The organism is Fuscovulum ytuae (assembly GCF_029953595.1).
Lineage (GTDB): Bacteria > Pseudomonadota > Alphaproteobacteria > Rhodobacterales > Rhodobacteraceae > Paragemmobacter > Paragemmobacter ytuae.
In genome coordinates this window covers 1,125,424-1,180,871 of the sequence record NZ_CP124535.1, presented here as the reverse complement: position 1 = coordinate 1,180,871, position 55,448 = coordinate 1,125,424, and the positions used below count along the sequence as shown (strand labels likewise).

Genomic DNA, 55,448 nt, shown 5'->3' with positions numbered 1-55,448 from the left:
CCGTTTCATGAAGATGTGGTGGTCGGTGATCGCGCGGCCCAAGGCATCGCCAAGGGCGGTGTCGGCCTCGAGATCATCCATCGCCTCGGACAGAGAGCCTGCGGTGCCGTGGCCTGCATCGATACGGTCGAAGCAATCGCCCGCTTCGGCATCGGGCAAGGGATAGGCCTGGTCGACCCCCAGACGCGCGGCTTGGAGGAGGGCGGCCAGCGCGGTGTAGGGGTTGCAGGAGGCATCGGCCATGCGGTGTTCGAGCCGGGTCTTGGCCCCGCCTTCTTCCGACACGCGGACGGTGACGCCGCGATGGTCGCCGCCCCAGTTGCACCAATAGCCCGACATGGAGGCGGGTTGCAGGCGCAGGTAGGAGCCGACTGTGGGAGCAAGGAGGCCCGCCAGCCCTTTGTGATGCCGCATCCAGCCCGCGACGCAGCCGCGCGCGAGATCGTTCATATGGGCGGGGCCGCCTTTGGGGCCGGTCATCAGGGCGTTCGCGCCTGCGGCATCGGCAAAGGAGAGGTTGAAATGCAGGCCCGATCCGCCCTTGTCGAGGATGGGTTTCGGCAGGAAGGTCAGGAGGATGCCGTGTTCAAGGGCGACTTCGCGCGCCATTTGGCGGAAGAGGACCATTTCATCCACGGCCTTCACGGCCTCGTCATAGGCGAGCGTGAATTCATATTGCGGCGTGTCATATTCGGCGGTGATGAGTTCAAGGCGGAAGCCTGCCTCTTCGGCGCGGTTCCAGATTGCATCGGTGAAACCGGCAGGATCGGCGAAGGGGCCGGTGCCGTAGACATAGCCGCCAGGGGCATGGAGGGGGGAGAGGCTGCCATCCTCGGCAATCTCAAAAGCGAAGGCTTCGAGTTCGATCCCCACTTTGGGGGTCAACCCGTGGCGCTGCCAATCGGCCACCGCGCGTTTCAGCGCGCCGCGTGGGCAGAGGGGGATGGGGGAGCCGTCGCTGTCGTAAAGATCGCCGGTGACGACCTTGGTATTCGGTTCCCAGCCGTCGCGGATTTCGGCCCCGTCCCAGCGGAATTCCATATCGGGGATACCTTCGCGGCATTTGGTATGGGGCGCGTCAAGGATCAGGTCCTTGTCCCAATGCACGGAAAATGTGGGGCGGGCGAGGCGTGTGCCATCGGATTTCATCTTGGAGGCGGGCAGGTATTTGCCGCGCATCAGGCTGAGATGGTCGCAGAACATGGCCCTGAGACGGTCTGCCATGGTGTCACTCCCTTTTCTTTGTTCTTTTGATTATTGCAGTGTCACATGAACGGGCAGCGATTTCAGCCCGGCCACGAAGTTGGAGCGGAGGAATTTCTGTTCCCCTGCCGGTTCGATGGATTTGATGCGTTTGGCGAGTTCCTGAAACAGCACCCGCACCTCAAGCCGCGCGAGCCACATGCCGAGGCAGAGATGGGGGCCACCTTGGCCGAAGGCGAGGTGGCGGTTCGGGTTGCGGGCAAGGTCGACGCGGAAGGGGGTGTCGAAGGCCTCTTCGTCGCGGTTGGCAGAGGCAAACCAGTAAAGCACCTTGTCGCCTGCCTTGATCTGTTTGCCGTGCAATTCGAAGTCGCGTGTCGCGGTGCGTCGGAAATAGGAGGTGGGTGAGGCCCAGCGGATGATCTCATCCGCCATGGTATCATCGACCGCGCCGGATTGGATCAGCGGCAGAAGTTCGGGTTGATGGGCAAGGGCCTGAATGCCTGCGGCGATGGAATAGCGGGTGGTGTCATTGCCCGCGGCAACGATCAGGCAGAAGAAATTCCGAAACTCGTTTTCTGGCAGGACTGATCCGTCCGGCCCCGGTTGCAGGATCAGATGCAGGACGCCGGAGGTATCGCCCGCCGCAGCCTTATTGGCCATCAGGTCCTTGGCGTAGACGAAAAGCTCGGCCCCGGCGGGCGAGTTGAAGGGCATCATGCGGAATTCGTCTGTCGTGAGTTTGTCCAGCACGTGATCGGTGAAATCGGGGTCGGTGTTGGCGATGAGGGCATCGCCCTTTTCGACAAGCCATGGCAGGTCTGCATCCGGCAGGCCCACGATGCGGCCCAGCATGCGCATGGGCAATTCGCGGGCGATATCCTTTGTGGCGTCGAAGGTGCCTTTGGCCAGCGCCTGATCGAGGATGTCGGTGCAAAGGTCGCGGATCGCGTCTTCGAAGCCTGCCACCACGGGTTTGGAAAAGGCCTTGGCCACTTTGACCCGCGTCATCATGTGTTCGGGCGGGTCGGTTTCCTGAAAGGTGCGGCGGGCGAGGTATTCCTCGTAGCTCTGATCCTCCATCCTGATTCCGCGGGCAGAGGACAGGAGGTCGGGCTTGCCGTTCAGCGCGTGAATATCGGCGTGGCGGGTGATGGACCAGAAAGGTTCGCCCTGATCCCATTCCGTCCAATGGGCAGGATCGTCGCGGCGCAGGCGGGCGAAGGTGTTATGGGGTGGGCCGCTCAGGAAGGTGTCATGGCTGGTCAGATCGGCATGGCCGTCATCGTTGGGCGTCCAGACCGTCATTTATGCCTCCTTGCCGAATAGGGTTTTTTGCATAATGATGGGGCTTATAAATATGTAAAGGAAAATCTTGATGCATATCGCCCTGCTGGTGACGAATACCGACGAGTCCGATTTCGCGGCACGTCACCCGCGGGATGCCGAGAAGTTCCGCCGATTGATCGCCGGCGTCCGGCCCGCGTGGCAGGTGACGGCCTTTGATCTGCCGAAGGGCGAATTTCCTGAGGATTTGGAAGGGTTTGACGGGGTTTTGATCGGGGGAAGCCCAGCCTCGGTTCGGGATGATCTGCCTTGGGTGCATCGGTTGATGGGGGTGATCCGTGCGGCCTATGGGCAGGGCGTGCCGATGGTGGGGGCCTGTTTCGGGCATCAGGCCATCGCGCAGGCCTTGGGCGGGACGGTGGGACATAATCCCGGCCCCTTTGTTCTGGGCGCGGCAGAGACGGAGATTTTCGCCCCCGCGCCGTGGATGGAGGGGGCGGGGCGCATCCGTCTGGCCGCCGCGCATGGCGAGCAGGTGGTGGACTTGCCAGAAGGGGCCGAGGTGATCGGGCGATCGGAGGGCTGCGCGGTGGCCGCCTATCGGATGGGCGACAGGGTTTTCGCCACGCAGCACCACCCCGAGATGACGCCGGATTTCGCGGCGGCCTTGGTGGAGGAATTCGCGCCGCATTTCCCGGCGGATGTGGGGGTGGCGGGGCGCGTGGCCTTGCAGCGGGGGATTGAAGGCCCGCGCTTTGCGGAATGGATCGCGCGGTTCTTTGAGCAGGCTACTGCGGGGCGGACGACCTAGGAAAGAGCGGCGATCAGGTCCATTGCGGTGACCTGATCGAATTGCACATGGGTCTGCATCGCGGCTTCGGCCCCGGCGGAATCGCGGTCGGTGATGCGTTCGGCGATGGCGCGGTGTTCCTTGGCCGATTGCGTGATCGATCCGGCAAAGCGATAGCGCGCGCGGTAATAGGCCAGCAGTTTGCGCGCATTTGTCTTGAGGCTTTCCAGAAGGACGCCATTGCCCGAGGCAATGGCCACGCATTCGTGGAAGCGCAGGTTGTGCTGGTAATAGCCGTCGGGGTCGCTGTCGGGGCTGGTCTTGGCATGAGCTTCGCAGGCGCGCACCGCTGCCTCAAGATCGGCGGCGCCTTGGCGCGACAGGCGGCGGGCGGCGAGGCCTGCGGCCTGACCTTCCAGCTTGGCATGCACTTCGAGGATGGCGAGGAATTCTTCCAGCGTTGGGCGAAAGATGGTGGAGCCTTTGCGCGGCAGGCGGCGGACCAGACCGAGCGCTTCGAGATAAAGGATCGCTTCGCGGACGGGGGTGCGCGAGACGCCATAGGTTTCGGCAAGCTCTGCCTCGTCCAGAAGATCGCCGGGGTTCAATTGGCCAAGATCGATACGCGCCAGAACGTGCTGGACAAGGGTCGGGATCTGCGGGCCGGGGAAAGGGGTGTTGGTCATGGTCCTGTCGCGTGGCGGGGTGCGGTGACCCTGCCACGGGCGGGCGGACTTGTCATCCCTGTGGCGGCAAGTCGATGCGCAGCCCGTCGCGCCCGACATGGAGCGGCCCCTGCCAATGGGGTGCGCAGGCGCGGTGCCAGTCATCCGGGCCGAAAGCAGGATCGTCGGAGGGGATAAGGTGATGGAGCGCGAGTGCCGCGACGCCTGCCTCGGCCGCGATGCGGGCGGCATCGCTGGCCAGCGTATGGGCGCGTAGCCAGTGCGTCATAAGGCGGTCGTCGCCATTGCCGATGCGCGCCTGAAGGGCCTGAAGCCCCTCGGCGAGCATGACTTCGTGGATCAGGAGGTCGGCCCCTTTGGCGAAAGGGACGAGGGCGGGGTTATGGGCGGTGTCGCCCGAGAAGACCACATGACGGCCCGCGCCCTTGAAGGAGAGCGACCAGCTTTCGGTCAGGGGTGGGTGGATGGAGGCTTGGGCCGTGACTGTGATCGCGCCTTCGGTGATGGGCTGCCCTGCACGGATGATGTGGCAGGAGATCAGGTCGCGCAGATCGGGGCGGCCTTCGTCTTCGATCCGCGTGTCGATGTCTTCCTGCATCGACAGGAAGAAGCCCTTGAAATAGGTGGCAAGGCCCGATGGCCCCCAGATGCGGACGGGGGTTTTCAGGCCAGCGGTCCATGCGGTGTGAAGGAGCGGGCCGAGTTCGAGGTAATGGTCGGAATGCAGATGGGTGATGAAGATCGTGGCGATGTCCTTCAGCGCCATTCCCTGATCACAGAGCCCCCGGGTGACGCCAAGGCCCGCATCGACCACGATGCGTTGCCCGCCCAGCGAAAGAAGTGAGGAAGTCGGCATCGGTGACCCGGTCCGGATTGCGGGGCCGCCTTTGGTGCCGAGAAGGGCCACGAAATCGGTCATGCTGTTCTCTTTCAAAGTCCGAAGCCTTGGGCCATTTCGGCAAGCCGCCGCGATTCCAGCGCGTCGAATTCGGGTGGGGGTTGTTGGGCGGTCAGGAAGTCAAGGAGGGGGTCGACCACGTCGGTGCTGCGACCGGACAGGGTTTCCATGATGGCATGGCCGCAGAACGGGACCATCACCTCGGAATAGCCGCCTTCATGGACAAGGACGAGGCGGCCTTTGCACAGCATATCTGCGGCCTGCATCAGGCGCGCGGTCATCGCGCGATAGGTGCCGGAATGGGCGAGCATGCGCGCGAGTGGATCAAGCCCGTTGGCATCAAGGCCAGAGGCCACCACGATAAGATCGGGGCGGAACCGTTCCAGCGCGGGCAGGACGATGCGGTCAAGCGCGGCGAGATAACTGTTGTGGCCGCCGCCGGGCAGGAGGGGGATGTTGATATTCGCCCCTTCCCCCGCGCCTGCGCCGCGTTCTGCGGTGCTGCCCAGATGCACGGGATAGCAGGCATTCTGATGGATCGAGATTGTTAGGACATCGGGGCGGTCCCAGAAGATGGCCTGCGTGCCATTGCCGTGATGGACGTCCCAATCCACCACCGCGACTTTTCCAAGATGGTGGCGGGCCTTCATCTCTTCGATCGCGATGGGGATATTGGCCAGAAGGCAGAAGCCCATGGAATGATCGGGCATGCAGTGATGGCCCGGCGGGCGCGACAGGGAGTAGGCGTTCTGCCATGTGCCGGTCAGCACGCGGTCCATCGCATGGATGGCAAGGCCTGCGGAGAGTTTGGCAATTTCAAAGCCGCCATGGCCAAAGGGGGATTCCTCGCCCAAGATGCCGCCATCTGCATCGGAAAGGCGTTTGAATTCGGCCAGGTAGTTTTCGGGGTGGATGCGGCGCAGGGCTTCATCGCTGGCGAGGGCGGCGGTTTCGACGGCAAGGTGGCGGGCAAGGCCCGACACATCGAGCAGGTTCTTGAAACGGCGCTTGGTTTCGGGGTTTTCCGCTGCACCGCCACCTGCAGGGGGCTGAATCCAGCCGCCGGGGCGCAGGAACAGCGCGGCCTCGCCCGTGGAATGCCAGAGCGTGCGTTCGCCGAAGCAGAATCCCGTGACCATGTCAGAGCGCCAGGAAGCCGGCGTCGAGGGCCGACAGGATCACGTCGACATCCGCCGCCGTCAGGATCAGGGGGGGCGAGAGGATGATGTTGGGCCCCGAGATGCGGATCATCGCGCCGGAACGATAGGCCACCTCTTGCACGCGGGCGGGGATGGCCTTGTCGGGGGCGGATTTGGTGGCGCGATCTGCCACCAATTCGATGGCCGTCATCAGGCCATGCCCACCACGCACATCGCCGATGATGTCATGCTTGGCCATCAGGGCCTTGGCCCCTTCGTAGAGCTGCGTGCCACGGGCGGCGGCGTTTTCCACCACGTTCAGGCGTTTCGTTTCGGCAAGGCAGGCAAGTGCTGCTGCTGCGCCGACGGGATGGCCGGAATAGGTATAGCCGTGGCCGATGGCGGCCTTGCCTGTCGCATCGGATTCGAAGACCTGCGCCACGCTTTCGGCGATCATCACCGCGCCGAAGGGGAAATAGCCATTGGTGATGGCCTTGGCGGTGCAGGCGAAATCGGGTTTCACGCCCCAGAGGCGGCTGCCTGTCCAGGCCCCGGTGCGGCCAAAGGCGGTGATGACCTCGTCAGCAATCAGAAGGATGCCGTGCTTGCGGCAGATCGACTCTACCCCCGGCATGAAGGAGGGATGCGGCGGGATCACCCCGCCCGCGCCGAGGATCGGTTCCATGATGAAGGCAGCGATGGTGGCGGCACCTTGGAAGGCGATCTCATCTTCCAGCGCGGCAAGGCAGAGTTGCGCCAGGCGCGCGGGATCGGTTTCGTTGAAGGGGTTGCGATAGGTGTAGGGGGCGGGGATGTGGTGGCAGCCGGGAAGCAGCGGTTCATAAGCGGTGCGGAAATTCGCATTGCCATTGACCGAGGCCCCGCCGAAATGCGTGCCGTGATAGCCCTTTTTCAGGGAGAGGTATTTCACCCGCCCCGCCTCGCCCCGGATCTTGTGATATTGGCGGGCAAGGCGAAGGGCGGTTTCCACGGAATCCGACCCGCCCGAGGTGAAGAAGGCACGGGTCAGGCCATCGGGTTCGAAGAAGGTGCGCAATTCCTCGGCCAGTTCGATGACGCAGTCGTTCGAGGTGCCACGGAAGATGGAATAATAGGGCAGGCGGTCGAGTTGGCCCGTGATCGCCTCTTTCACTGGCTGGCAGGAATAGCCCAGATTGACGTTCCAAAGGCCGCCGACGGCATCCACCACCTCATGCCCGTCAAGATCGGTGATCCGCACGCCTTGCGCGCCAGTCACGATGGTGGGGGCGTTCTTCAGGCTGTCGGAAGGGGCCGTCATCGGATGCCACAGGCTGCGGGCATTGTTCGCCTTGAGGAAGTTCTCGTCCTTCATGGCTGTCTCCTTCGGGGGATCATGTGAGGCGCTGCCAGAGCGCGGTGACGGCGGGGGGGACATGCCCGCCCCAGAGATCGATGATTTCCGTGGCGGCAAGCGCAAGGTGGCGGCGGATCAGGGTCTGCCGTTCGGGCGTCATGCGGCTGACGGGGACGGCGACGCCAAGCGCGCCCACCGCCGCCTCGCCATGCAGGAACAGCGGGACGGCCACGCTTTGCGCATCGGATTCGAAGGTGCCCGCCGTTTCGGCGCAGCCCTTGGCGCGCACGTCATCCAGACGGGCGCGCAGGCGGGCGGGATCGGTTTCCGTGACATCCGTCAGGCGACGAAGCGGATGCGACAGGAGGGCCACCTGTTCGGCTTCGGGCAGAAAGGCCAGAACCGCCTGCCCGGATGAGGTGGCATGCCATGGCAGGATGTCGGCATCCTCCATCATCACCTTGGTGGCATGGGTGGGGGCATAGGCGAAGGCGAGGGTGACGAGCTTGTCGCCTTCGCGCAGCGACAGATGCGCGGTTTCCCCCGTTGCGCGGGCGAGGGTTTGCAGGACGGGCATCGCTGCATCGCGGGTGGGAACGGCGGTTTCGCGAAGGGCGGCAAGGCGCAGGACGGCGGGGCCAAGGCGGTATTCGCGGGCGGCGCCGACCTGTTCCACCAGCCCGCGCGATTCCATTTCCGTGAGCAGGCGGTGGCAAGTGGCCTTGTTCAACCCCGACAGCCGGGCCATTTCAGAAAGCCCCACCTGCGCCCTTTGGCGGGTGAAAAGATCAAGCAGATCAAGAGCTTTTCCTACGGTTCCCATTGGCTTTCCGGCGTCCTGCGGCGGTGGCGGGAAAGGCTGCATCCCCGCCATTGCATTTTTGTTGACAGATCGGCGCTTGGCCTGTCAATCTATTTTTCAAACCAACGGTTCAAATAATGAACCACCAACAGCGGAGAGAGAAATGAAGAAAGTCGCCCTTCTGGGCAGCGCGGCTGCGCTTGCCCTTGCTGCGTTCAGTGGTGCCGCGTTGGCGGAGTATCCCGAAAAGCCCGTGACCTTCATCGTGCCGTGGCCCCCCGGCGATCTGGAGGATGTGCTGACGCGGATGATCGCCGAGGAATTGCAAAGCCAGACGGGGGTGCCTGCGGCGGTGGTGAACAAGCCGGGCGGCGGTGGCGTCGTGGGCGGGCTTGAGGTCGCAACGGCGGCCCCGGATGGCTATACGGTTGGGTCGCTGACCGTGGGTATCCCGACGGTCAAGACGATGGGGCCGGATGCGCAATTCGCGGCGGATGCGTTGGAGCCTGTGGGCATCTTCCTGACCTATCCCTTCCTGATCGCGGCCAAGGGGGATGCACCCTATTCCAACATGGCGGAACTGGCGGAATATTCGAAAGCGAACCCCGTGCGTCTGGGCCATTTCGGCTATGGGATCGAGCCTACAATGATGACGGTCTATGGCCTTCAGGAACTGGGCGGGGCCTTCAGCGCCGAGGCGGCCTTTGACGCGGTAGATTGTTCCACGCTGGCCAATGGCGATGCGGATGTGATCAACACGACGGCGCAGCTGGTGCTCTCTTGCCTTGGCGAGATCAAGGTTCTTGCCACGATCACCGGCGACCGGACAGCGATCACGCCGGATGTGGCGACGCTGGGCGAACAGGTGCCTGCGCTGGAAGGATCTTCGCTGTGGAACGGGCTGTTCGTCCCGAAGGGCACGCCGCAAGAGGTGAAGGACAAGATCGCCGCCGTGGCGCAGACCGTTGTAGCAAGCGAGGCCGCGCAAGAGATCGCCAAGACGACCGGGGCGCTGGTCTATTGGCAGGATCAGGCGGCATCGACCGCGCAGGTGGCCAAGGACATGGTCGAACTGGGGGCGCTGCGCGAAAAGCTGGGCGTGGCGGAATAAGGTCTGGCGGGGCGCGGCCAGAGGGTCGCGCCCCTTTCCACAAGGCGGGGACTTGGCATGACGGACCCGGACGAACCACAGGCAAACCGATTGGAGAGCATGGCGCTGGCCCTGATCTTTGCGGCGGTGTCGGTTTTGCTTTTGGCGCTGATCGGGGTGGCCACGCGCACGGGGCAGGCCTCGGGCGGGTGGTGGACGCGACCGGCCTTTGCGCCGGGTGTGGCGCTGGTGGTGCTGACCGGGGCGAACCTGATCACCCTTTGGCGCGACATTGCCGATCTGCGGGCCAATCCAGCCACGGCTGCAGAATGGGAAGAGGCGCGGGCCAAGATGCTGGCTTGGCTGCGGCCTTTGGAGTTTCTGGCCCATTACGCAGCCTATATCTGGGCGATCCAGCATCTGGGCTATTTCCCGTCGACGCTGATTTTCGTGCTGGGCCTTTTGTGGCGGGTCGGTTTGACCGCGCCGCGCTGGATGCTGGCGGGGTTTGGCCTTTCGGTTTTCATGATCGGGGTGTTCCGGGCGGGGCTGGGCGTGTGGATGCCTGCGCCGGATGTCTATGACCTGTTTCCCGATGCGATCCGCCTTGCGCTGTTGCGCTGGTTCTGAAAGGCGCGGCGATGGACTTTATCCTTCTTGGCTTGCAGCAATTGGCCGATCCTGCGGTCTTCGTGACCATGTGCATCGGGGCGATCCTTGGCGTCATCGTGGGGGCCATTCCGGGCGCGGGGGCGGCGGTGACGATCTCGATCCTGCTGCCCAGCACTTTCGCGATGGAGCCCCTGACGGGGATGACGCTGCTGTTGGGGGTTTATTGCGGGTCGGCCTACGGATCGGCGATTCCTGCTGTGATGATCAATACGCCCGGCAGTCCGGTAGCCGTGCTGACGGCGCTGGAGGCCAAGCCATTCGTTGACCGAGGCGAGGCGCGGCGGGCGCTGAGCCTTGCCTATTCATCGTCCTTCGTGGGGGGCGTGCTGGCGGTGCTGGCTTTGATGATGCTGACGAAACCCTTGGCGGAGGTTGCCAAGAATTTCGGATCGGCGGAGTTTGCCATGCTGGCCTTCGCGGCGCTGGTTCTGGTTGTCATCGGGCATGGCGGGCGGCGGGTAGAGGCGACGGCGGCGCTGGCCTTTGGTCTTTTCCTAGCAACGGTGGGGATCGAGACGGCCTATTCCACGCAACGCTACAGTTTCGGGCAAAGTTGGTTGATCCAAGGTATCCCGCTGGTGCCGATGGTGATCGGGCTGTTCGCCATGTCTGAGGCGCTGATCCAGCTGACGGGCCGGGACACAGCACGGCAGACAGTGCAACTGAAGGGGCATTTCTTCCAAGGTTTCATGGAAGTGTTCCGCTACAAGGTCACCCTCTTTGGTTCATCGGTCTTTGGCATCATCTGCGGGATCATGCCGGGGGTGGGGGAGTTTTTGGCGCAACAGGTGAATTACGTCTGGGCGCGAAAGCTTTCGAAAGAGGGGCATCTGTTCGGCAAGGGCGCGCCGGAAGGGATTATCGTGTCCGAGGCCACGAACAATGCCGTGCCGCCTGCGGCGCTGATCCCCATGTTGGCGCTTGGTATTCCGGGTGAAGAGCTGACCGCGATGATGCTGGCGGTTTTCCTTGTGCATAACGTCATTCCGGGGCCGGATCTGTTTCTGAACCGACCGGAATTTGTGGCGGGGCTTTACTGGACGCTTCTGGCAATGAATGTGGTCATCATTCTGTTTTTGCTGCTGGCGACCAATACGATTGCGCGGGCGGCGCTGATCAACAAACGGTTCCTGGGGGTGGCGATCCTGACCTTGTCGCTGATCGGGACCTATGCGTCGAACTACAATTTCTCGGATGTGGGGCTGGCCATGGGATTTGCCATTTTGGGCTTTATCCTGCGCAGTCATCGCTGGCCGCTGACGCCCATCCTTTTGGGCGTGGTGATGGGGCCGATCCTTGAAAACCGCTTCCGGCAAGCAGTGGGTGGCGCGGGGGGCGACATGTCAATCTTCGTGACCCGGCCCATTTCGGCCATCATGTTGGTGGGGCTGTGCATCCTTATTTTCTTTACCATCCGGGGGGCGTTGAAGGCGCGTCGCCCGCGCGAGGACTGGCAGATCAATGACACTTGACCAAGCAACCATCGACCGTCTGGCAGCGAAACCGGTGCCGCCCCAGCGCCTGCTCATTGGCGGGAACTGGGTCGAGGGGGAGGGGGAGCCGGTTCCCGTGATCTCTCCCATCAACGGGGCGCGGTTGACGGAACTGGCGGGGGCGAGTGCGGCGGATGTCGCGCGGGCCTGTGCCGTGGCACGGGCGGCCTTTGACGACGGGCGCTGGGCGGGGCTGGCCCCTGCCGATCGCAAGCGTGTGCTGCACCGTCTGGCGGACCTGATCGAGGCGCATGCGGTGGAACTGGCTGTTCTGGGAGTGCGCGACAATGGGACCGAGATTTCGATGGCGTTGAAGGCCGAGCCGGGCAGTGCGGCGGCGACCTTCCGCTATTACGCGGAAGCCATCGACAAGGTCTATGGCGAGGTGGCACCGACGGCGGGCAATGTGCTGGCGCTTATCCATCGCGAACCCGTGGGGGTGGTGGGGGCCATCGTGCCGTGGAACTTCCCCCTGATGATCGGGGCGTGGAAGGTGGCGCCCGCGCTGGCCATGGGGAATTCGGTTGTGCTGAAGCCAGCCGAGACGGCATCCTTGACGCTGCTGCGCTTGGCGGAATTGGCGCTGGAGGCGGGGGTGCCGCCGGGGGTGTTCAATGTCGTCACTGGACAGGGGCGGGTGACGGGCGAGGCGCTGGCGCTTTCGCCGGATGTAGATGTGCTGGTCTTTACCGGATCGGGGGCAACAGGGCGGCGGCTTTTGGAATATTCCGCGCGGTCGAACCTGAAACGCTGCTATCTGGAACTGGGGGGCAAGTCGCCCAACATCGTCTTTGCCGATGCGCCTGATCTGGCGGCGGCGGCGAAGGCAGCGGCGATGGCGATCTTTCGTAATGCGGGTCAGGTCTGCGTGGCGGGGTCGCGGCTTTTGGTCGAGGCGTCTGTTCAGGAGGACTTTCTGGAGGCTTTGGCCAAGGCGACGGCCGCGCTGCGGGTGGGCAACCCGCTGGACCTTGGCACGCAGGTCGGGGCGGTCAATTCGCTGGCGCAGTTGGAGGGAAACCTGCGGTTTGTCGCCGAGTCGCGCGCGGAAGGGGCCGAGGTGGTGCGTGGCGGTGCGCGCATCCTGACCGAAACGGGGGGGTATTACATGGACCCGGCCATCGTGGCCCGGGTGGCCCCTTCGCAGCGGCTGTTCCGCGAAGAGGTGTTCGGGCCTGTTCTTGCCGTGACAGCGTTTGAGACAGAGGCCGAGGCGCTGCATCTGGCCAATGCGACCGATTACGGGTTGGCGGCAGGGGTCTGGACGGCGAACCTTGGCCGGGCGCATCGGATGGTACGGGGCATCCGCGCGGGTGTGGTGCATGTGAACACCTATGGCGGGGCCGATGTCACCGTGCCCTTGGCGGGGGCCAAGCAATCGGGCAATGGGGCCGATAAGTCGTTGCATGCGCTGGAGAAATATACCGATCTGAAGACGGCATGGATTCAACTGTGATGACTGAGACGCGCACCATTCTTGTCGCCGGGACTTGGGACACCAAGGACGATGAACTGGGCTATATGGCCGATGTGATCCGCGCGCAGGGCGGGCGGGTGCTGACGATGGATGTATCGGTGCTGGGCGACCCGTCGGTGCCTTGCGACATCAGCAAACATCAGGTGGCAGAGGCGGCGGGGGCAAGCATCGCCGAGGCCATCGCCGCCGAGGATGAGAATGTCGCCATGCAGATCATGGCGCGGGGGTCGGCGCAGGTTGCGGCGCGGTTGCAGGCCGAGGGGGCGATCCATGGTGTTGTCGTTTTGGGCGGCACGATGGGGACGGATCTTGCGCTCGATCTGTGTTCGGCACTGCCCTTGGGGGTGCCGAAATATGTGGTTTCGACCGTCAGCTTTTCGCCCATGATCCCGCCGGAACGGTTGCCCGCGGATATCCAGATGATCCTTTGGGCGGGTGGGCTGTATGGGCTGAACTCTATCTGCAAGGCATCGCTTTCGCAGGCGGCGGGGGCGGTTCTGGGTGCCGCGCGGGCGGTGGAACTGCCCCGGCGTGACCGTCCGCTGATCGGGATGACCAGCTTTGGCAAGACCGTGCTGCGCTATATGGTGGACCTGAAGCCTGCGCTTGAGGCGCGGGGGTTCGAGGTGGCGGTGTTTCATGCCACGGGGATGGGTGGGCGCGCCTTCGAAAGCCTTGCCGCTGAGGGGGCCTTTGCCGCCGTACTGGATTTTGCACCGCAAGAGGTGGGCAATCATCTGTTCGGATCGGCGATCAGCGCGGGGCCGGACCGCATGACGGCGGCCGGCCAGCGGGGCGTGCCGCAGGCGGTTTCCATCGGATGCTATGATCTGGTCGATTTCGTGGGCTGGAACCCGATCCCGGAGCGGTTTGCCGCCAATCCGACGCATGCGCATAATCGCCTTTTGTCCTCTGTGGTGCTGGATGGGCCACAGCGGCGCATGATGGCGCGGGCGGTGATGGAAAAGCTGGCCAGTGCCAAGGGCGAGACGGTGTTCCTTTTGCCGCTGGAAGGGGGCAACGAATGGGACCGCGCGGGCGCGCCCTTGCATGATGCCGAAGGGTTGGCGGCCTATGTCGATGAGGTGCGCAAGGCCTGCCCGCCCAATGTGCGGCTTGTGGAAATCGGGGCACATATCAACGATCCGGCCTTTACCGAGGCGGCGCTTGCGGTGGTGGATGGCTGGATCGGCGCGGGCCTTCTGTCGAAAGGGTAAGGGGATGCCACATATCCAGATCGACTATTCCGCAAATCTGGAAGAGCGTCTGGATATCGCCGCGCTCTGCGCCGTGTTGCGGGATGCGGCGGTGGCGACGGGTATTCTGCCGCTTGCTGGTATCCGCGTGCGGGCCACGGCTTGCAGTCATGTGGTGATCGCGGATGGCAATCCCGACCATGCATTCCTCGACATCTCCTTGCGTCTGCGCGGCGGGCGCGAGGCCGAGGCCAAGCGGCGCGCGACGGAAAGCATTTTTGCCGCCGCCGAGGCGTTCTGTGCCGAGGTTCTGGCCACCTCGTCTTTCATGCTGAGTTTCGAGATGCGCGAGATTGATCCCGCGCTTTCGCCCAAGACATCCTCCATCCGCCGCTATCTGCCGGGAGAGACGACATGACCGATCTTGCCACCCATCTGGCCCGGCTGGAGGGTCATCTGGCGCGGTTCCGGGCGGGGGGTATCCTCAACCTGATCGGCGGGCAGGATGTGGCGGGGGAGACGTGGTTCGAGACGCGATCCCCGGTCGATGACAGCCTGATTGCAACGGTGGCGCTGGGCGATGCGGCGACGGTGGACCAAGCGGCGCAGGCGGCCAAGGCGGCCTTTCCGGCCTGGGCCGCGATGCCGGGGGCGGAACGCAAGGCGCTGCTCCATCGCGTCGCGGATATGATCGAGGCGCGGGCGGAAGAGATCGCCCTTTGCGAATGCTGGGATACCGGGCAGGCGTGGCGCTTCATGTCCAAGGCCGCGCTGCGCGGGGCCGAGAATTTCCGCTTTTTCGCCGATCTTGCCCCCGGTGCACGAGATGGGCAAAGCCTGCCTTCGCCCGATCATTTGAACATCACAAGCCGACATCCCATCGGCCCGGTGGGCGTGATCACGCCGTGGAATACGCCTTTCATGCTGTCGACATGGAAGATCGCGCCCGCCTTGGCGGCGGGATGCACGGTGGTGCATAAGCCTGCGGAGTTCAGCCCCCTGACCGCGCGGCTTCTGGCCGAGATCTGCCATGAGGCGGGGTTGCCGCCCGGTGTCTTGAACCTTGTCAACGGCATGGGCGAGGGGGCGGGCAAGGCCCTGACCGAACATCCCGATATCAAGGCGATAGCCTTTGTGGGGGAATCGCGCACCGGAAGCGCGATCATGAAACAGGGGGCGGACACGTTGAAACGTGTCCATTTCGAATTGGGGGGGAAGAACCCCGTCGTGGTGTTCGAGGATGCCGATCTGGAGCGGGCGCTCGATGCGGTGATCTTCATGATCTATTCGCTGAATGGGGAACGCTGCACCTCATCCTCGCGCCTCTTGGTGCAAGAGAGCATCGCGGATGCCTTTCATGCGCGGCTGGTGGAGCGGGCGAACCGCATTCGCGTGGGCCATCCGCTGGACCCGGCGACGGAGGTGGGGCCACTGATCCACCGCACGCATTTCGACAAGGTGGCGGGCTATGTGGCCATCGGGCAGGCCGGGGGCGCGACGCTGGCGGCGGGGGGCGAAAGGCTGGGGGATAAGGGCTGGTTTATGCGGCCCACGCTGTTCACCGATGCACGCCCGGATATGCGGATCGCGCAGGAAGAGGTGTTTGGGCCTTTTCTTACCTCTCTCCGCTTTCGCGATGAGGCCGAGGCTTTGTCCATCGCCAATGGCGTTGCCTACGGTCTGACGGGATATGTCTGGACCAATGACCTGACCCGCGCGCTGCGCTTTAGCGATGGGTTGGAGGCTGGGATGATCTGGGTGAATTCCGAAAATGTCCGCCACTTGCCCACCCCCTTTGGCGGGGTGAAGGCGTCGGGTATCGGGCGTGATGGCGGGGATTGGTCCTTCGATTTCTACATGGAAACGAAGAATACGGCCTTCGCGCTTGGCCGCCACAAAATGCAGAGGTTGGGCCTTTAAGGGGCCTGACCGACCGCAGAGAGAAGAAAGGAGCCGCGATGCCCGTCCCGCCGCCGAACCTGAACCCGCCGTTCAACATCGTCCGGCTGAGCCATGTCGAATTGCGCGTGACCGATCTGGCATGGAGCAGGGCCTATTACGTCGACCTGTTGGGTTTGCAGGTGACGCATGAGGAAGCTGGCACGATCTATCTGCGCGCGATGGAGGAGCGGGGGCATCACTGCCTGATCCTGCGGCAGGCGGCAGAGGCATCGGTGGGCGGACTTGGCTTCAAGCTGTGGTCCGAGGATGATCTGGATCGCGCGGCGGCATGGTTCGCGGGGCAGGGCCTGCCTGTTTCATGGGTGGACCGGCCCTTTATGGGCCGGGTGCTGGCCACGCGCGACCCTTGGGGCGTGCCTTTGGAGTTTTATGCCCGGATGGACCGCCTGCCGCCGATCCATCAGAAATATGCCCTTTATCGCGGGGTGAAGCCGCTGCGCATCGACCATTTCAACCTGTTCTCGCCCGATGTGGACAAGGCGGTTGTCTTTTACGGCGCGATGGGGTTTCGGCTGACGGAATATACGGCGGATGAGGAAACGGGGCGGACTTGGGCCGCGTGGATGCACCGCAAGGGGGGCGTGCATGATATCGCTTTCACCAATGGCACGGGGCCGCGCTTGCATCATGTGGCCTTCTGGGTGCCGACGCCGTTGAACATCATCGATCTTCTCGACCTTATGTCGACCTCTGGTTACCTTTCCAATATCGAGAGGGGGCCGGGGCGGCACGGGATATCCAACGCCTTTTTCCTGTATATCCGCGACCGGGACGGGCATCGGACGGAAATCTACTGTTCCGACTATCAGACCACCGATCCCGATCTTGAGCCGATCAAATGGGATCTGAAAGATCCGCAGCGCCAGACGCTTTGGGGGGCGCCCGCGCCGCGGACATGGTTTGAGCTGGGGTCGACCTTCGAGGGAACCACGCAGCGCGAGAGTGATCTGAAGGCGCAACCCATCGTCGCGCCTTGAGCGGGAGGGGAAGGATGCTGGTCAGTTTCACGGCAGAGGGGCGTGCCTTTTGGGGTGTGGTGGGAGAGGGCGGGGTGATCGCGCTGTCACCCGACTTCCCGCAATGGCCCGGCCTGCGCGAGGTGATCGCGGCAGGGGGGATGGACCTTGTTCTAGAGGCGGCCAAGGGGCGGGTGGTGACGCATCGGGAGGGTGCTTTCACCTATGACATCCCGATCCGCGACCCGGAAAAGATTATCTGCGTGGGGGTCAATTTCCCCGACCGCAATGCCGAATACCGCGACGGGCAGGAGGCCCCGCCGAACATGTCACTTTTCGTGCGGTTTCCGCGCAGTTTTAACGGGCATGGCGCACCGCTGATCCGCCCGCCTGAAAGCGCGCAGCTGGATTACGAGGGCGAGATTGCGGTGGTGATCGGCAAGGGTGGGCGACGCATCCCGGAGGCTGAGGCGCTCGGCCATATCGCGGCGCTGACGCTGTGCAATGAGGGCACGATCCGCGATTGGGTGCGCCATGCCAAGTTCAACGTGACGCAGGGCAAGAATTGGGATCGGTCGGGGGCGATGGGGCCGGGGCTGGTTCCATTCCGCGACCCCGCCCAAATCTTGGATGTGGCGCTGACCTGCCGGGTGAATGGCGCGGTGCGGCAGGCGGATCGGACAGGGCGGATGCTGTTTCCCGTGGCGCGGCAGATCGCCTATGTCAGCACCTTTACCACGCTGGTGCCGGGCGACATCATCGTGACCGGCACACCCACCGGGGCGGGGGCGCGGTTCGACCCGCCGATCTGGCTGCGCCCCGGCGATGTTGTGGAGGTGGAGGCCGAAGGGATCGGCCTTTTGCGCAATGGGGTGGCCGACGAATGACTGGGGATGACATCGCGGCGGCGGCGCAGATGTTGCGCAAGGCCGAGGTAACGGGAGTGCAATGCGGGCTTATGTCCCTTGCCCATCCGGGGATGACGCTGGATGAGGCCTATGCCGTGCAGGCGGCTTTTGTCGCGCTGAAGGAGGCTGCGGGGGCAAGGCGGATTGGCTGGAAGATCGGGTTGACCAGCCGCGCGATGCAGCAGGCGCTGGCGATCGACACGCCGGATTCGGGCGTTTTGTTGGATGACATGCTGTTTTCCGATGGGGCGGTGGTGCCTGAGGGGCGGTTCATCCAGCCGAGGGTAGAGGCTGAGATCGCCTTCATCATGAAAGCCCCCTTGGCGGGCGAAGGGGTGACGCGGGCTGATGTTCTGGCGGCGACCGATTATGTCTGCCCGGCGCTGGAAATCCTTGATACGCGCATCCTGCGCGTCGATCCCGCAACGGGGCGGTCGCGGATCATCACCGACACGGTCAGCGACAATGCCGCCAATGCAGGCATCGTTCTGGGCAAGGCGCGGCATCAGGTCGACGCGGTTGACCTGCGCTGGGTCGGCGCGATCCTGAAACGCGATGGGGTGGTGGAAGAGACAGGCCTTGGCGCCGGCGTTCTGGACGATCCGGTGACGGGCATCCTGTGGCTGGTGCATCGGCTGGCCCGCTATGGCCAAGGGATCGCGGCGGGGGAGGTTCTGCTGTCGGGCAGTTTCATCCGCCCGGTGGAGGCCCCGGTTGGCAGCCGTATCGAGGCCGACTTCGGCCCCTTCGGCCATGTATCCGTGGCATTCTGAAGCGAAAGGGCGGGAATGACCGATTTGATGGCACGGCGGCGGGCGCTTTTGGGGCCGAACATGTCGACCTTTTACGACGAACCCGTCCATCTGGTGCGAGGGGAAGGGGTCTGGCTTTGGGATGCCGAGGGGCGGCGTTACCTCGATTGCTATAACAATGTGGCTCATGTGGGCCATTGCAACCCGCGCGTGGTGGAGGCGCTGTGTCGGCAGGCGGGCACCTTGAACACCCATACGCGCTATCTGCACGAGGGCATTCTTGACTATGTCGACCGGCTGACCGCCACCTTTGCCGAACCGTTGAAGACCGCCATCCTGACCTGCACGGGATCCGAAGCGAATGACATCGCCCTTCGGATGGCCGAAGCGATGACGGGCAAGAGGGGGATCGTGGCCACCGATGCCACGTATCACGGCAATACCGCGCTGGTAAGCCATCTGTCGCGCAGCAATGTGCCGGAAGTTGGGTTCGGCCTTGGTGGGCTGATCCGGCATGTAGAGGCCCCGGACAGCTATCGCATCCCCGATCCCGATGGGCAGCGCTTTGCCGCAAAGGTCGAGGCGGCAGTGGCCGATCTGGAACGGTCCGGGGTTGGCTTTGCCGCTCTGATCGTTTGCCCGCTGTTTTTGAATGAAGGCTTTCCGACGCAGGCGGAGGGCTGGCTGCGTCCTGCGGCCGAGGTGGCGCGGCGGGCGGGCGGTCTTTTGATCTGCGACGAGGTTCAGTCGGGCTTTGGCCGCTCCGGCAGCCATTTCTGGGCGCATCAGCGGCAGGGGGTGGTGCCGGATGTGGTCACGTTGGGCAAGCCGATGGGGAATGGTCATCCGGTTGCGGGGGTGGTGACAAGCGAGGCCGTGATGGCGCGGTTCCGCACGGCATTTCGCTATTTCAACACCTTTGGGGGGAACCCTGTGTCCTGTGCCGTGGCGATGGCGGTGCTGGATGAGGTGGAGGCGCAGGGCTTGCAAGGCAACGCCCGCCGCATTGGCACCCTTGCCGCCGCGCGGTTGCGGGCGCTGGCGGAGCGGTTTCCGATGATCGGGGATGTGCGAGAAAGCGGCATGGTCTTCGGCGCGGAATTTGTGACGGACCGCGCCGCCAAGACACCGGACCCGGCCTATGCCGACCGCGTGGTAAATGCGATGCGCGACCGGGGGGTGTTGTTGTCAAAGCTGGGGCGGCATCGCAACACGTTGAAGATCCGCCCGCCCATGCCCTTTGGCGCAGAGCATCTGGATATCCTGATTGGCACGTTGGAGGCGGTGCTGACCGATCTGGATCCGGCGGCATGACCGATCCGGTCGAAAAGGTGCTGGCGCTGTGGGGGCTGTCAGGGGCGGAGTGTCGCCTTGTTGCGGGGCGAGAGAACCGGGTGTTCCGGGTTGTGGCGCCTTGGGGCACGGCTGCGCTGCGGCTGCGGCGGCCGGGCTATCGCAGCGATGCGGAATTGCGGTCCGAATTGGACTGGATGGCCGCGATGCGGAAGGCCGGGCTTTCGGTGCCGCAACCGATCGCGTCTGCATCTGGGGCGTTGCTGGAACAGGTCGAGGGGTTCCGCGTCGATCTGTTGCAGTGGCTACCGGGACAACCGTTGAGAGAGGGGCGCGCGCCCTTGGCCCTGTCGGATGCGCCTGCCGTCTTTGCGCGTTTGGGGGCCGAGATGGCGCGGTTCCACGCAGCTTGCGATGCTTGGACGCCGCCGGAAGGGTTCATCCGCCTGCGATGGGATGCTGAAGGGTTGCTGGGTAAAGCCCCGATCTGGGGCCAGTTCTGGGACAACCCGACGCTGTCAGCTGATCAGCGGGCCTTTTTCTTGCGGTTTCGGGAAAAGGCTGCGGCGGAACTGGCGCGGATTGGTGGTGCCTTGGATCTGGGGCTGATCCATGCCGATCTGGTGGGCGAGAATGTGCTTTTGGATGGCGACAGGCTGCATCTGATTGATTTCGATGATGGCGGCTGGGGGTTTCGTCTGTTCGACATCGCAACTGCCTTGCTAAAGCATCGTCAAGAACCGGACTACCCGGCCTTGGAAGCGGCGCTGCTGGCGGGCTATGGCCAACTCCGTGCGGTCGATGCGGCCCCGCTGCCCTTGTTCATGGCCTTGCGGGCGGTGACCTATCTGGGTTGGATCGTGCCCCGTTTGCGGGAAGACGGGGGAACGGCGCGCAATGCCCGGTTCATCGCGGATGCCGAGGTGATGTGTGCTCGTTGGCTCGATGCGCAGGGCTGACGCGGGTCAGCGCATGACGAAGGGATCGGGGATCGGATCATCGGACGTGCGCAGCCAGACGGTTTTCGTGCGCGTATAGTCCAAGGCGGCGGCAAGGCCCCCTTCGCGGCCGTGGCCAGAAAGGCCGTGGCCACCGAAGGGGGCGATGGGCGAGACGGCGCGGTAGGTGTTCACCCAGACGACACCCGCCCGGATGCCCCGGATCATCCGATGCGCGCGGGTGAGGGACCTTGTGAAAACGCCAGAGGCAAGGCCATAGGCCGTGGCATTGGCCTTTTCCAGCGCCTCTTCCTCGGTCGCAAAGCTTTCGACAGCAAGGACGGGGCCGAAGAATTCTTCGGCCAGTGCAGGGGCCTCGGGGGCGGAGGAACAGTCAAGGATGGTGGGCGGGAAATAAAAACCCGCGCCGGGCAGGGGGGCGCCGCCTGTGATCACCTTGGCCCCTTTCGCCTGCGAGGCGGCGATGGTCGCGATGATATGGTCGCGCTGGCGGGCGGTGCAGAGGGGACCCACTTCGGTTGCCATGTCATCGGGGGCGGCGATGCGGATCGCTTCGGCCTTTTCCTTCAGCTTGGCGAGAAAGGCGTCCTTGACGCCGGCCTGCACGAGAAGGCGTGACCCTGCCACGCAGCTTTGCCCCGTGGCGGCAAAGATGCCCGACACCTGCGCATTGGCGGCACTGTCGAGATCGGCATCGTCAAAGACGATGAAGGGCGACTTCCCCCCCAGTTCCAGCGAGGTGGAGGCAAGGTTTTCGGCCGAATTGCGCACCACCGCCCGCGCCGTGCCGGGGCCGCCGGTGAAGGCGATATGGGCCACCTTCGGGTGTGTGGTCAGGACCTGGCCGCAGGTCGCACCGAAGCCTGTAAGGATATTCACCACGCCGGGGGGAAAGCCCGCAGCATGGATGAGCCTTGCGAAATGCAAAAGGGGCGCGGGGCCATCCTCCGACGCCTTCAGCACCACCGTGCAGCCTGCGGCAAGGGCAGGGCCGAGTTTCACGGCGGATAGGAACAGTTGCGAGTTCCAAGGCACGATGGAGGCCACCACGCCAACGGGTTCGCGGCGCAGCCAGACCTCCATATCCGGCTTGTCGATGGGCAGATGCGCGCCTTCGATCTTGTCCGCAAGACCTGCGTAATAGCGGTAGTAATCGGCCACATAGGTGATCTGAGCGGTGGTTTCGCGGATGATTTTCCCTGTGTCGCGGGTTTCCAGCCGGGCAAGATCCGGCGCAGCCTCGGCCATCAGATCGGCAAGTTTCATCAGGAGCTTGCCGCGCTGCGTCGCGGTCATTTTGGGCCATGGGCCTGTGATGAAGGCGCGATGGGCGGCGGTGACGGCGCGGTTCACCTCATCCTCGCGGGCCTCGGGCATATCGGTCCAAGCGGCGCCCGTCGCGGGGTCGAGGCTGGGAAAGCGGGCTGCGCCATCCTCAAACACCCCGTCGATGTAAAGCTGAAACCGGTCCATGCGCGGGTCCTTATTGGAAGGCGGGCATCACATCTTCGATGAAGCGTTTCAAGCTGTCACGCTTGCGCTGGAAGCTTTGGCCGCTGTCGATCCAGAGCGAAAATTCGTCATAACCCAGCGCCTTGATGCGGTGCAGCTTGTCGATCACCTCGGGCACGTCGCCGATCAGAAGGTTGTCGCGCATCACCTGCGGGGAATAGAAGGGGTGGGCGGCGATTTCCGCTTCGGTCAGGGGTTCGATCAGGCCCTTGGAAATGGGCCGCTTGTTCAGGAACCATGCCCCGAAATAGTTGTAGAAGTGATTGAGTTCCTGTGCGGCGAGGTCGGCATCGGCGCGGTCCTTGGCGACATAGCCATGTTGCAGGACCATGATCTTCGGGCGCGGCACGTCGGGCGATTTTGCGCAGGCCTCGTTAAAGCGGCCCATCAGGGTTTCGATTTCGGCAAAGGGATTGTGGAGAGGTGTGCATTGCACATGGCAGCCATTGGCCACGGCGAATTCGTGGCTGTTCGGGTCGCGCGCCGCGACCCAGATCGGGGGATGGGGCCGTTGCAAGGGTTGCGGGGCGCTTGTTGTTGCGGGGAACTGCCAGTATTGCCCGTTATGGGCGTAGTCGCCGGCCCAAAGGCCCTTGATCGCTGGGATCAGCTCGCGCATCCGCCCGCCTGCGTTCCAGGCGTCCAACCCCGGCAGGATGCGTTCATATTCAAAGCTATAGGCCCCCCGCGCGATGCCAAGATCAAGGCGGCCATCCATGATGATATCAGCCATCGCCGCCTCACCCGCCAGCTTGATCGGATGCCAGAAGGGGGCGATGACAGTGCCCGTGCCTAGGCGGACATTCTTGGTCCGCCGTGCAAGGTCGACAAGGTTCAGTAGGGGGTTCGGCGCGATGGTGAAGGACATGCCGTGATGTTCGCCCGTCCAGATCGCGCACATGCCGCCTTCATCGGCCATGTGGCACAGTTCCAGCATTTCCGCATAAAGGCGCGGTTCGGGGTCGGTTGGGCTAACACGCTCCATATGCACGAAGAGCGAGAATTTCATCACGTGGTCCCCCCGGAGACCAGCGCGACCTGGCCCCTGTCCTGATTGCCGAAATAGATGCCGTAATTGCCCATGCGCGATTCCTCGGCCAGCCGCTCCAGCATCACGCGAAGGGCCTGATCGGTCACTTCGGCAAAGCTGTCGGGGGCGAGGTCGACGAAGGCACCCTTGACGGGCGTGCCGCCCGTGCAAGGGCAGCGGAAGGCGATATGCTGCTGCCCGCGGGCTACGTCTTCATAGACGGAATAAAGCGGGCCGGGCGCGGCAGTCAGTCCGGATTGATGGGTCAGAGCGGCAAGGGCGGCGGCAGTACCGTCGCGTCCGACACGGGCGGTGGGCAGGGTCAGGCCGCCGAAACCGTCATCGACCAGCAGCACCTGCCCCCCCCGCTCAAGGATGGCCGAGACGATGATATCCGGCCCTGTGGGAACGGTGGCCTGCGTCGCCACAGGGGTGAAGTAGGTGCCACGGTAATAGCCAAGGCCCGGCGCGGTGCTGGCGTGAAAGCCTTCGACATGGCCAATCAGGATGGCGTGATCGCCGGCATCCACGACCTTGAAAAGGGTGCAGTCAAACCAAGCCGCCACCCCCGGCAGGATCGGGCTGCCCTCTGGCCCCGGCTGCCAATCGATCCCGGCGAAGCGATCCGCCACAGGCCGGGCGAAGGTGGAGGAGATGTCCTTTTGCCCTTCGGCAAGGATGTTCACCGCGAAATGCGCGGTGGTGGTGAATTTTACGTAATTTGCGGAATTTCGCGCGATCTGCACCAAAAGGAGCGGCGGGTCGAGAGAGACGGAGGCAAAGCTGTTGGCCGTAAAGCCAAGCGGTTGGCCCGCGCCATCCGTTGTCGTGACGACGGTCACCCCGGTCATGAAGGTGCCAAAGGCATCACGCAGGGCGCGGCGGGTGTCGGTGGGATCGGTCATGCGCGCAGCCCTTCGGTTTCGGCCATCAACGGGATGGCCAGCCAGTCGCGCAGGGCCGCCGTCACTCGGTCGGGCGCAGTGAGGTTGACCATATGGCGATGCCCTTCGATCACCACGGCCCGCCCGCAAGGGGCAGTTGCCGCCATGGCGCGCGTCATTTCTGGAGTGGAGTTCGGATCGCCATCCGCCGTCAGAACCAGGGCAGGGCAGCAGATGGATGCCCAGCGGTCGGCATAGACATCATCGCCTTCGGCAAAGGCGTGATAGGCGGCGGCATAACCTTGGCGGTCCACCTCTTGCAGCCAGCGCGCGACTTGGGCGCGCAAGGGGGTCTCTTCGGCGCTGCGGGTGAACCAACGATCAAGCGGGGCTTGCGCATCAAACTGCCCTTCGGCCATGGCCAAGGCGCGGGCAAGGACGGCGGCGCGCGCCTCGGGCGTGCGGCGATGGACGGCGTTCAGCATGGCCACGCGGCGGATGAGTTCGGGGTAATCGGCGGACAGCCCGGTGGCAATCAGCGCCCCCATGGAATGCCCTGCTACATTCACAGCGCCGACGTTCAGCGCAAGGATCACCCGCGCGGCCCATGTGACGTAATCGGGCAGGCGCGCGCCTTGGGGCAGAGGGGAGGACCCACCATGCCCTGGCATGTCGATGGCAAAGACGCGATGGCTGGCTGCGAGTGCGGCGATCTGCGGTGCCCAAGCCCGGGCGTTCAGCCCCACGCCATGGATCAGGACCAAGGGTTCCCCGGCCCGATCCTTTGGCCCGACCTCGATCAACCCGACCGTGGTGCCGTCAGACAGCCGCAGGGTTCGCGACATCATGGCCCAGATCCTTCAGATCCTGATAGCGGTCGCCGATGCGGTGATGCGGACGTCCACCGATGGAGGCGCCAAGGGCCACGACGATCTCATCTTCGGCAGGGGCGTCCGGGATGGCAAAATGCACGGTCAGGTAATGCGAGCGGCGGCCCTCGTCATTCTTGTCCATCAGCGGGATCATGATGGGCGTATTCGCCCCGCCCCGGATATTGGTGAAGGCGAGATAGGTCTTGGCGCCCACGGCCTGTCGGTAATGATTGCCAAAGCGCAGGGTGTGGATCAGGGCGGAGGCATGCTCTACCTCGCCCTTCAGGCCGCAGATGGCAGCCTTGCCATAGCCTTCGACCTTGTCGCCACCGCCTGCTGCATCAAGGATCATGCCGGTCAGCAGCGCGCCGAGTTCGGGGGCGATGTCGTGGATGGCAGGTTTCAGATCTTCGACAAACCCCAACCCGGCCCAAGGGTTGCGGACCACCGCCGCAGCGCCGATCAGTTTCAGGGGGCGCGGCGCGGAACGGCCCCCTTCGACCAGCGTGGTTTCAACGTGCAGCAGGGTCTTGCGGATTTCGGCGGGCATGGGAAACCTCAGGCTTTCGATGGATGGTATGTTGGTATACCATCAGACGGAATGTCAATGAGTCGTTGGCCGCATAAGGCCAAGGGAGACGGGATGGAGCATCTTGCACCGGACGAGCTGCGGATTGACCGCCCGCCCCAGACGTTGCGTGGCATCGCTCTGGACAGGCTGCGCGCGGCGATCATCGCGGGGCGCTTTCCTGGTGGCACGCGGCTGGTGGAACGCACGCTCTGTGATCAGCTTGGCGTCAGTCGGTCCGTGGTGCGCGAGGTGATCCGGGTGCTGGAGACGGAAGGGCTGGTTGAAACGCTGCCCCATCGCGGGCCGGTGGTGGCGCGGCTGGATTGGGCGCAGGCGCGGCAGGTCTATGATATCCGGCGTCAGTTGGAGGGCAGCGCGGCAGAGGTCTGTGCCACTGTCGCGGATGCGGGCGTGGATGCGGCCTTGGCGCAAGCCTTGGCGCAGATCAGGGAGGGCGGCGACGAGGGGGTCTTTGTCGCCACGACGCGGTTCTACGAAGTGATCTTCGCCGCCGCAGGCCACCATATCGCATGGGAGATCGTGCAGCGCCTGAACGGGCGAATCAGCCGTCTGCGGGCTTTGACTCTGGCCGCGACGGAGCGTGCCGTGCCGGGGCCGGAACGGATGGCGCGCATCGCCGCCGCCATCGCGGCACGTGACGGGGCCAGGGCGCGGCGTGCGGTAGAGGACCATCTGACCGAGGCCGCCGCCTTGGCGCAACATGCGCTGGAGGCGGAGTGATGCCCGCCTATTGGATCGCCCATGTGACGGTGACGGACCCGGAGGCCTATAAGGGCTATCAGTCCTTGGCCCCTGCGGCCTTCGCGCGGTTCGGTGCGCGGTTTTTGGCGCGGGGTGGGCAGTCCGAAGTTCTGGAAGGGCCAGAGGCCGCGCGCCATGTGGTGATCGAATTCCCCGATCTTGCCGCCGCGCGGGCCTGTTATCATTCAGACGAATACCGCGCCGCGCGGGCGGCGCGTGCGGGGGCCGCCGAGGTGGCAGTGGTCATCGTCGATGGGCTTTAACCCCGGCGCGGATCGGGGCGCAGCGGTCAATGCGCCGAGACAGGGTCTTCCACCGGTTTCGCCAAGGTCTTGCGTGAGATCAGCGTGTAGAAGGCTGGCACGACGAAAAGCGTGAAGATCGTGCCCACCGTGATGCCGGAAAAGATCACAAGGCCCACCGAATATCGCGCCGCCGCCCCCGCGCCATCGGCGATGATCAAGGGGATCACCCCAAGCGCCATGGCGGCCGTCGTCATCAGGATGGGGCGCAGGCGCACCTTGGCCGCGATGACGATGCCGTCGCGGGCCGACAGCCCCCGCTCGCGGCGGGCCTGATTGGCGAATTCCACCATCAGGATGCCGTGTTTGGTGATCAGCCCGATCAGCGTGATCAGCCCGACCTGCGTGTAAATGTTCAGCGTGCCAAGACCAAGGTTCAGGGGCACGATCGCCCCGAAGATCGACAGGGGCACCGACATCAAGATGATCAGCGGGTCGCGAAAGCTTTCGAATTGCGCGGCAAGGACGAGGTAGATCACCACGACCGCCAGACCGAAGGCCAGAAGGATGGTATTGCCTTCGGTCACCTCTAGCCGCGACTGGCCCGAATAATCGATGAAGAACCCGTCGGGCATAACCTTGCGCGCCTCATCCACGATGACCTGCAGGGCATCGCCGGTGGACACACCGGGGATGGGCAGCGCAGAGATGGTGGTCGAGTTCAGCTGGTTGAACTGTTCGATGGCGGTGGGGGCCACCTCAGTTTCGACGGTCACCACGGCAGAAAGCGGCACCATCCGCCCGGTGGCCGAGCGGATGTAGAATTCAGTCAGCCGTTCGGGGTTGTTCCGGTATTCAGGCGGCACCTGCATGATGACGTCATAGCTGTTCGAATCCCGGTCAAATTGCGCGATGCTGCCACCGCCAACCAAAAGGCCCAGCGTTGTGCCGATGTCGCGCGCGGGCAGGTTCAGCGCCGCCGCGCGGTCGCGGTCGATGCGTAGGACGACCTGCGAGGAATTGTAGGACAGCGAATTCTGCACCACGATGAAACGGCCTGAGGCCATGGCGGCGGCCTTCACCTCTTCGGCCACTTCGAAGATGCGGTCCGAAGGGCCGGTGGATTGCAGCACGACGCTGATTGGCAAGCCGCCGCCCGCGCCCGGCAGGGACGGGGGCGCAAAGACAAAGGCCTGCACCCCGGTGATCGCGCCGATCTTGCCTTGCAGCTCTTGCTGGATTTCGGCTTGCGAACGTTCGCGTTCCGACCAGTCCTTGAAGGCCCATAGGGCGATGGCGGTATTTGTGCCGCCACCAAAGCCGGTGATCGAGAAATTGGCCGACAATTCCGGCAAATCCTGCGTCAGTTCGCGCATCTGGTCGACATAGGTGCGCGTGTAATCCGAAGTTGCATAGGGCGGCGCATTGACGAAGGAAAAGAGGGCACCCGAATCCTCTTCCGGCGCCAGTTCGGTGGAGGTTTTGGTGAAGAGATAGCCCGTCAGGCCGACCAGCGCGACGACCATCAGGATGGTCACTGGGCGATAGTCGAGCGAGGAGGACACGCGGCGTTCATACCAGTTGGCCAGCCCGTCAAAGGCACGGTCTACTGTGACCTGAAAGCGGGAATGGCCCCCTTTCTGCAGCAGCCGCGCGGCCATCATCGGGGTGATGGTGACAGCCACGATGCCAGAGATGATGACCGATCCCGCCAGCGTCACCGCGAACTCGCGAAACAGCGCCCCCGTAAGCCCTCCGGTAAAGGCGAGGGGGGCAAAGACGGCGGCCAGCGTGATGGTCATGGCGATGACGGCGCCAAAAATCTCTTTCATCCCGATGAAGGCGGCCTGAATGGGGCGGAAGCCTTCCTCGATATGGCGATGCACGTTTTCGACCACCACGATGGCGTCATCGACCACAAGGCCGATGGCCAGCACCATGGCAAGAAGGGAGAGAAGGTTGATCGAATAGCCGAAGAGGTACAGCACGAACAGCACGCCCAGAAGGGAGAGCGGGATCGTCACCACGGGCATCAGGACGGATCGGAAAGACCCAAGGAACAGAAGGATGATCAGGATAACGATGGCCACGGCCTCGGCGATGGTCAGAAAGACCTCTTCGATCGAGGCACTGATCTGTTCAGTGGCGTCATACATCAGCGAAAGCGTCATGCCTTCGGGCAGGCTGGCCTGAATGAGCGGCAGTTCCGCCAAAACGGCGGATGACATGTCGAGGGGGTTTGCCCCGGGCGTCGGAAAGACGCCGATGAAGGTGCCGGGTTCGCCGTTGAAATTAACGATCGTATCGGTGGATTCCGCCGCGAGTTCCACCCGCGCCACATCGGACAGGCGCACCACATCGGCCCCGTTGCCCTTGATCGGCAGGGCACCAAAGGCTTCGGGCGTTTGAAGCGTCGTCTCCATCGTGATCGGATAGGTGACAAGGTCGCCGCGCGTGCGCCCTGGCGCGGCAAGGAAGTTGGATGCGTTGATCGCGGCCAGAACCTCGGCCGCGGTCACGTTGCGGCCGGCAAGGCGGACGGGATCGATCCAGACGCGCATGGCATAGACCTGCCCGCCCAGTACCTGAATCTCGGCCACGCCGGGGATGGTGGACATGCGCGGGCGGATCACCCTTTCGATGTATTCCGTGACCTGTTCCGAGGTCATGTTGGGGTTCTGCAAGGCCAGATACATCGTGGCAAAGGTCATGCCCGTGCCCTTGACGATGGTCGGATCCTCGGCCTCGGACGGCAGGCGGGATCGCACCTGTTGCACCTTCGACAAGACCTCGGTCAGGGCGATATCCGGATTGGCCCCCAGCCGCATGTTGACGGTGACCGTCGACATCGATGGCGATGAGGAAGAGGTGATGTAATCCACATTCTCGGTCGTCGCCACAGCGGCCGAGATGGGCGAGGTGATGAAGCCTTGGATCAGATCGGGCGAGGCACCGGGATAGATCGTGGTGATGGTGACCACGGTTTCCTCGACCTCCGGGTATTCGCGGATCTGCAGGTTGAAGAAACCTTGCAGGCCAAGCAGCACAATCAGAAGGCCCAGAACCGTCGATAGGACTGGGCGTTTGATGAAGATGTCAGAGGGGCTCATTCTGTGCCCCCGGCGATGGCATCCCCGGTCGCCGTGGCGGCGGGGTTCACGCTGTTGTCGATGGTGGCGGACTGGCCGTTCGACAGCCGGTTCTGGCCTGCCGTCACCACCTGATCGCCTGGCGAGACGCCTTCGACGATTTCCACCACCCCACCCGAGCGGCGGCCGAGCTTCACGAAGACCTGCCGCAGTTCAAGCTGTGCGGCATCCGCTTCGGACGGGCGGACGATATAGACGTAATCGCCATAAAGGCTGGCCGAGACGGTGGTCTGGGGCAGGGCGATCACGCCGCTTTCGGCGGGCAGGATCACGCGGATGCGGACGAATTGGCCGGGGGTCAGTTTGCCCATTGGATTGTCGATGGACCCGCGTAGGGCGACCAGACGCGAGGCGGGATCGACGCGGGGATCGATACCCGTCAGCGCCCCCGCAAAAGTTTCGTCCAGACCTTCGATCCGCACCTCGATCTTCTGCCCGATGGTCAGGTTGGGCAGATCCTGTTCGGGCAGCGAGAAATCCACACGCATGGTCGAGATGTCTTGCAGCGTCGCCACGATGGTGCCGGGGGTCACATATTGGCCAAGGTCCACGCGGGGCAGGCCGATCGTTCCGGCGAAGGGCGCGGTCAGTTGCCGTTGTTCCAGCACGGCCATGGCGCGGGCAAGCTGCGCCTCGGCGGCCTCAGCCGCGGCCTGCGTCTGGTCGAGCGAGACATTCGTCGTTACCCCCCGCCGGGTCAGGCCCTGCGCGCGGGCAAGGTTCGACTTTTCCAGATCTGCTTGCGTCCGCGCCGCTTCGACATCGGCCTTTTGGACCACGTCATCCAGCCGGATCAGCATCGCGCCCGCTTCGACCTGCGTGTTGGGCTGGAAGGCGATCTCCTTTATGACACCTGCCGTTTCCACCGTCAGATCAACGCCTTGCGCTGCGTTGACGGTGCCGATCGCCTCGATCATCGGGGTCCAGCTGACGGGTTGCGCCTCGATCGTCGAAACCGTCGCGGGTGGGCGTGGCATGTTGGCGAAGATCTGCGCGATCATGTTGTCGCGGAACAGGTTGAAACCAACAAGACCGCCACCGACAAGGCCGAGTAGAAGAATGGCGATGATGAAGCGTTTGACCATAACAAGGGCTTTCGGGATGTGGGCTTGGATCAATCTGAAAAATGGTAAACCCTGCATTTACCTTAGTGATTGGAAAGTCAAGAAAGCGGGGCCGTGGGTTTTGCGGCGGCAATCCTGTGGCGCGGGGCGTTGGGGCCAAAGACTCTGTTGATCGCGGGCATGGCTTCTGCCACAGGCATGTAACCGACTTGCAAAGGAAAGACAGCCGTGCGGATCGTTCCTGAACTCGCCGTCCGTGACAGGGCCGCCGCTGCGCATATGCTTGTGGAGGTCTTCGGTTTTTCCCGTGGGGAAGGGGACCTGCTTCATCTGGGCGATCAGGTACTTGCCTTGGTTCAGGGCACGGCACCTGCGCATGGCGTGATTGATCATCTGGCCTTGGCCGTACGGGATGTGGATCAGGCCTTGGCGGCGGCATTGGCGCAGGGTGCCCGGCTTGAGTCGACGACGCCCGATGGCCCTTGCGAGATTGCCGAATTCTGGCAGGCGGGCGTGCGCTATGTCTTTCTGCAAGGCCCTGAAGGCGCGCGGATCGAGTTCTGCGCAAAGCTTGGGGGACAGACCCGAGCCGATCTGCCGGGGCATGACCATCTGGGCATCCCCTGCACGGATATCGCGGCGACTGAGGGGTTCTTCCTTGCGCTGGGGCTGGCCCCGGTCGCCGCGGTCGATCTGGAGAGGGCAGACGGGGTTACGAAGGTCCGCTTCCTTTCGGCAGGCGACGGAATGGTAGAGCTTTACGAACCGCCCGCCTTGCGGGGGCGACCTTCGCCCTTTGCGGATGAGGGACTTTGGCGCGGGCTCCGCCTGATCGGTGCGGCGGCGGGGCCGGGTGTGCGTCTTGGCCCCGATGGGCTGCGCGTCACCTTGGGGTGAACCCGTCGACCAGTGCCGCGAAGGCATCCCAATGATCGAAGGCCGCGTGATGCGGCAGGCGGTCTAGGGGTGTGCTGCGATAGCCCTGTGTGAACAGAAGAAGCGGCACCTGCGCCCGCGCGGCGGTTTCGGCATCCACCTCGCTGTCGCCGACAAAAAGGATCGGTCCAGCCCCCAGCCGTTCGATGGCAAGGTGCAGCGGGGCCGGATCGGGTTTTCGCATGGGCAGCGTATCCCCCCCCACGATCACCGGAAAGCGATGGGTCCAGCCAAGCTGCGCCAGAAGCGCGCGGGTTGGGCCTTCGGGTTTGTTGGTGCAAAGGGCCAAGGGCAGGTCAAGCATATCCAGAGCCGCCGCCACCCCCGGATAGGGCTGCGTCAGACCGCCCGGATCATGTTCATAGCGCTGGATAAATCGGGCGCAGAGATCGGCATGGCGCTGCGGATCATCGGGAAGGTCCAAGGCCCGCATGACACGTGTGATCAAGATGGGCACGCCGCCCCCGATGAAACCCCGGATGGTTTCGAAAGACAGGGTGGGCAGACCTTCCTCGGCCAAGAGATGCGCGACACCGGCATGGATATCGGGTGCGCTATCGACCAGCGTGCCATCCAGATCGAAGACCAGTGCGGAGGCCATCACCGCCCCGTCAGCCAATTGCCGAACTTGGCCAGCCGTGAGGGCGGCCCCTGCCGTGCGGCCTCGCGCCGGTCGGCCATGCCGTAAAGCCCATACATCCCATGCACACCCAACCAACGCAGCGGTTCCGGTTCCCATTTCCGTACCCGGCGATTGACCCATGGCAAGCGCGTCAGGTTGGTCTGACGGTCCAGCGTCAGGTCCGCGAGCGTCCGCCCCGACAGGTTGGAGGTAGAGACACCCACCCCGACATATCCCCCCGCCCAGCCGATGCGGGTGACGGGATCAATCCCCGCCGTCGCGCACCAATCGCGCGGCACGCCGATCACACCGCACCATGCGTGATCTATGCGGAACGGCCGGGCGGCGGGAAAATGGCGGTGCAGGATATCGGTGAGGCGGCGGATGGTTTCAGGATCGGGAATGCCGGAATTGTCAATTGCCGAACCAAAGCGATAGGGCACCCCCCGCGCGCCCACGGTGATGCGCCCCTCGCGCGTGCGCTGGCAATAGCAATAGGCATTGGCGAAATCGCCAAGGATTTCATGCCCCGACCAGCCGATCTGCGCCCAAACCTCGGGCGGAAGCGGCTCGGTCGCGATCTGGGCCGAGTTTAGCGGCAGCCATTCCCGCCGCAGCCCCGGCAGGGTGGCGGTGAAGCCTTCGGTGCAGCGCAGAATCGTATGGGCGGTAACACTGCCCCGCGCGGTGGTGACGCGGCCGGGGGCAAGGCCTGTGACTTCGGTCTCTTCGTGGATGGTCACGCCCATCGCTTCGACCACCTGCGCCAAGCCGCGCACCAGTTTGGCGGGCTGGATGCGCGCCACGCCCCCCACCACCATCGCGCCAAGAACGCCGGGGATGTTCACGCGGCTGGCGGTCTGGCCCGCGCCGATCATATGGACGCGATCTTCGCCCCAGTGGCGGCGATGGGCGGTCTCCGCCTCACACCGGGCAAGCTGTGCGGGCGTGGTGGCGACCATCAACTCATCCGTGCGCCGGATATCTGCGTCGATCCCTTCGGCATCGGCCACGCGGATGATTTCATCCACCGTGCCGTTCATCGCCTGCACCATGGCGCGGACGCCCGCCTCATCCGACGTGGCCAGATAGCGGTCATGGTTCCAAGCAAAGCCCCCCGTCAGCCAGCCGCCATTGCGGCCCGAGGCACCGAAACCTGCGAAATTCTTTTCGCAGATCACGATCTTCAGGCCGGGATCGGCCTTCTTCAGATAATAGGCCGACCAAAGCCCGGTATAGCCCGCGCCGATGATGCAGACATCTGCCATAGTATCCCCCGGCAGGGGAGGGCGGCGTGTCTGGGGCAGGCCGATATCGGCATACCAGAAGGAAACGTCACCGATGCGGGCAGGGGCGGTCATCGCATCACCTCAGAGATACCAGTCATATTCGCGGGGTAGGACATCGGCCATGAAGGCCTCGAACTCCGCCCGCTTGATCGTGGCATAGGCGGCGGGGTAGCGGGTGCCAAGGTAATCGGCCATCAGGGCCGAGGTCTCCAGCCGATCCAGCGCAGTCCAGAGTTTTAGGGGCATTGCAGGGTCCGCCTCCTCCCCCGCATTTCCAGTTGAAGGGGGCGTGGGGGCAAGGCGGTTGGCAAGGCCGTGATGGATGCCTGCAAGGACGGCGGCCATGACCAGATAGGGGTTCGCTTCTGCCCCCGCGATACGGTGTTCGATCCGCCGCGCGGCCCCGCCCCCTGCGGGGATGCGGAAGCTGACAGAGCGGTTATTCGTGCCCCAAGAGGTGTTGACGGGGACGAATTGGTTGGGCGCGAAGCGGCGATAGGCGTTCAGATTGGGCGCAAAGATTGCCATGGCGTCATAGGTGGTGGCTTGCAGCCCTGCGATGGCATGCCCAAGCTGGGTATCGCCATCAGGCGCGCGGTCGTCAAAAATGTTGCGTCCCTTGGCATCCAGCAGGCTGAGATGAATATGTAGGCCAGACCCGGATTGTTCGGCAAAGGGTTTTGACATGAAAGTGGCGTCCAACCCGTGGCGACCTGCCACGCCCTTGACGATCCGCCGCAGCATCAGCGCGTGATCGGCGGCGCGGACGGGATCCGGCAGGTGGCCAAGGTTCACCTCAAACTGCGCGCCACCGTATTCTGCGGTCGCGGCCCCTGCGGGCACGCCTTGGGCTATGCAGGCGGCGTCAATCTCGCCCAATATCGCGGCCCATTCATCCAGCTTGTCAAAGGCCAGCACGCGTGGCGCCTCGGGCGCCCGGCCTGATCTTGCAGGGCGGGCAGGCGAGATGCGGCCTGCGGTATCCCGTGCAGGGTCCACAAGGTAGAATTCCAACTCGCAAGCTGTGACCGGGGTCAGGCCCAGATCGGCGAAACGGGTGACGACATTGGCAAGGATGCTGCGCGGATCGAACCACCATTGCGCCACCCCTTCGGGCGGGGCAGGCGCGATCAGGATTTGGGCAGTATCCTGCATCCAAGGCACCGGGGCCAGCGTGCCGGGAATGGGGTAAGAGGTGGCGTCGGGGTCGCCATCCGAAAAGCCGATCCCTTCGACATCCCAGCAGGCGCCAAGTGAATCCAGCGTGGTGATCCCGGCGCAGAAGGCCACGCCCGAAGTCCAGACCTTCGCCGCATCGCGGATAGGGTATCGCTTGCCGATGGCAGTGCCGCAAAGGTCGAACATCACCGCATCCAGAAAGCGGGTGCCGGGATGTGCGGAAAGATAGGAGTCGAGTTCGGGGGGCAGCGTCGCATGTGTCATGCGCAAGAGCGTAGCGGGCAAAACTGGCCTGTCATCCCCGAAAATGACCGGGCTGGTTAGGAATTTTGCGCCAGAAACGGCCGAAAATTCTTTGCAAAGAATTTTCGGCCATATCACCGCAAAACTCTTCTCGAAGAGTTTTGCGAAAGGGCGTCGGGAAAACTCTTCCAGAAGAGTTTTCCCGCCTCGGCGAAATGTCAGAAGAAGGCCTGCACGCCCGTGATTGCACGGCCAAGGATCAGGGCATGGATGTCATGCGTGCCCTCATAGGTGTTGACCGTTTCAAGGTTCACCATATGGCGCATGATCTGGAAATCTTCCTGAATGCCATTGCCACCGTGCATGTCGCGCGCCCAACGGGCGGCCTCCAGCGCCTTGCCGCAATTGTTGCGTTTGATGATCGAGATCATCTCTGGCGCGGCATTCGCCTCATCCATCAGGCGGCCCACGCGGAGGCTGGCCTGAAGACCCAAAGAAATCTCGGTCATCATATTGGCGAGTTTGAGCTGATAGAGCTGTGTGCCAGCAATCGGCTTGCCGAACTGCTTGCGATCAAGGCCGTATTGGCGGGCGGCATGCATGCAGAATTCGGCCGCACCCATGACGCCCCAAGAAATGCCATAGCGCGCGCGGTTGAGGCAGCCGAACGGGCCCTTCAGCCCCTCTACATTCGGCAGAAGCGCGTCTTCGCCGACTTCCACATCCTTCATCACGATTTCGCCCGTGATAGAGGCGCGCAAGCTCAGTTTGCCGCCAACCTTCGGCGCGGACAGGCCCTTCATGCCTTTTTCCAGCACGAAACCCTTGATCTTGCCGCCATGCGCCTCGGATTTCGCCCAGACGACGAAGACATCGGCGATAGGGGCGTTGGAAATCCACATTTTCGCGCCATTCAGCACATAGCCATTCGCGGTCTTCTTCGCGACGGTCTTCATCCCGGCCGGATCGGACCCGGCATCAGGCTCGGTCAGGCCAAAGCAGCCGATCCATTCACCCGCGGCCAGTTTGGGCAGATACTTCGTCCGCTGCGCCTCGGTCCCGTAGGCGTAGATCGGATACATAACGAGCGAGCTTTGCACCGACATCATGGAACGGTAACCGCTATCCACCCGCTCCACCTCGCGCGCGACAAGGCCATAGGCGACGTAGGATGCGCCCAGCCCGCCATATTCTTCGGGGATGGTCACGCCCAAAAGGCCCATTTCGCCCATTTCGCGGAAGATCGACGGGTCGGTGGTTTCCTCGCGATAGGCGGCGGTCACGCGGGGTTGCAGCTTTTCCTGCGCATAGGCGCGGGCCGCATCGCGCAGCATGCGTTCCTCTTCCGTCAACTGGTCGTTCAGGCGGAAGGGGTCTTCCCAGTCGAAACGGGCCAGATCGGGGGCGTCCTTGGCTTTGAGTTTGGGGGCGTCGAGGCTCATGTCATTTCCTCCGGTGCTGCGGTCCAGTGTGTCAGTCGGGCGCGAGTCGCGCTATGGCGGGTTGCGGCTTCTATGCCTTGGTTGTTTGTGCAATAATAGCGAAAGATAATCGTAACATTTTGAGGTTTGCTCACATGATCCCGGCGCGACGGCAGCTTCCCGCCCTGTCCGGCCTTTTGGCGCTAGAGGCGGTGGAGAGGCTGGGTACCACCACCGCCGCCGCGCGGGAATTGAACCTGACGCCGGGCGCGATCAGCCGCGCCCTGCGCGAGGTGGAGGCGCAATTGGGCGTAACGCTGCTGATCCGGGATCGGCAAAGGTTGCAGCCCACCCCAGCGGCACGGGACTATGTGGAACAGGCGCGGCGCGCGCTGGACCTGCTTGGGCAGGCAGGGCTGCGGCTGCGGTCGGGCGGGGGCGGCCGTGTGCTGTCGATTGCCCTGCTGCCAGCCTTTGGCATGCATTGGCTGGCCCCGCGCCTGCGCGACTTTCGCCAGTCGCATCCCGACATCTCACTCACCTTCAGCACGCGCTTGCGGCCTTTCGACCTGCGGGCCGAAGGATTTGACGCGGCGATCCATTACGGGCGGGCCGATTGGCCGGATGCCGAGCATCTGCTTTTGATGCGCGAGGAAGTGGTGGCGGTGGCTTCGCCCGATTTTGTGACGGGGCCGATCACGGGGGCGGCGGACCTGCTTGACCTACCGCTTCTGCAGATCGAAGGGCGCAAGGGCGACTGGGGGCGTTGGTTTGCTGCGCAAGGCCTGCCAGGGCAGCGCCCGGTCGGCATGGTCTTTGACCAATTCGCCACCATGCAACAGGCGGCCATCCATGGTCTAGGAGTGGCGCTTCTGCCGCGCTTTTTGGTTGTGGAAGATCTGGACAAGGAAAGGCTGGTCCCTGTCTGGGGTGGCCCTGTGCCCAGCGCGGGCAACTATTGGTTGGTTTGGCCAAAAGAGACCCCGTCCTTTCCGGCGATAGAAGCCTTTCGGAACTGGATCGCTGAAGAGGCGGCGGGAGGTGATGTAGGGCCGGAGGGACTCGAACCCCCAACCAAGGCGTTATGAGCGCCCGGCTCTAACCATTGAGCTACAGCCCCATGGGCAAGGGGGTAAGCCTTCCCCCCGCCCCGGTCAAGTGCAGGTTTCGTCCGTGGCGGGGGCTGTGACCTGATCGTTTCAGACTGTTTCGCCCAAGGTCAGGCGGCGCATCACCGCCCACGCGACGGGCACGCCAAAGGCCATGCCAAGCGCTGCCGCCGCGAGGATGGGTTTGAGGGTGACAAGACCCATGGTCAGGACGGCGATGATGCCAACCCCGGCCAAGGATGGCCCGATCAGGGCAAAGAGCAGCATGAAAAGTCGCGGCATGGCGGGTCCTCCGATCAGCGCGTTCCGGGGTTTGGATAGCATCGCGCGCGGCTTGCTACCTTGATCCGCATCAAGCCATGCCTTCCGGCGTTGCGGCGCGGGCGGGGGTGGTATATGCCGCGCCGCAAAGCGGGACAGCGGCGGAGCGGTGCGATGACGAACGGCCTTACCTATGCGCAGGCGGGTGTGGATATCGACGCGGGCAATGCGCTGGTCGAACGGATCAAGCCAGCGGCAAAGCGCACCACTCGCCCCGGCACCATGTCGGGTCTTGGCGGGTTTGGAGCGCTGTTCGATCTGAAGGCTGCAGGCTACAACGATCCGATCCTTGTGGCTGCGACCGATGGGGTCGGCACCAAGCTGCGCATCGCGATCGATACCGGAAATGTCGATACGATCGGCATCGATCTTGTCGCCATGTGCGTGAATGATCTTGTCTGCCAGGGTGCGGAACCCCTGCTGTTTCTGGACTATTTCGCGACCGGCAAGCTGGAGGTGGATCAGGCCGCCCGCATCATCGAAGGCATCGCGGAAGGCTGCGCGGCTTCGGGCTGTGCTTTGATTGGTGGCGAGACGGCAGAAATGCCGGGGATGTATCACAAGGGCGATTTCGACCTTGCGGGCTTTGCCGTGGGCGCGATGGAGCGAGGGCAGGATCTGCCCGCGGGTGTTGCGGTGGGGGATGTGCTGCTGGGCCTTGCCTCGAACGGGGTTCATTCGAACGGCTACAGCTTTGTCCGCAAGGTGGTGGAACTGTCGGGCCTTACGTGGGACGCGCCCGCGCCTTTTGCCGAAGGCAGCCTTGGCGCGGCGCTGCTGGCGCCCACGCGGCTTTATGTCAAGCAGGCCTTGGCTGCGATCCGCGCCGGCGGCGTGCATGGTCTGGCCCATATCACCGGCGGCGGACTGACCGAGAATCCGCCGCGCATCTTGCCCGAGGGCATGGCCTGCGAGATCGACCTTTCGGCATGGGAATTGCCGCCTGTTTTCCGGTGGCTCGCAACGACGGCGAATATGGCCGAGGCAGAGCTTCTTAAGACCTTTAACTGCGGGATCGGCATGATGCTGGTTGTGGCCCCCGACCGGGCCGAAGGCATCGCAGCCCTGCTGCGCGAGGTGGGCGAGACGGTGGTTGCGCTGGGCCAAGTGGTGGAAGGGCAGGGGGTCATCTACAAGGGCCGCCTTCTGTGACACGCCGCGTCGCCATCCTGATTTCCGGTGGCGGGTCGAACATGATGGCGCTGTTGCGCGACATGGGGCAGGGGGACCATCCCGCGCAGCCCGTTCTTGTGGCGTCGAACGATCCATCGGCCGGAGGCTTGGTGAAGGCCGCAGCCGCAGGCGTGGCGACGGTGGCGGTCGATCATCGCCCCTTCGGCAAGGACCGGGCCGCCTTTGAGGCCGCGTTGATGCAGCCGATCCTTGAATGTGGGGCCGATCTGATCTGTCTGGCGGGCTTCATGCGCGTTCTGACCCCTGCCTTCGTGCAGGCCTTCGCGGGGCGGATGCTGAACATCCACCCGTCGCTTTTGCCGCTTTATCCCGGTCTGCACACGCATCAGCGCGCGCTGGAGGCGGGGGATCAGGAGGCAGGCTGCACCGTGCATGAGGTGACACCCGTCCTTGACGATGGCCCGATCCTTGGGCAGGCGCGGGTGCCTGTCATGCCCGGCGATACCGCCGACAGCCTTGCCACACGGGTTCTGGAACAGGAGCATCGGCTTTACCCTGCGGTCCTGCGCCGCTTTGCCGCCGGGAACCGGACGCCGATCTATCTGTGACAGCCGCAACCTTGGCCGGATCATGCCGGGCTGTCCGTCACGTCTTTCCATTTGCCGCGCCCTTGCCTATAGCGGGGTTGCGGGATGACCCCGTGCCCCCTTGGCAGAACGGATCGCGAGATGCGCACGATTACCACGACCGAAGACCTCGCTGCCTTTTGCGAAGCCGCTAAGTCCGAACCCTATGTGACGATCGATACCGAATTCCTGCGGGAACGGACCTATTGGTCGAAACTTTGCCTCATCCAGATGGCGCTGCCCGGCAAGGACGGAGATGCTGTCCTCGTCGACCCGATCGAGGGCGATGAGATGAGCCTCGAGCCGCTTTATGACCTGCTCCGTCACAAGGCCACAGTGAAGGTCTTTCACGCCGCGCGGCAGGATCTGGAAATCTTTTTCGTCGAAGGCAAAGTGTTCCCCGACCCGCTGTTCGATACGCAGATCGCCGCGATGGTTTGCGGGTTTGGCGAACAGGTGGGCTATGAGACGCTGGTGAAAAAGATCGCCAAGCAGAACCTCGACAAGACCTCGCGCTTTACCGATTGGTCGCGGCGGCCCCTTTCGACGGCGCAGCAGGAATATGCGCTGGCCGATGTCACCCATCTGCGGGTGATCTATGAATGGCTTGCGGGCCAATTGGAAAAGAACGGCCGCACGAATTGGGTTGAGGAAGAGTTGGCGATCCTCACCGATCCGGCCACCTATACCGTGCATCCCGAAGAGGCATGGCTGCGGGTCAAGACACGCACCACGTCGGGGCGGTTTTTGGCCATCGTCAAGGAATTGGCCCGGTTCCGCGAAGATTACGCCCAGCGTCAGAATGTGCCGCGGTCGCGCGTGATGAAGGATGACGCGCTTTTGGAACTGGCCTCGACCCGCCCCACGTCGATGGAGGAATTGGGTCGGTCGCGCCTTCTTTTGCGCGAAGGGCGCAAGCCCGAGATTGCCGAAGGCATCCTTGCCGCGATCCGCGCCGGGATGGAGACGCGGCCCGACGAGCTGCCCAAGCCTGACCTTTCGCGCGAACAGTTGCAGGTGAACCCGGCGCTGGCCGATCTGCTGCGGGTTCTCTTGAAGGCGAAATCCGAACAGCTTGGCGTGGCGCCAAAGCTGATCGCCTCGGCCTCTGATCTGGACGCCATCGCGGCGGGCGAGCGGAACATCGAAGCGCTGAAAGGTTGGCGCGCCGAAGCCTTTGGCGATGACGCGATGCGCCTGTGTCGCGGCGAGATCGCGCTTTCGGCCAAGGGCAGCGAAGTGCGGGTCGTGCGGTTGGGCGGTTAGCGGCGCGAGGAAAGGGCGTTGTTCGCGCCCTGAACCACAATCTCCCGCACCTGATCAAGGCGAACAGCCGAGATGGACACGCCGACCGTAATCTCACGCGAACGCGGCGTGCCGGTGGGGGTGTCGATGATTGGTGGGAAGACGCGGAAGTCGTAGACCAGTACCCCGTTTTCATCGATGGGGCGGGCCACGAGTTCGGCATCCCACCAGCCTTGGCTGGGCGGAATGCCCGTGGCGCGGACAATGGCCCCGCTGGAATAGGCATCGACCGACAGCGAGGTGACATCCGCTACAAGCAAGCGCTGATCACGCGCCACTTCGGCGGTCTGTTGCACCCGTTCGCGACGGCGCGCGCCCCCGAACCAGTTGAAAGGATTGAGCCGCGAGTCACGCACCGCACCGCAGCCCGTCACCACGAAAGCCGCGCCCAAAGCCAGAACCACCCTGCGTTTCATTCGGTCCCCCGTCTGTTGTCCCTTGGGTAGCCCATGGCGCAGGCTTTGAAAAGCACCCCGCCGCATGGGGTGGACCTTTTCGCTGCAAGGCCCTAGGTCATGGCCAGAACATCGGAGAGCGTGATGGCCACCCCCGCCTTTGAAGAGATCGCCGAAACCTTCGACTTCCTTGACGATTGGGAAGACCGCTATCGCCATGTGATCGAATTGGGCAAGGCCCTGCCGCCGATGGATGAGGCCTTCAAGGTGCCAGCGACCAAGGTGCAGGGCTGCGCCAGTCAAGTGTGGTTGCAGCCGATCATCGCCGAGGGGCGTTTTGATTTTCAGGGCGATAGCGATGCAATGATCGTGAAGGGCCTGATCGCCGTTCTGCATGCCCTCTATGCGGGCCTGCCCGTGGCCGAGGTCGTGAAGGTGAATGCCCCTGCCGAACTGGCGCGGCTTGGGTTGAATGAACATCTGTCTTCCCAACGATCAAACGGGCTGCGCGCTATGGTCGAACGGATCCGGGCGGTGGCGGCGGCGGCCTAGCGCGGCTCCACCCGCACTTTGTCGGGGTAGAAGGCCAGATGGCCCGCGATGGCCTCTGCACCCGCGACTGGGCTTTCATAAGACCAGACGGCGTTTTCCAGCCGCGCCTCAGGCGTGACGATGCTGTAATATCGCGCCTCACCCTTGTGCGGGCAGGTGGAATGGCGGTCGGTCGGGTCCAAAAGCGCCATCGCCACATCCTCGCGCGGGACATAGATCACGGGCGGGCGCGCGCCTTCCACCAATTCCACGGCCCGCTCTGTCTCGCCGATGATGGTTCCACTCGCACGCACGATATAGCGGCCCGAAACGGGCCGGATTTCCAGCGTTACGGTCATGTCAGCCTCCCTTGCCTAAGGGTGATGATGCGCGTGGGCTGCCCCTACGGCAAGCGCGCGTTCACGGCTCGGCACGAGAGCGCGCATGGCAAGCCGTCGCAAGCGGTGTGTCGCCTTACAGCGGCGCGCAGACCGCCTTAAGCCAATCCGCCGCTGCGTCGCCTAGGCGGGCGGAAAGCTTGGCCTGAACCTCGGCGTGATAGGCGTTCAGCCAATCCCGTTCATCCGGCGACAGGCGGTCGGCCAGAATCAGGCGCCGGTCAAAGGGCGCGAAGGTCAGCGTTTCAAAGCAAAGCTGATCGCGCTTGTCGCCCAAGGGCGGTGCCTCTTGCACGACGATCAAATTCTCCAGCCTTATGCCGAAGGCCCCTTCGCGATAGTAGCCTGGTTCGTTCGACAGGATCATCCCCGGTTCCAGCGGCACCTCCGAGACGCGCGACAGGCGCTGCGGCCCTTCATGCACCGACAGAAAGGCCCCGACGCCATGCCCCGTGCCATGGTCGAAATCCTGCCCCGCCACCCAAAGGTTGAACCGCGCCAAGGCGTCCAGATCGCGCCCCGCGATGCCGCGCGGCCAGCGGACGCGCGAAATGGCGATAAGTCCTTGCAAAACGCGGGTATAGCAGGCGCGCGCCTCCTCTCCCGGATCGCCCACGGCGATGGTGCGGGTGATATCGGTCGTGCCATCGGCATATTGCGCACCGCTGTCAACGAGGAGGAGTTCGCCCCTCCCCACGGTGCGGTTCGTCTCATGCGTTACCCGGTAATGCATGATCGCGCCATTCGGCCCTGTGCCGCAGATCGTGTCAAAGCTGATGTCATGCAGCACATTCGTCGCCCGGCGATAGGCTTCCAGCGCGGTCACAACATCAATCTCGGTCAGCCCGCCTTTGGGTGCGGCATCGTCCAACCAGCAGAGGAATTCGACCATAGCCGCGCCGTCGCGCAGATGCGCCTCGCGCATGCCGGCCACTTCGGCGGCGTTCTTGGTCGCTTTGGGCAGGCGGCAGGGGTCATCGCCCCAGACGACGGTCCCTCCCGCACCCTCAATCAGCCGCGACACGGCAAGGGGTGCGGTTGCGCGGTCCACGCGGACCTTTCCCGACAGGGATTGCAACGTGGTTTCAAAGGCTTCTACCGGGTGCAGTCGCACGCCCGCATCCAAAGCGGCCCGCGCGGCGGGGCCAAGCTTGGCAGGGGCGGTAAAGACATCCACGGACCCATCCGCCCGCAAAATGGCAAAGCCATGCAGGATCGGATTGCGCGGCACATCCGCCCCCCGCAGGTTCAAAAGCCAACAAAGCGAGTCGGGCAGGGTGATCACCGCCGCCTCTTGCCCCGCCTTGCGCAGGCCTTCGGCCAGCCTCACCCGCTTGGCCTCTGAGCTTTCGCCGGCCAGCGTCACGGGATGCGGAAAGGCTGCGCCCACGGGCGCTGCGGGCTGGTCAGGCCAGATTGCATCGACGGCGTTTTCCACCGCGCGCAAGGTGACCTTGGTTCCCTTCAGCGCCTCTTCAAGACGTGTCACCTCATCCCCCGTATGCAGCCAGGGGTCGAACCCCACCACGCCCTCGGCCAGATGATCCGCGATCCACGGGCCGGGCTTGGTCTCTGGCCATGGCACGGGGGTGAAGGCCGTCAGATCGACCTGATGCTTCACCTGCACCCGATAGCGCCCGTCAATGAAGACCCCGGCCACGTCCGGCAGGACGATGGCAAAGCCCGCCGATCCGGTAAAGCCCGTAAGCCATTGAAGACGTTCATCCCGCGCGGCGACATATTCGCCCTGATGCACATCGGCCCGTGGGACCATGAAGCCTGCCAGCCCCTCGCCCCGCAGATGATCGCGCAGCCGCGACAGACGGCCCGGCCCGGCGGAAGGATCGGCGGAGGTTTCGAAATTCTGGAACATCGCGCCCCTCATGTTCTGTCGTCAAATATCCGCGGGGGTGAATTGGTCGTAGGCCATGAGGGGGGCAGACAGCCCCCCCTCTTGGCCGGCCCTTTACCCCGCCCGCCGCATCCCGGCCTTGGCGCGTTTCTTCGGATCGCTTTCGAACAGCCCTGCGAGTTGTTCTGTCATCGCACCCGCCAACTGCTCTACATCCGTGATCGTGACCGCGCGTTGGTAATAGCGCGTCACGTCATGGCCGATGCCGATGGCGATCAGTTCCACCTGTCGCCGCCGCTCGACCATCGCGATCACGTCGCGCAGGTGTTTTTCAAGGAAATTCGCGGGGTTGACGGACAAAGTTGAATCATCGACCGGCGCCCCGTCAGAGATCACCATAAGGATCTTTCGCGCTTCGGGCCGGGCCATCATCCGGCGATGCGCCCATTCCAGCGCCTCGCCATCGATGTTTTCCTTCAGAAGCCCTTCCTTCATCATCAGCCCCAGATTGGGCCGCGCGCGGCGCCATGGGGCATCTGCGCCCTTATAGATGATGTGGCGCAGGTCGTTCAGGCGGCCCGGCCCCTGCGGGCGGCCTTGGGCCAGCCAGCGTTCGCGCGACTGCCCGCCCTTCCACGCGCGGGTGGTGAAGCCAAGGATTTCCACCTTGACCGAGCAGCGTTCCAGCGTGCGCGCCAGCACATCGGCGCAGATCGCGGCGATCGAGATCGGGCGACCCCGCATCGACCCGGAATTGTCCAGAAGCAGCGTCACACAGGTATCGCGGAATTCGGTGTCCTTTTCCTGCTTGAAGGACAGCGGCGTGGTGGGGTTCGCGACGACGCGGGCAAGGCGGCCTGCGTCCAGCGTGCCTTCCTCCAGATCGAAAAGCCAAGACCGGTTCTGCTGCGCCTGAAGGCGGCGCTGCAGCTTGTTTGCCAGCCGCGACACCGCACCCTTCAGGGGTTCCAACTGCTGGTCAAGATAGGCGCGCAAGCGTTCCAACTCGGCCGGTTCGGCGAGTTCCTCGGCGCGAATTTCTTCATCGAAATCCGTGGTATAGACGGTATAGTTCGGGTCGGCATCAGAATAGGGCGCAGGTGGCGGCGGCTCAAGCGGGGCCTCACCTTCCGGCAATTCCGCCTCATCGCCCTGTTCCATATCGGCGCTGTCTTCCATCGTGACCTGCGCCTGCGACTGGTCCTGCTGTTCCTCTTGGCTGCGTTCGGGCGCAGCCTCGGATTCGTCGCTTTCCTGTTCTTCGTCTCCTGCGCTGTCGGGGCTGTCTTGATCTTCTTCAGCCTCGCCTTCCTGATCGTCGGGTTCGTCTTGATCAGGGTCGTCGCCCAGCTGATCGCCATAGCCGAGGTCAGAGATCACCTTGCGCGCCAGACGTGCGAAGGCGGCCTGATCCTCTAGCACATGGTCGATGTTTTCCAGCGTGCCGCCGGCCTGTTCTTCGATGAAACCGCGCCACAGGTCCATCACGTTGCCCGCACCTTTCGGCATCTCGCGCCCCGTTGCAAGGTGACGGACAAGATAGCCTGCCGCGACCGAAAGGGGCGCGTCCTGCATGTTGGTGATCTGGGAATATCCTTTGCGTTCAGCCTCATGCGCGATCTTGGCATCGATGTTGACCGCCGTGCCCGGCATGGCGCGGGCCCCCACGGCCTCGCACCGGGCGGTTTCCATCGCCTCATAAATCTCGCGCGCAAGATTGCCTTGCGGCGCGTAGCGGGCGGCGACGGTGTCATCGTGGAACTTGCGGCGCAGCGCGAAGGCATCGGCGGTGCCGCGCGCCAGCATCACCTCATCCCGTGTCATGCGGCGGGAAACCTGTGGCAGACGCACCCCCTCGCGGTTCATGCCGGGGGGGTCTACCGAATATTGTACCGTCATGTCCGGGTCATCGGCCATGGTGCGGGTGGCTTCGGCGAGCGCCTTCTTGAAGGGATCGGCGGGGTTGTCGGTGGGTTTGGTCATTGGGTCACGCGCAGGGCGGTGCGCAGGGTGCGGCACCTTTGGGGCAGATTTGCACTTGGGGCGGGCAGGGGCAAGGGCAGGCGTCGTCTTTCAGGGATCAATGGGACGAAAGGTGCGCGGATGCACAGGTGTTTTGCGTCCGCGCCGAATTGTTCGGGTCTGCCCAAAAGCCCATCTGTGAGGGGCAGAATTCAACCCTCCTCAACGGAACGGATCAACGCCATGAGCACCCCGAAAATCGCCCTTATCATTGGATCGACCCGCGACAGCCGCTTTGCCGATATCCCGGCGCAGTGGATGCTGGCGCAGGCCAAGGCGCGCACGGATATGACCGTCGAACTGGTCGATCTGCGCGACTATGACCTGCCCTTGTTCAACGAAGTGGCGTCGAACGCATGGGCCCCGTCGCAATCGGCCGCTGCCGTGAAATGGCAGAAAAAGATTGCAGAATTCGACGGTTACATCTTTGTCGTCGCGGAATACAATCGGTCGATCACCGGGTCTTTGAAGAACGCTTTGGATCAGGCCTATGTGGAATGGGCCAAGAAGCCGATGACGGCGATGGCCTATGGTTCGGTGGGCGGCACCCGCGCGATGGAGCATCTGCGCAACATCGCGGTGGAGTTGCAGATGGTCCCCACCCGCAATGCCGTGCATCTGGGGATGGGCGATTTCTTCAAGGTTCATCCGGGCTTTGGCGGGTCGGGCAATATGGCCGATGTGGAAGCGAACCTTCTGCCCGCTGCCACCGCCTCGCTGGACGATCTGGTGTGGTGGGCCAATGCGACCAAGGCTGCGCGCGGCTGATTTGACCGACATCTCCCTGTCGGGGAAAGGGGTGGCGAAAGCCGCCCCTTTTTCTTATGCGGCTGCGGGAAAAGGTGATTAACCGCAAGGGTTTGGCCGAAAACGCCTGTGCCCTGTTTTGTGCCGGGTTTTGTGCCGCAAACTGTGGGCACGCAGCGCGCGCTCGCAACGCGTTAAGGTTAACGCCGAAGCAAGACCTGTGGCGAACGCGGTGCAGGGCGAAAGCCTCGTCACTTCCGCCCGTTTCGGGGCGCAGAGTCCGCCCGCGCGCGTTGTCCAGTAGGATCGCTGCGCGCGGACGGCGCGGTGATCAGGCCGCCCGGAGATAAGGCAGGCGGGGGGCTTCGTCTTCCTGCGAGGCGGCACCGATCTTGGCCGCAGCGCTGGCGTTTTGCTGGATGACGGCGTCGAGGTCGCGGATGGCTTCGTTGATCTGTTCGATGCCGATGCTCTGCTCGCTAGAGGCCGCGCTGATCGATTGCACGAGGGAGGCGGTTTCCTGAATGGCCGGGACGAGGGCGGCAAGCTTTTGGCCCGCCTTGCGGCTGACTTGCAGGGTGGAGCCGGAAAGCTGGCCGATTTCAACCGCCGCCTCTTGGCTGCGCTCGGCCAGTTTGCGCACCTCGGCCGCCACCACGGCGAAGCCTTGGCCGTGCTGGCCAGCCCGCGCGGCCTCGACCGCCGCATTCAGGGCCAGAAGGTCGGTTTGGCGCGCAATCTCGCGGATGATGCCGATCTTTTCGGCGATGCTGGCCATGGCGGTCACGGCATCGGTCACAACAGCCCCGGTTTCGGCGGCGTCATGCGCGGCGGTCAGCGCGATGCGTTCGGTCTGGGCCGCATTTTCGGCGGATTGGCGGATATTGGCACGCATCTCTTCCATCGAGGCCGAGGCCTTTTCGGCGGCGGCGGCCTGTTCGGTGGCGCCCCGGCTGAGTTGCGCCATCAGGCGGTCCATCTCGGCCCGGCGTTCGTCGCGTTCGGCGGCTTGGGCGGCGGCGATGGTGGCGAGCCGCGCGCCTTCGCGCAGGTCATCGCGCAGCTGGATGCAGGCGGTGGTCAGTTGGCCCACCTCGTCGCGGGTGGCGACGGGGCGGATGTCCACGTCGTAATCGCGGTCCTTCAGGCGGTTGACGCTTTCCACCAGACGCCGCACCGGACGCATGGTGCGGTTGATCAGGAAGAAGCAGGCGACCGAGGCCGCAAGGATAAGGCCCAGCAGCAGCGTGCCAAGCGAGGTCGCGGTGGACATGAAGACGGAATGGATCTGCGCGATGGATTTGCCTGCGAAAAGCGCGCCCACGATTGCCCCTTGGGCATCGAAGACAGGCTCATAGCGGGTGAGGTAGGGTTCACCAAGAATGGTGGCATCGCCAATGAAGACGTCGCCCTGCATGAGAACCGGCAGGACCGGACCCTTGGGGTCCAGCGGTGTGCCGACGACACGTTTGCCATCGGCGGCTGTGATGCTGGTCATGTGGCGGATGAATTCCCCGCTTTCGGGTTGGAAGGCGAAATAGGTCACATGCACGCCGGTATTTGCGAAAACGGCGTCGACCGTGCCTTCGGGAATATTCGCGGGCGTGCCAGAGCCCGCCACGCCATGCAGTCGGCCATTTTCCTGCGGGGCAGGGGTGAAGCCTGCTGCCTCATGGGGAAGGGCGCGGGCGAATGCCCAGATGGCGGCGTTGACGCTTTCATGGGTTGCGGCGCGAAGTTCCGCTTCTTTCTGCGACAGAACGACCGCGAATAAGGTGGCACTTACCGCCACCATGGCCGTGAAAAGCACCGCGAGAAGCCGTGACCTAAGGGAAAGCTTGGGAATGCGCATGATCTGCCAGTCTCCGGAAAGATGTGCCGAGGATGTGACTATCAAAACGACAGTGACTTTCGGAATGTGAGGCTGAAATACAATCAGGGAGAGAAAGATCAGGACAGAAATGCCATGCATTGATTGTGCAGAGCGAGGGCTTGGCGGGCGGCGCGGGCGGTGGATGCGGCGTCGTCCTGCCACGTCCGGGCAAGGAGGGCGGCATGGGCGGCTTTGGCCTCGATCCGCCAGCCCATGACCCGCGCCTCTTGCCCCGGCGGGGTCAGCGCGGTGAGAAGGTCGAGGATGTCGGCCCGCCGTGCCTTGGTCGCCTCCGAAGCGGGGCCGTCCACGATCCATTGATGTTCCATCAGGGCCGACATCCGGCCCGCGCAGGCGGCGAAAAAGCGCAAGGGATCGTCGGGAAGATCGGCATCGGCCCGAGCCGCGACAGGTGCGGCGAGCGCGCAGAAAAGCGCCGTGGCGCGGAGATATGTTTTCAAACCGCCCATGATTAAAGCATTACGGCAGAAAATCTGTTTATCAAGCGAGCAGAAAGAAAACTTTTTGTGGTTTTTTCCGCAAGCCCGACAAATCCGGCACGATCTGCCACTGTTGGGGTCGGGGACCGCCGGGGAAGTGGGCGCTAATCCTGCCAGACGGGGCCGCGCAGGTGCCGCTGCGGCGGGCTTTGACCCGTCAGGGGGACAGGCCAAGGGGAAAGATGGGCAGGCCCCGCGCGGGAAGGCGGGGCCTGCGCCGGGCGGTATCAGGCGGCGCGGCGGAAGAGGGGTTCTGCCGCCTCCTCGGTGGCGGTCGACATGGTCACCCGGCCCGCAGCGGTGGCGTTCTGCTGGATCACGGCGTCGAGGTCGCGGATCGCCTCGTTGATCTGTTCGATGCCGATGCTTTGTTCGTTGGAGGCGGCGCTGATCGCCTGCACCAGATGCGCGGTCTTCTGGATCGCGGGAACAAGGCCGGAAAGACGCTCGCCCGCCTCGCGGCTGACCTTCAGGGTGCTGCCTGACAGGGTGCCGATCTCGGCCGCGGCCTGCTGGCTGCGTTCGGCGAGTTTGCGCACCTCGGCGGCGACCACGGCGAAGCCCTGTCCGTGCTGGCCCGCCCGCGCGGCCTCGACCGCCGCGTTGAGGGCGAGGAGGTCGGTCTGGCGCGCGATCTCGCGGATGATGGTGATCTTTTCGGCGATGCTGGTCATCGACTTTACGGCCTCGGTCACCACGGCCCCGGTTTCGGCGGCGTCATGGGCGGCCTGCAGCGCGATGCGTTCGGTCTGGGCGGCATTGTTGGCGGACTGGCGGACATTGGCGCGCATCTCTTCCATCGAGGCGCTGGCCTTTTCGGCGGCGACAGCCTGTTCGGAGGCGCCCCGGCTGAGTTGGGCCATCAACAGGTCCATCTCGGCGCGGCGCGCGTCGCGTTCGGCGGCCTGCGCGGCAGCGATGGTTTCCAGCCGTGCCGCCTCGCGCAGGTCATCGCGCAGCTTGATGCAGGCGGTGGTCAGTTCGCCCACCTCATCCTTGCTGGCGACGGGGAGGATCTCGGCGTCATAGTCGCGGTTCTTGAGGCGGTTCACCGTATCGACCAGACGGCGGACAGGGCGCATCGCGCGGTTGATGAGGAAAAAGCAGCCAAGGGCGGCGATGGCATTCAGGACAAGCATCACGAGGGCAAGCTGCACCGTGGTGTCGCGCAGCATGGTGGCAAGGATGGCGATGGATTTGCCCACGCCAACAGAGCCCACGATCTGGCCCGCGGCATCATAGACGGGTTCATAGCGCGTCAGATGCAATTCGCCGAGGATGATCCCGTCGCCGCTATAGGTTTCCCCGCGCAACAGCGCCGCCGTGGCAGGCCCGGTCGGATCAAGCGGCGTGCCCACGGCGCGGGTGCCATCCTTGGCGGTGACACTGGTCATGACGCGGATGAATTCCTTGCTGTCCGGGTCGAGCCGGAAATAGGTCACATGCACCCCGGTGCCGGCATAGATGGCATCGTTGACGCTGGGCGCGATGTCCACCTGCGCGGCATCGACGACAAGGCTGTTGATGCGCCCCTCGACCGGCGGTCCAAGGGTGAAGCCGCGGGCCTGCACTGGCAGATTGTTGGACAGCGCCCAGATCGCGGTATCGACCTTGTCGCTGGCGAAGTCGCGCAGTTCTTTTTCCTTTTCGGACAACACGAAAGCCACGAGCGCGGCAGTGACGGCGATCATGGTGGTGAAGATCGCGGCGATAAGGCGCGTTCGCAGGGACAGGCGTTGGATAAGCGTCATGCGGGTCTCCGGCACAGAGGAAGATGAAATATCGCCATAAGAACGGCGTGCTGTGCCCGAGTTTAGGTCGCGATTGCGAAACATTCGCATTCAAAGAATTTTATATCTATTTGAGAATAAAGAAAAAAGCCCCGCCGATGGCGGGGCCTTGATCCGGCGCGATGGGCGCGCGGGTTACTTCATCGCCATGGAGGCGGCGCTTTCGGGCAATTCCTCGCCGAAGCAGCGCTGATAGAATTCGGCCACCGTCTGACGTTCCAACTCATCGCATTTGTTGAGGAAGGAGAGGCGGAAGGCGTAACCCACATTGCGGAAAATTTCGGCGTTCTGGGCCCAGTTGATGACGGTGCGCGGTGACATGACGGTGGAAAGATCGCCATTCATGAAGGCCGTGCGCGTCAGGTCGGCCACGGTGACCATCTGGTTGATGGTCTTGCGGCCCTTCTCGGTATTGTAATGCGGGTTCTTGGCCAGAACGATCGCCGCTTCGGCATCGTGGGACAGATAGTTCAACGTGGCGACAAGCGACCAGCGGTCCATCTGCGCTTGGTTGATTTGCTGGGTGCCGTGGTAAAGGCCCGTCGTATCGCCCAGACCCACGGTGTTTGCCGTGGCAAACAGGCGGAAGGACGGGTGGGGTGTAATGATCTCATTCTGATCAAGAAGCGTGAGCTTGCCGTCATGTTCCAGCACGCGCTGGATGACGAACATCACATCGGCGCGGCCTGCATCATATTCGTCAAAGACGATGGCGACGGGGTTGCGCAGCGCCCAAGGCAGGATGCCTTCGTGAAACTCGGTGACCTGCTTGCCATCACGCAGCTTGATCGCGTCCTTGCCGATCAGGTCGATGCGCGAGATGTGGCTGTCCAGGTTGACGCGCACGCAAGGCCAGTTCAGCCGGGCGGCCACCTGTTCGATATGGGTGGATTTCCCGGTGCCGTGATAGCCTTGGATCATCACGCGGCGGTTATAGGCAAAGCCTGCAAGGATGGCGAGCGTGGTGTCGGGATCGAATTTATAGGTCGGATCGATTTCCGGCACGCGATCGGTGCGGTCGGCAAAGGCCTTGACCTTCATGTCCGTGTCGATGCCGAACACGTCGCGGACAGAAATTTCTTCGGTGGGTTTCATCACAGTGTCCAGCATTCGGTCCGCCATCATGGTCAAAGTCGCGCGCCCCCTTGGGCGTCTGGGATGTGTGGAACATATCGCGGGGGGGTGCAAGGGGAAGGGCCACGCTGCGGGTCTTTGCAGTCCAGTTGGGGCGGGGGCAGGGCTGGCGCGCGGCGGGATGTCGGATTATCTGGGGGCCATGACCGCGAAACACCGCCTGATCCGCAGCCTTCTTCTGGCCCTCTTCACCGCTGCCACATTGGCGCGGGCAGAGCTTGGGGCGGATAGCGAAGCCTCGGCCCTGTTCACGCCCGCCTTCGCGCTGGCCTTTCCGGTGGCACTGGTGGGGGGCTGGCTGCTGGCGGGGGCTTTTGGGCAGGGGGGGCTCGGCGGCTGGCTGCGGGCGGTGCTGGCGACGGCGGGGCTTTTGTTGGCCGTGGGTCTGGTGGTGCCGCTGCTGCAAGGCGGGGGCATGCTGTCATTACTGGCCGAAGTGCCGCGCTGGCCCTTGGCTTGGGGCGCAGGCTTGGCGGGGGCTTTGGCCACGCAGGCGGTGGCCCTTAGGCAGGGTCAGTCGCGGAAATAGCGGCTGTCCTTGATCTGATCCCAAGCCCAGACAACCTCTTGCAGGCGGTCCTCATCCGACCGATCGCCGCCGTTCATGTCAGGATGCAGATCCTTGACGAGGGATTTGTATTGCTTGCGAATCTCGGCCTTCGTCATGGTGTCGCGGGCATCAAGAATCTCGAGCGCCTTGCGTTCCGTTGGCGGCAGTTTGCGGGTGGCATGGCCCGTCGGCTTGGCCGGGTTGAGCGTGGCCTTTTCCCCCAAGATCGCCATCGGATCATCAACCCCCAACCGCGCCCAAGCGCGGCCTTCATCGGGCTTTTTGCCGAAGGGCTGTGTGGCGCGGCCCCAGACCCGGTCCTTGTCGAGGAATTTCTGAAATTCCTCGTCCGTGGTGCCCTGAAAGAAGTTCCACTTCAGATTGTATTCGCGCACATGGTCTTTGCAGAACCAGAAAAATTCATCGAGATGGTCGGGCGATTTCGGCGCGCGATACGCCCCCTGTTCGCTGCAACCCGGATATTCGCATTGTTTTTGCGATGTCTCGAAAGCGCCCGACATGCCGCGCCGCCCCGTCTTGCGGCGCTTTTTATCGGCAGAGACGCGAAGATCGAACTCAAAAGGGGGGCGTGATGACATTCTGGGGCAGGCCTTTCCGACTCGGAGGCGAGAGTTTAGGGGTTCTTGCAGCGGATAGAAGAGGGGGCAGCGAAAAATGGCCGTGAGCGATGAAATCACACAAAGGCTGACCAAGGCTTTCCAGCCCACGGAACTTGAGGTGGTCAATGAAAGCCATCGCCATGCGGGCCATGCAGGCGATGATGGGTCAGGCGAAAGCCATTTCCGGGTGAAGATCCGCGCCGCCGCCTTTGGCCCGATGGGACGGGTCGATCGCCACCGGGCCGTGCAAAAGGCGCTGGGCGACCTGAACAGCCGCATCCACGCGCTGGCCCTTGATATCGGCTGACTTATCGGAGCTTGCCCCCCAGGGGGCTGCGCACGCCTTTCCCCTCGCCTGCGCGCGTGCCGCGCTTCGGCTCGATGGGGGGCTGCCGCCCCCGCCGCCCGTTCCGGGCGTCTCCCCCGCGAGTATTTTGGCCAAGATGAAGCAGCATGATCTTCATCTTGGCCCCAAATACTCAAAAAACACCGAGCCGGAGCGCGGCACGCGCGCAGGCGAGAGGAAAGGAATGCGGGCGCATGCCCGCGCTTTTTGATAAGCGTCAGACGCTGCGCAAGCGGTTGCGGGCTTTCCATTCCAGACGGCGGCGGTGCAGGACGGGTTCGGTATAGCCGGAGGGCTGTTCACGGCCTGCAAAGACCAGATCGCAGGCGGCCTTGAAGGCTACGCCGTCAAAGCCCGGCGCCATGGGGCGATAGGCCGGGTCGCCGGCATTCTGGCGATCCACCACGGCGGCCATCTTGCGGAAGGCGGCCATGACCTGCGCCTCAGACACCACGCCATGGTGCAGCCAATTGGCCAGCGCTTGCGCCGAGATGCGGCAGGTGGCGCGGTCCTCCATCAGGCCGACATCATGGATATCGGGCACCTTGGAACAGCCCACGCCCTGATCGACCCAGCGCACGACATAGCCGAGGATGCCTTGGGCGTTGTTTTCAACTTCATCCCGAATCTCGGCCTCGGACCAGTTCTGGCCATGGGCGAGGGGGATGGTCAGCAGGTCTTCCAGCCGTCCGCGCGGGCCGCCCGCGGCGATCTGGTCTTGCCGCGCCAGCACATCGACGCGGTGGTAATGCGTGGCGTGCAGGGTGGCGGCGGTGGGCGAGGGCACCCAGGCGCAGGTGGCACCTGCCTGCGGATGGGCGATCTTGGCGTGCAGCATCGCCTCCATCCGGTCGGGCATGGCCCACATGCCCTTGCCGATCTGAGCGCGGCCTTTGAGCCCGCAGGCAAGGCCGATATCGACATTGCGATCTTCATAGGCCGCGATCCAGGGCGCGGCTTTCATATCGCCTTTGCGGATCATGGGGCCGGCTTCCATCGAGGTGTGGATCTCATCCCCTGTGCGATCAAGGAAGCCCGTGTTGATGAAGGCCACACGGTCTGCCGCCGCCCGGATGCATTCCTTGAGGTTGGCGCTGGTGCGGCGTTCCTCATCCATGATGCCGAGTTTCACGGTGAAGGGGGGCAGGCCGAGTGTCGCCTCGACCCGGTCGAAGATCGTGCAGGCGAAGGCCACCTCTTCTGGCCCGTGCATCTTGGGTTTCACCACATAAACAGACCCGTGCAGCGAATTGCGCGGGCCTTGGGTCTTTTGCAGGTCATGCAGCGCGCAGAGCGTGGTGATGAAGGCATCCATGAGGCCTTCGCCCACTTCGCGCCCTTCGGCATCAAGGATGGCCGGGTTGGTCATCAGATGGCCCACATTGCGCACCAGCATCAGGGCGCGCCCTTTCAGAAGGAGGGGCGTGCCATCGGGGGCGGAGAAGGCGTAATCGTCGCGCAGGCGGCGTTCGATCGTCTGGTCGCCTTTCGTGACCATCTCGACCAGATCCCCCTTCATC

At 63.8% G+C, this 55,448-nt stretch carries 53 protein-coding genes and 1 tRNA gene (2 of these 54 only partly in view); 24 read left to right on the top strand and 30 right to left on the bottom strand.

Going from position 1 to position 55,448, the window contains the following annotated elements:
• Together QF092_RS05760 and QF092_RS05755 are read right to left on the bottom strand one after the other, a co-directional pair.
• Nucleotides 1–1,224 carry the 5' portion of a type I glutamate--ammonia ligase gene (locus QF092_RS05760; RefSeq protein WP_281468483.1) on the bottom strand. It extends 69 nt beyond the left edge of the window, so only the first 1,224 of its 1,293 coding nucleotides appear in the window; it begins with the start codon at nucleotides 1,222–1,224; its stop codon lies beyond the left edge, outside the window.
• A 30-nt stretch (nucleotides 1,225–1,254) separates the two neighbouring features.
• On the bottom strand, nucleotides 1,255–2,511 hold the full coding sequence (locus tag QF092_RS05755) for a cytochrome P450 (RefSeq protein ID WP_281468481.1): 1,257 nt from the start codon (nucleotides 2,509–2,511) through the stop codon (nucleotides 1,255–1,257).
• A gap of 70 nt (nucleotides 2,512–2,581) precedes the next feature.
• Between QF092_RS05755 and QF092_RS05750 the strand changes: the two genes are divergently transcribed.
• Entirely contained in the window at nucleotides 2,582–3,301 is a 720-nt protein-coding gene (locus QF092_RS05750) for a type 1 glutamine amidotransferase (RefSeq protein ID WP_281468479.1), read from the top strand.
• Here the strand turns inward: QF092_RS05750 and QF092_RS05745 are convergent.
• Genes QF092_RS05745 through QF092_RS05725 form a run of 5 tightly spaced genes read right to left on the bottom strand, consistent with a single transcriptional unit; the run spans nucleotide 3,298 to nucleotide 8,162 of the window.
• Nucleotides 3,298–3,966: a GntR family transcriptional regulator gene (locus QF092_RS05745; RefSeq protein WP_281468477.1), complete on the bottom strand. Its 669-nt coding sequence runs from the start codon at nucleotides 3,964–3,966 to the stop codon at nucleotides 3,298–3,300. The genes QF092_RS05750 and QF092_RS05745 overlap by 4 nt on opposite strands.
• A 52-nt stretch (nucleotides 3,967–4,018) precedes the next feature.
• A complete protein-coding gene (locus QF092_RS05740; protein ID WP_281468476.1) occupies nucleotides 4,019–4,885 on the bottom strand; it encodes an MBL fold metallo-hydrolase in 867 nt (288 codons plus the stop codon).
• Between the two features lie 11 nt (nucleotides 4,886–4,896).
• A complete protein-coding gene (locus QF092_RS05735; protein ID WP_281468474.1) occupies nucleotides 4,897–6,003 on the bottom strand; it encodes a class II histone deacetylase in 1,107 nt (368 codons plus the stop codon).
• A 1-nt stretch (nucleotide 6,004) separates the two neighbouring features.
• The gene (locus QF092_RS05730) at nucleotides 6,005–7,357 is read right to left on the bottom strand and encodes an aminotransferase class III-fold pyridoxal phosphate-dependent enzyme (protein WP_281468472.1); all 1,353 of its coding nucleotides are present in this window, start codon (nucleotides 7,355–7,357) and stop codon (nucleotides 6,005–6,007) included.
• 19 nt (nucleotides 7,358–7,376) lie between these two features.
• Complete coding sequence (locus tag QF092_RS05725) at nucleotides 7,377–8,162, bottom strand: IclR family transcriptional regulator (protein WP_281468470.1); 786 nt, start codon at nucleotides 8,160–8,162, stop codon at nucleotides 7,377–7,379.
• 142 nt (nucleotides 8,163–8,304) lie between these two features.
• On the opposite strand from QF092_RS05725, the gene QF092_RS05720 reads away from it, so the two are divergent.
• The 12 genes from QF092_RS05720 to QF092_RS05665 are packed head-to-tail and all read left to right on the top strand — an operon-like array spanning nucleotide 8,305 to nucleotide 20,899.
• Nucleotides 8,305–9,252, top strand: a complete 948-nt coding sequence (locus tag QF092_RS05720) for a tripartite tricarboxylate transporter substrate binding protein (protein ID WP_281468469.1) — start codon at nucleotides 8,305–8,307, stop codon at nucleotides 9,250–9,252.
• Between the two features lie 57 nt (nucleotides 9,253–9,309).
• Nucleotides 9,310–9,861 carry a tripartite tricarboxylate transporter TctB family protein gene (locus QF092_RS05715; RefSeq protein ID WP_281468467.1) on the top strand — a complete coding sequence of 184 codons (552 nt, stop codon included), beginning with the start codon at nucleotides 9,310–9,312 and terminating at the stop codon, nucleotides 9,859–9,861.
• 11 nt (nucleotides 9,862–9,872) lie between these two features.
• On the top strand, nucleotides 9,873–11,375 hold the full coding sequence (locus tag QF092_RS05710; protein ID WP_281468465.1) for a tripartite tricarboxylate transporter permease: 1,503 nt from the start codon (nucleotides 9,873–9,875) through the stop codon (nucleotides 11,373–11,375).
• Complete coding sequence (locus QF092_RS05705; protein ID WP_281468463.1) at nucleotides 11,365–12,852, top strand: aldehyde dehydrogenase family protein; 1,488 nt, start codon at nucleotides 11,365–11,367, stop codon at nucleotides 12,850–12,852. Before QF092_RS05710 ends, QF092_RS05705 begins: the two co-directional genes overlap by 11 nt.
• Nucleotides 12,852–14,090, top strand: a complete 1,239-nt coding sequence (locus tag QF092_RS05700) for a Tm-1-like ATP-binding domain-containing protein (RefSeq protein ID WP_281468461.1) — start codon at nucleotides 12,852–12,854, stop codon at nucleotides 14,088–14,090. Before QF092_RS05705 ends, QF092_RS05700 begins: the two co-directional genes overlap by 1 nt.
• 4 nt (nucleotides 14,091–14,094) lie before the next feature.
• Entirely contained in the window at nucleotides 14,095–14,487 is a 393-nt protein-coding gene (locus QF092_RS05695; protein WP_281468459.1) for a 5-carboxymethyl-2-hydroxymuconate isomerase, read from the top strand.
• Nucleotides 14,484–15,989 carry a 5-carboxymethyl-2-hydroxymuconate semialdehyde dehydrogenase gene (gene hpaE, locus QF092_RS05690; RefSeq protein ID WP_281468457.1) on the top strand — a complete coding sequence of 502 codons (1,506 nt, stop codon included), beginning with the start codon at nucleotides 14,484–14,486 and terminating at the stop codon, nucleotides 15,987–15,989. The genes QF092_RS05695 and hpaE overlap by 4 nt, the downstream gene beginning before the upstream one ends.
• Before the next feature lie 38 nt (nucleotides 15,990–16,027).
• Entirely contained in the window at nucleotides 16,028–17,008 is a 981-nt protein-coding gene (gene hpaD, locus QF092_RS05685; RefSeq protein WP_281468455.1) for a 3,4-dihydroxyphenylacetate 2,3-dioxygenase, read from the top strand.
• A gap of 14 nt (nucleotides 17,009–17,022) precedes the next feature.
• Nucleotides 17,023–17,874 carry a fumarylacetoacetate hydrolase family protein gene (locus QF092_RS05680; protein WP_281468453.1) on the top strand — a complete coding sequence of 284 codons (852 nt, stop codon included), beginning with the start codon at nucleotides 17,023–17,025 and terminating at the stop codon, nucleotides 17,872–17,874.
• Nucleotides 17,871–18,668: a 2-oxo-hept-4-ene-1,7-dioate hydratase gene (gene hpaH, locus QF092_RS05675; protein WP_281468451.1), complete on the top strand. Its 798-nt coding sequence runs from the start codon at nucleotides 17,871–17,873 to the stop codon at nucleotides 18,666–18,668. Before QF092_RS05680 ends, hpaH begins: the two co-directional genes overlap by 4 nt.
• 15 nt (nucleotides 18,669–18,683) lie before the next feature.
• Nucleotides 18,684–19,961: an aspartate aminotransferase family protein gene (locus tag QF092_RS05670; protein ID WP_281468449.1), complete on the top strand. Its 1,278-nt coding sequence runs from the start codon at nucleotides 18,684–18,686 to the stop codon at nucleotides 19,959–19,961.
• A complete protein-coding gene (locus QF092_RS05665) occupies nucleotides 19,958–20,899 on the top strand; it encodes a phosphotransferase enzyme family protein (RefSeq protein ID WP_281468447.1) in 942 nt (313 codons plus the stop codon). The genes QF092_RS05670 and QF092_RS05665 overlap by 4 nt, the downstream gene beginning before the upstream one ends.
• Nucleotides 20,900–20,905: 6 nt before the next feature.
• On the opposite strand, the gene QF092_RS05660 is transcribed toward QF092_RS05665, so the two are convergent.
• The 5 genes from QF092_RS05660 to QF092_RS05640 are packed head-to-tail and all read right to left on the bottom strand — an operon-like array spanning nucleotide 20,906 to nucleotide 25,747.
• The gene (locus tag QF092_RS05660; protein ID WP_281468445.1) at nucleotides 20,906–22,372 is read right to left on the bottom strand and encodes an aldehyde dehydrogenase; all 1,467 of its coding nucleotides are present in this window, start codon (nucleotides 22,370–22,372) and stop codon (nucleotides 20,906–20,908) included.
• A gap of 10 nt (nucleotides 22,373–22,382) precedes the next feature.
• A complete protein-coding gene (locus QF092_RS05655) occupies nucleotides 22,383–23,420 on the bottom strand; it encodes an LLM class flavin-dependent oxidoreductase (RefSeq protein ID WP_281468443.1) in 1,038 nt (345 codons plus the stop codon).
• Complete coding sequence (locus QF092_RS05650; protein ID WP_281468442.1) at nucleotides 23,420–24,346, bottom strand: flavin reductase family protein; 927 nt, start codon at nucleotides 24,344–24,346, stop codon at nucleotides 23,420–23,422. Before QF092_RS05650 ends, QF092_RS05655 begins: the two co-directional genes overlap by 1 nt.
• Nucleotides 24,343–25,173: an alpha/beta fold hydrolase gene (locus QF092_RS05645; protein ID WP_281468440.1), complete on the bottom strand. Its 831-nt coding sequence runs from the start codon at nucleotides 25,171–25,173 to the stop codon at nucleotides 24,343–24,345. The genes QF092_RS05650 and QF092_RS05645 overlap by 4 nt, the downstream gene beginning before the upstream one ends.
• Nucleotides 25,145–25,747, bottom strand: coding sequence for an amino acid synthesis family protein (locus tag QF092_RS05640; protein ID WP_281468438.1), 603 nt, complete (start codon nucleotides 25,745–25,747; stop codon nucleotides 25,145–25,147). The genes QF092_RS05645 and QF092_RS05640 overlap by 29 nt, the downstream gene beginning before the upstream one ends.
• A 57-nt stretch (nucleotides 25,748–25,804) precedes the next feature.
• Between QF092_RS05640 and QF092_RS05635 the strand changes: the two genes are divergently transcribed.
• The gene (locus QF092_RS05635; protein WP_281468436.1) at nucleotides 25,805–26,509 is read left to right on the top strand and encodes a GntR family transcriptional regulator; all 705 of its coding nucleotides are present in this window, start codon (nucleotides 25,805–25,807) and stop codon (nucleotides 26,507–26,509) included.
• On the top strand, nucleotides 26,509–26,793 hold the full coding sequence (locus QF092_RS05630) for a DUF1330 domain-containing protein (protein ID WP_281468434.1): 285 nt from the start codon (nucleotides 26,509–26,511) through the stop codon (nucleotides 26,791–26,793). Before QF092_RS05635 ends, QF092_RS05630 begins: the two co-directional genes overlap by 1 nt.
• A gap of 26 nt (nucleotides 26,794–26,819) precedes the next feature.
• Here QF092_RS05630 and QF092_RS05625 read toward each other — a convergent pair whose 3' ends face one another.
• Both QF092_RS05625 and QF092_RS05620 read right to left on the bottom strand, forming a co-directional pair.
• A complete protein-coding gene (locus QF092_RS05625; RefSeq protein ID WP_281468432.1) occupies nucleotides 26,820–29,882 on the bottom strand; it encodes an efflux RND transporter permease subunit in 3,063 nt (1,020 codons plus the stop codon).
• Nucleotides 29,879–31,006, bottom strand: coding sequence for an efflux RND transporter periplasmic adaptor subunit (locus QF092_RS05620; protein ID WP_281468430.1), 1,128 nt, complete (start codon nucleotides 31,004–31,006; stop codon nucleotides 29,879–29,881). The genes QF092_RS05625 and QF092_RS05620 overlap by 4 nt, the downstream gene beginning before the upstream one ends.
• A 207-nt stretch (nucleotides 31,007–31,213) precedes the next feature.
• On the opposite strand from QF092_RS05620, the gene QF092_RS05615 reads away from it, so the two are divergent.
• Complete coding sequence (locus tag QF092_RS05615) at nucleotides 31,214–31,882, top strand: VOC family protein (protein WP_281468428.1); 669 nt, start codon at nucleotides 31,214–31,216, stop codon at nucleotides 31,880–31,882.
• Here the strand turns inward: QF092_RS05615 and gph are convergent.
• The 4 genes from gph to QF092_RS05595 form a co-directional block, all read right to left on the bottom strand.
• Nucleotides 31,869–32,522 carry a phosphoglycolate phosphatase gene (gph, locus tag QF092_RS05610; RefSeq protein WP_281468426.1) on the bottom strand — a complete coding sequence of 218 codons (654 nt, stop codon included), beginning with the start codon at nucleotides 32,520–32,522 and terminating at the stop codon, nucleotides 31,869–31,871. The two genes, QF092_RS05615 and gph, sit on opposite strands and share 14 nt — an antisense overlap.
• A complete protein-coding gene (locus tag QF092_RS05605; protein WP_281468424.1) occupies nucleotides 32,522–33,904 on the bottom strand; it encodes an NAD(P)/FAD-dependent oxidoreductase in 1,383 nt (460 codons plus the stop codon). The genes gph and QF092_RS05605 overlap by 1 nt, the downstream gene beginning before the upstream one ends.
• 9 nt (nucleotides 33,905–33,913) lie before the next feature.
• Entirely contained in the window at nucleotides 33,914–35,275 is a 1,362-nt protein-coding gene (locus QF092_RS05600; RefSeq protein WP_281468422.1) for a glutamine synthetase family protein, read from the bottom strand.
• Between the two features lie 197 nt (nucleotides 35,276–35,472).
• The gene (locus tag QF092_RS05595; RefSeq protein ID WP_281468421.1) at nucleotides 35,473–36,696 is read right to left on the bottom strand and encodes an acyl-CoA dehydrogenase; all 1,224 of its coding nucleotides are present in this window, start codon (nucleotides 36,694–36,696) and stop codon (nucleotides 35,473–35,475) included.
• Between the two features lie 53 nt (nucleotides 36,697–36,749).
• On the opposite strand from QF092_RS05595, the gene QF092_RS05590 reads away from it, so the two are divergent.
• Nucleotides 36,750–37,763 carry a LysR substrate-binding domain-containing protein gene (locus QF092_RS05590; protein ID WP_337250660.1) on the top strand — a complete coding sequence of 338 codons (1,014 nt, stop codon included), beginning with the start codon at nucleotides 36,750–36,752 and terminating at the stop codon, nucleotides 37,761–37,763.
• Here QF092_RS05590 and QF092_RS05585 read toward each other — a convergent pair.
• A tRNA-Ile gene (locus tag QF092_RS05585) sits at nucleotides 37,723–37,795 on the bottom strand. The genes QF092_RS05590 and QF092_RS05585 overlap by 41 nt on opposite strands.
• A 79-nt stretch (nucleotides 37,796–37,874) precedes the next feature.
• Nucleotides 37,875–38,066, bottom strand: coding sequence for a hypothetical protein (locus QF092_RS05580; RefSeq protein ID WP_281468419.1), 192 nt, complete (start codon nucleotides 38,064–38,066; stop codon nucleotides 37,875–37,877).
• A 153-nt stretch (nucleotides 38,067–38,219) separates the two neighbouring features.
• Here QF092_RS05580 and purM point away from each other — a divergent pair, with 153 nt between their 5' ends.
• From purM to rnd, 3 genes are all read left to right on the top strand, one after another.
• Entirely contained in the window at nucleotides 38,220–39,257 is a 1,038-nt protein-coding gene (gene purM / locus QF092_RS05575; RefSeq protein WP_281468417.1) for a phosphoribosylformylglycinamidine cyclo-ligase, read from the top strand.
• Nucleotides 39,254–39,847 carry a phosphoribosylglycinamide formyltransferase gene (gene purN / locus QF092_RS05570; protein ID WP_420026501.1) on the top strand — a complete coding sequence of 198 codons (594 nt, stop codon included), beginning with the start codon at nucleotides 39,254–39,256 and terminating at the stop codon, nucleotides 39,845–39,847. Before purM ends, purN begins: the two co-directional genes overlap by 4 nt.
• 120 nt (nucleotides 39,848–39,967) lie before the next feature.
• Entirely contained in the window at nucleotides 39,968–41,131 is a 1,164-nt protein-coding gene (gene rnd / locus QF092_RS05565) for a ribonuclease D (RefSeq protein WP_281468414.1), read from the top strand.
• Here rnd and QF092_RS05560 read toward each other — a convergent pair.
• A complete protein-coding gene (locus tag QF092_RS05560) occupies nucleotides 41,128–41,586 on the bottom strand; it encodes a hypothetical protein (protein ID WP_281468412.1) in 459 nt (152 codons plus the stop codon). The two genes, rnd and QF092_RS05560, sit on opposite strands and share 4 nt — an antisense overlap.
• Nucleotides 41,587–41,709: 123 nt before the next feature.
• Between QF092_RS05560 and QF092_RS05555 the strand changes: the two genes are divergently transcribed.
• Nucleotides 41,710–42,117: a SufE family protein gene (locus QF092_RS05555; RefSeq protein ID WP_281469782.1), complete on the top strand. Its 408-nt coding sequence runs from the start codon at nucleotides 41,710–41,712 to the stop codon at nucleotides 42,115–42,117.
• Here the strand turns inward: QF092_RS05555 and QF092_RS05550 are convergent.
• The 3 genes from QF092_RS05550 to cobT form a co-directional block, all read right to left on the bottom strand.
• Nucleotides 42,114–42,455 (bottom strand): DUF427 domain-containing protein, encoded by a 342-nt coding sequence (locus QF092_RS05550; protein ID WP_281468410.1) that lies wholly within the window; start codon nucleotides 42,453–42,455, stop codon nucleotides 42,114–42,116. The two genes, QF092_RS05555 and QF092_RS05550, sit on opposite strands and share 4 nt — an antisense overlap.
• Before the next feature lie 115 nt (nucleotides 42,456–42,570).
• Entirely contained in the window at nucleotides 42,571–44,367 is a 1,797-nt protein-coding gene (locus QF092_RS05545; RefSeq protein ID WP_281468408.1) for an aminopeptidase P family protein, read from the bottom strand.
• 93 nt (nucleotides 44,368–44,460) lie between these two features.
• Nucleotides 44,461–46,329, bottom strand: a complete 1,869-nt coding sequence (gene cobT, locus QF092_RS05540) for a cobaltochelatase subunit CobT (protein ID WP_281468406.1) — start codon at nucleotides 46,327–46,329, stop codon at nucleotides 44,461–44,463.
• A 222-nt stretch (nucleotides 46,330–46,551) separates the two neighbouring features.
• Here cobT and QF092_RS05535 point away from each other — a divergent pair, with 222 nt between their 5' ends.
• Nucleotides 46,552–47,136, top strand: coding sequence for an NADPH-dependent FMN reductase (locus tag QF092_RS05535; RefSeq protein ID WP_281468404.1), 585 nt, complete (start codon nucleotides 46,552–46,554; stop codon nucleotides 47,134–47,136).
• A 310-nt stretch (nucleotides 47,137–47,446) separates the two neighbouring features.
• On the opposite strand, the gene QF092_RS05530 is transcribed toward QF092_RS05535, so the two are convergent.
• The 4 genes from QF092_RS05530 to cobS form a co-directional block, all read right to left on the bottom strand.
• A complete protein-coding gene (locus QF092_RS05530) occupies nucleotides 47,447–48,967 on the bottom strand; it encodes a methyl-accepting chemotaxis protein (protein ID WP_281468402.1) in 1,521 nt (506 codons plus the stop codon).
• Nucleotides 48,968–49,065: 98 nt separating this feature from the next.
• Nucleotides 49,066–49,458 (bottom strand): hypothetical protein, encoded by a 393-nt coding sequence (locus QF092_RS05525; protein WP_281468400.1) that lies wholly within the window; start codon nucleotides 49,456–49,458, stop codon nucleotides 49,066–49,068.
• Between the two features lie 257 nt (nucleotides 49,459–49,715).
• Nucleotides 49,716–51,239 carry a methyl-accepting chemotaxis protein gene (locus tag QF092_RS05520; protein ID WP_281468398.1) on the bottom strand — a complete coding sequence of 508 codons (1,524 nt, stop codon included), beginning with the start codon at nucleotides 51,237–51,239 and terminating at the stop codon, nucleotides 49,716–49,718.
• Between the two features lie 174 nt (nucleotides 51,240–51,413).
• The gene (gene cobS, locus QF092_RS05515; RefSeq protein WP_420026528.1) at nucleotides 51,414–52,388 is read right to left on the bottom strand and encodes a cobaltochelatase subunit CobS; all 975 of its coding nucleotides are present in this window, start codon (nucleotides 52,386–52,388) and stop codon (nucleotides 51,414–51,416) included.
• A 13-nt stretch (nucleotides 52,389–52,401) separates the two neighbouring features.
• Between cobS and QF092_RS05510 the strand changes: the two genes are divergently transcribed.
• Nucleotides 52,402–52,941 (top strand): hypothetical protein, encoded by a 540-nt coding sequence (locus QF092_RS05510; RefSeq protein ID WP_281468396.1) that lies wholly within the window; start codon nucleotides 52,402–52,404, stop codon nucleotides 52,939–52,941.
• Here QF092_RS05510 and QF092_RS05505 read toward each other — a convergent pair.
• Complete coding sequence (locus QF092_RS05505) at nucleotides 52,926–53,561, bottom strand: J domain-containing protein (RefSeq protein ID WP_281468394.1); 636 nt, start codon at nucleotides 53,559–53,561, stop codon at nucleotides 52,926–52,928. The two genes, QF092_RS05510 and QF092_RS05505, sit on opposite strands and share 16 nt — an antisense overlap.
• A 76-nt stretch (nucleotides 53,562–53,637) precedes the next feature.
• Between QF092_RS05505 and QF092_RS05500 the strand changes: the two genes are divergently transcribed.
• Nucleotides 53,638–53,889, top strand: a complete 252-nt coding sequence (locus tag QF092_RS05500) for a BolA family protein (protein ID WP_281468392.1) — start codon at nucleotides 53,638–53,640, stop codon at nucleotides 53,887–53,889.
• 256 nt (nucleotides 53,890–54,145) lie between these two features.
• Here the strand turns inward: QF092_RS05500 and QF092_RS05495 are convergent, their stop codons facing one another.
• A protein-coding gene (locus QF092_RS05495) for a malate synthase G (protein WP_281468390.1) crosses the window boundary here: on the bottom strand, nucleotides 54,146–55,448 show its 3' portion. Its footprint extends 848 nt past the window's final position; 1,303 of the gene's 2,151 nt are visible here — the last part of the coding sequence; its start codon lies beyond the right edge, outside the window — the gene reads right to left on this strand; the stop codon is at nucleotides 54,146–54,148.

Coding starts and splice junctions, on each gene's coding strand:
- QF092_RS05695 (WP_281468459.1), top strand. CDS start 14,095: ATGCCACATATCCAGATCGACTATTCCGCAAATCTGGAAGAGCGTCTG.
- QF092_RS05580 (WP_281468419.1), bottom strand. CDS start 38,066: ATGCCGCGACTTTTCATGCTGCTCTTTGCCCTGATCGGGCCATCCTTG.
- QF092_RS05670 (WP_281468449.1), top strand. CDS start 18,684: ATGACCGATTTGATGGCACGGCGGCGGGCGCTTTTGGGGCCGAACATG.
- QF092_RS05715 (WP_281468467.1), top strand. CDS start 9,310: ATGACGGACCCGGACGAACCACAGGCAAACCGATTGGAGAGCATGGCG.
- QF092_RS05650 (WP_281468442.1), bottom strand. CDS start 24,346: ATGACCGATCCCACCGACACCCGCCGCGCCCTGCGTGATGCCTTTGGC.
- QF092_RS05500 (WP_281468392.1), top strand. CDS start 53,638: ATGGCCGTGAGCGATGAAATCACACAAAGGCTGACCAAGGCTTTCCAG.
- QF092_RS05590 (WP_337250660.1), top strand. CDS start 36,750: ATGGCGGGTTGCGGCTTCTATGCCTTGGTTGTTTGTGCAATAATAGCG.
- QF092_RS05725 (WP_281468470.1), bottom strand. CDS start 8,162: ATGGGAACCGTAGGAAAAGCTCTTGATCTGCTTGATCTTTTCACCCGC.
- QF092_RS05620 (WP_281468430.1), bottom strand. CDS start 31,006: ATGGTCAAACGCTTCATCATCGCCATTCTTCTACTCGGCCTTGTCGGT.
- QF092_RS05745 (WP_281468477.1), bottom strand. CDS start 3,966: ATGACCAACACCCCTTTCCCCGGCCCGCAGATCCCGACCCTTGTCCAG.
- QF092_RS05740 (WP_281468476.1), bottom strand. CDS start 4,885: ATGACCGATTTCGTGGCCCTTCTCGGCACCAAAGGCGGCCCCGCAATC.
- QF092_RS05635 (WP_281468436.1), top strand. CDS start 25,805: ATGAGTCGTTGGCCGCATAAGGCCAAGGGAGACGGGATGGAGCATCTT.
- QF092_RS05710 (WP_281468465.1), top strand. CDS start 9,873: ATGGACTTTATCCTTCTTGGCTTGCAGCAATTGGCCGATCCTGCGGTC.
- QF092_RS05705 (WP_281468463.1), top strand. CDS start 11,365: ATGACACTTGACCAAGCAACCATCGACCGTCTGGCAGCGAAACCGGTG.
- rnd (WP_281468414.1), top strand. CDS start 39,968: ATGCGCACGATTACCACGACCGAAGACCTCGCTGCCTTTTGCGAAGCC.
- QF092_RS05755 (WP_281468481.1), bottom strand. CDS start 2,511: ATGACGGTCTGGACGCCCAACGATGACGGCCATGCCGATCTGACCAGC.
- purM (WP_281468417.1), top strand. CDS start 38,220: ATGACGAACGGCCTTACCTATGCGCAGGCGGGTGTGGATATCGACGCG.
- QF092_RS05700 (WP_281468461.1), top strand. CDS start 12,852: ATGACTGAGACGCGCACCATTCTTGTCGCCGGGACTTGGGACACCAAG.
- QF092_RS05530 (WP_281468402.1), bottom strand. CDS start 48,967: ATGCGCATTCCCAAGCTTTCCCTTAGGTCACGGCTTCTCGCGGTGCTT.
- QF092_RS05520 (WP_281468398.1), bottom strand. CDS start 51,239: ATGACGCTTATCCAACGCCTGTCCCTGCGAACGCGCCTTATCGCCGCG.
- QF092_RS05505 (WP_281468394.1), bottom strand. CDS start 53,561: ATGTCATCACGCCCCCCTTTTGAGTTCGATCTTCGCGTCTCTGCCGAT.
- QF092_RS05735 (WP_281468474.1), bottom strand. CDS start 6,003: ATGGTCACGGGATTCTGCTTCGGCGAACGCACGCTCTGGCATTCCACG.
- QF092_RS05720 (WP_281468469.1), top strand. CDS start 8,305: ATGAAGAAAGTCGCCCTTCTGGGCAGCGCGGCTGCGCTTGCCCTTGCT.
- QF092_RS05555 (WP_281469782.1), top strand. CDS start 41,710: ATGGCCACCCCCGCCTTTGAAGAGATCGCCGAAACCTTCGACTTCCTT.
- QF092_RS05750 (WP_281468479.1), top strand. CDS start 2,582: ATGCATATCGCCCTGCTGGTGACGAATACCGACGAGTCCGATTTCGCG.
- QF092_RS05600 (WP_281468422.1), bottom strand. CDS start 35,275: ATGACACATGCGACGCTGCCCCCCGAACTCGACTCCTATCTTTCCGCA.
- hpaE (WP_281468457.1), top strand. CDS start 14,484: ATGACCGATCTTGCCACCCATCTGGCCCGGCTGGAGGGTCATCTGGCG.
- QF092_RS05660 (WP_281468445.1), bottom strand. CDS start 22,372: ATGGACCGGTTTCAGCTTTACATCGACGGGGTGTTTGAGGATGGCGCA.
- hpaH (WP_281468451.1), top strand. CDS start 17,871: ATGACTGGGGATGACATCGCGGCGGCGGCGCAGATGTTGCGCAAGGCC.
- QF092_RS05510 (WP_281468396.1), top strand. CDS start 52,402: ATGGTCAAAGTCGCGCGCCCCCTTGGGCGTCTGGGATGTGTGGAACAT.
- QF092_RS05630 (WP_281468434.1), top strand. CDS start 26,509: ATGCCCGCCTATTGGATCGCCCATGTGACGGTGACGGACCCGGAGGCC.
- QF092_RS05560 (WP_281468412.1), bottom strand. CDS start 41,586: ATGAAACGCAGGGTGGTTCTGGCTTTGGGCGCGGCTTTCGTGGTGACG.
- QF092_RS05645 (WP_281468440.1), bottom strand. CDS start 25,173: ATGATGTCGCGAACCCTGCGGCTGTCTGACGGCACCACGGTCGGGTTG.
- cobT (WP_281468406.1), bottom strand. CDS start 46,329: ATGACCAAACCCACCGACAACCCCGCCGATCCCTTCAAGAAGGCGCTC.
- gph (WP_281468426.1), bottom strand. CDS start 32,522: ATGGCCTCCGCACTGGTCTTCGATCTGGATGGCACGCTGGTCGATAGC.
- QF092_RS05665 (WP_281468447.1), top strand. CDS start 19,958: ATGACCGATCCGGTCGAAAAGGTGCTGGCGCTGTGGGGGCTGTCAGGG.
- QF092_RS05525 (WP_281468400.1), bottom strand. CDS start 49,458: ATGGGCGGTTTGAAAACATATCTCCGCGCCACGGCGCTTTTCTGCGCG.
- QF092_RS05625 (WP_281468432.1), bottom strand. CDS start 29,882: ATGAGCCCCTCTGACATCTTCATCAAACGCCCAGTCCTATCGACGGTT.
- QF092_RS05595 (WP_281468421.1), bottom strand. CDS start 36,696: ATGAGCCTCGACGCCCCCAAACTCAAAGCCAAGGACGCCCCCGATCTG.
- QF092_RS05655 (WP_281468443.1), bottom strand. CDS start 23,420: ATGAAATTCTCGCTCTTCGTGCATATGGAGCGTGTTAGCCCAACCGAC.
- QF092_RS05680 (WP_281468453.1), top strand. CDS start 17,023: ATGCTGGTCAGTTTCACGGCAGAGGGGCGTGCCTTTTGGGGTGTGGTG.
- QF092_RS05605 (WP_281468424.1), bottom strand. CDS start 33,904: ATGACCGCCCCTGCCCGCATCGGTGACGTTTCCTTCTGGTATGCCGAT.
- QF092_RS05545 (WP_281468408.1), bottom strand. CDS start 44,367: ATGTTCCAGAATTTCGAAACCTCCGCCGATCCTTCCGCCGGGCCGGGC.
- QF092_RS05550 (WP_281468410.1), bottom strand. CDS start 42,455: ATGACCGTAACGCTGGAAATCCGGCCCGTTTCGGGCCGCTATATCGTG.
- QF092_RS05535 (WP_281468404.1), top strand. CDS start 46,552: ATGAGCACCCCGAAAATCGCCCTTATCATTGGATCGACCCGCGACAGC.
- QF092_RS05730 (WP_281468472.1), bottom strand. CDS start 7,357: ATGAAGGACGAGAACTTCCTCAAGGCGAACAATGCCCGCAGCCTGTGG.
- QF092_RS05640 (WP_281468438.1), bottom strand. CDS start 25,747: ATGCCCGCCGAAATCCGCAAGACCCTGCTGCACGTTGAAACCACGCTG.
- hpaD (WP_281468455.1), top strand. CDS start 16,028: ATGCCCGTCCCGCCGCCGAACCTGAACCCGCCGTTCAACATCGTCCGG.
- cobS (WP_420026528.1), bottom strand. CDS start 52,388: ATGCTGGACACTGTGATGAAACCCACCGAAGAAATTTCTGTCCGCGAC.